The following is a 57,671-nucleotide window of genomic DNA, read 5'->3' as shown; positions in this document are numbered from 1 at the left end:
CAATCCTTATAGGCGATGGACCAGAATACATCGGTGTATCCGAGACCACGACTTACTTCAAGCGTTCGATCACTAAATATTCCTCGAGGTGGCCGGAGATAAGGGTATTCTTTACCTGTCAGCCTCTTGGTCTCTTCCTTGACTTGGTCCAGCTCGATCTTGATTTTTTCATTCGAAGTTATCGTGAGATCGGGATGGCTCCAGGAGTGGTTTCCAACGATGTGTCCTTCTTGACTCATCCGGCGAACTAGGTCCGGCTTGTCCTTCAGATAATGTCCTGTTACAAAAAAAGCAGCAGGCACCTTCTTTTCTTTCAATACATCCAGGATAGCTGGTGTATACCCATTCTCATACCCATTATCGAAGGTCAGATACAATTCCTTCTGCTTCGTATCTCCCATAAAAATAGCACCATGCTTCTCCAGAATATGTTTAAAGCCTTCCTCGTTAATGGAGGCTGATTGTCCGTCCTTGCTTTTCTTAAACCCAAAATGAAATGCGTCCTTCACGGAGGAAGCATGGACCATCTGTGTCCCTGAAATGAGGATTGCGATTATCGTGCCCAGGACGAGCAACTTTTTCATTTGTGATCTGCCCCTTTCTTAATTTGATCTTTGGCCCAATTCCACTTGAACGATGTCTAACGAACACAGCAGGCCTAATACTTTCACTTGCTGTCACTTTACGTAATATAAGCAGATATTTATATTTTTATGTAGTATTTTGCTAATTACTTTCATCCGTTATAATCGAAATGTAGGGGAACCAAATTGTACTAAAAATACATATTTTCTAAGGAGAGAAGGGCCTTGTCTATAAATAAGAATCCGAGAGTCATTTGGCTTACAGGCCTATCTGGATCTGGCAAGACGACACTTGCGTCCCATCTGGAACACGTTTGGAAGAGAGAAGGAATTCCCTGCTACATGCTGGATGGGGATCAAGTGCGCCGCGGTTTAAACCGGGACCTGGGATTCAGCCCAGAGGACCGCAGAGAAAATTTAAGGCGAATTGCAGAGGTATCTAAGCTATTTCTCAACTCAGGCACCAATGTCATCGCAGCGTTTATTTCTCCACATGAGCAAGATCGGGAAATGGTGAAATCCATGTTTGAGCCTGGGGAATTTGTAGAGGTGTATGTGAAATGTTCTGTCGAAGTCTGTGAACAGCGAGATCCGAAGGGATTATACCAAAAAGCAAAACGTGGTGAAATTTCGAATTTCACAGGGATATCAGCTGGATACGACATACCAAACAAGCCCGATATCATCATAGATACCGAGCTTCAAGATATTGAGCTGTCCGTCTCCTTACTCGTCACCGCGTTACAAAGACATGCCCTAGCTTAATGGCTTCTTCTATTGGCACCTTCAGACGGAGAGCATCCTGTGTTATAAAGATGCTCTCGTCTGATAAGACAGCAATTGACCGAAAGCACCATCTGCATCTGTAGACAGCCCTTCATATGCTCCTTGCTGCATTACTTTGCCCCCTCCCTTCAAGCACGATGACTTGATCAGCGCCTTGAATAGTAGACAAGCGGTGTGCAATGACGACGATCGTCATCCGCCCCTGCAACGCCTTAAGTGCTTCTTGTATAGTGAGTTCATTCTCGCCATCCAGTGCGCTGGTTGCTTCATCTAATATGAGAATGGCCGGCTTACGTAATATCGCTCTTGCGAGTACAATCCGCTGTCTCTCCCCTCCAGATAATCGGACTCCCCGATCACCGATGATGGTATCCAGTCCTTGCGGCAAATCAACAACAAAATGGGCGGACGCAAATCGCAGCGCTTCCCACAGCTCCTCCTCGGTAGCATCACGCTTAACCAGAACAAGATTGTCCCGTATCGATGTATGGAACAAGAAAGGCTCTTGCGATACATAACTGATCGACTGACGCCAGGCTTGCAGCCGTGATGCCTCCAAAGGAGCTTTATCCAAGAGAATGGTCCCTTTTGTCGGCTGAATTAACCCCATGAGCAGATCAATAAACGTACTTTTACCTGCACCTGAGCGTCCCACAATTGCCGTCATACCGTTAACGGGAATAAAGGTATTAACGTGCTGCAGCGCATCTTGGGTTTGTCCTGGATATCGATAGGATATATCCTCACAGCGAATCCCTGTCTTCAAAGCAATCGGTTTGATATCCGTACCGCTCATCGGAGTATTTAGGCTGCCGGATTCCAAAGCCTGCTCACATTCTTGTTGCAGCTGTAACAAGCTCCGGAAAGCAGGGATCAGCGAACCGATATACTCCAGACTGGTTTGGATCATGGAGAACCGGGGCCATAATCTCGAGAATATAACAATCATCAACAGCAAATGCTCAGCAGGATAAGAAAACAGGTTAAGAGATGCATACACAAACAAGGCAATAATAACAGCCGCAGCGATTCGATAAATCAGCTGTGTAGTTGAATTAAGACGAATATAAGACACCATGTTGTGCTCCATTCGCTTGCACAAGGCTTTAAAGCCTGTTTCATGCTGCTGCTCCAGATTGTTGCTCTTAATATCCTTCATCCCGTTAAAATGCTCGACGATCTCAGACATATATTGTTGAGACAGATCAGATGTGTGATCCCCCAAAGCCTTGGCTTTGCGTATAAACGGCCGGAGAACCATAAACAGAATGGCACCAAAGCCTAATACCATCAGAGTCAATTCGGCAGACAGCCAAAAGGCAAATCCAATCTGAATGACTGTAAATATGACCGATGCCGTAAGCTGAATTAAGACGTTCGTTCCTTGGCTCACACGCGCCAGCTCTGAGGTGAGGATATGGTTAAAGTCTGATTTTTTCTTCGTTAAAAAAAGCTCCCATTTGGAATAAATTAATAGTCTATACGTTTCATAACGCAAGGTATGTATAAAGTTTTGCTGGATTTGAGAGCTGAGAATGTTCTGATTACGCTGCATTAACGCCTGAAACGTCAAAATAACCACAAAAATGAGAAGTACAAGTAAAAGCTGTGATTGCTGCGGTACAAACCCAAGAAGACCGGTGACCCATTCGAGCGGGACTGAATCATTCACGCCAGAGTCCAACACATTAATTGCAGACAGCATGGGAACCAGTAAGTAGATTCCAAACCCTTCCAATATACTGATGATGACCATAAACAAAATGCTGGCGATCAGCTTGGGACCTGTAATAGAGTACAGCTTCTTTAGATAGGTTCGAAGTTCAATCATATTCATGTCTCCCTTTAAGAACCATGCGCTGCCTGATTCTGCGCCACATCCATAGGAAAGGGCGTAAAGGTATGTATAGAAAATGCAGCTTGCGGGGCAGTGGCAATAATTCAGCATCCATCGGACCTGGATACAGCCTTCCTAGCAGCATGATCATTCGTCGTTTCGGAGATTTGATCTGTTTCAGATAATTTATCCCTGTTTCTTTATCAGGTTCTTCAAGGATCAAATTTAATGCATACTCCGTTAATTTTATTGTATGGGCATGCTCCACTAATTCTTTCATTTTACTTGTAAGCGGGGCTCTCAATAATCTCGAACACAACAGGTAAGCCTGCCCTGCATAGAATTCACTTTCATGCAGTTCCGCATAGTATTCAAAATTATGAATCGTATTGTTCTTACGTAATATGAGATCGATATCCATTAACCAACGAAGTCTAAACCATCCATGTCTTGCTCCATGACTGACGAGATACATGAATAGATCTTCTTTGCCTAGGTAAGACACCTCGTGTTCAACTATAGTTATCGTTTGTCTTCTATTCCACAATTCTTGAAAAGAAATGTCTTTTGCTCCGGATGGATTAAGCTTCCAATGAACCTCAATTTGCGTTTTATGCTCCGGATGAAACAGAGAGATATGATGGTCCTTCCATTTCCAGCCTTCCATAATAAATGGGGTATCATACTTTTTAATATAACCCGCTTTTTCTAGAACATTTAGGGAGGCATCAACATCACTAATGTTGACCAGTAAATCAAGATCCTTGGAAGTTCGATGCGCAAGATCTCCATATAATTCGAAAGCAAGAATCGGCCCTTTTAACATAATAACCTTAATATTTTGTTGTTCCAGGACTGAGGTGACTCGCTCCATTTCAGCCGTCAGTCTCATCATATAGAAAGTGTTATGCGTCACTGCCTTCTGAATTTGATCCATTACATCCAATGGGACTACTTCGTGGAATGATTGTAATCGTGCATAAATAAGCGGGTAAATGCGGTGGTGGTAAATTAATCTATTGAATTCCTTCCAATCTATTGTTTCAACCTCATATTTTTGTCGAATTTCCTGTTCAGTTACACGATCTTCTGCTAGTAAATCACACATGAATTGAAATTCAATGGATTCTCCGACAAATATATTATTATTTTGAATACTCATCATTTTGCTCACCCTCTGACTTCACTCTGGTTCAAGCATTTTTGTTAGAGAACATCCCTACAACGGTATATTTCTCGATTTCGTCTGCTCCAGCTACATACATGGGACCACTACGAAGCCAAGCATGCGCACTCATTCCTCCGCTTTCGTTACGTGCAACACCTAGATAAAGCGTACTTTGAATATTGCGTCTTTTCAGCATCTTCATCCCGGCAATACTAGTGACAAGGCATTCACTCCTCCAAGGAGTATGTTTAGCCGTCATATCAATGGCCTTGGCAACTTTCAGTCTAATGGGATCGAGATCAGAGCTCCGATCATATGATGTTTCTTCATTCTCACAATCTAACATCTGAGCAACTTTTGAGAAAGGGCGCAGGTTAAGTACTCGTGCATAGGCCAAATAAAAGAAAGCCTCTATGATCAGTTTTCTCATGGCAGGCTTTTGTTTGGTGAAAGAGCGAAGTAATAAAGTTTTGCTCCACATCACATTAATCCTCTTTTTGTTTAATTAATCCTTCCTTAAGGAGGGAATTCATAAATAGCTCTACCTGTTGACCACATGTAGATTGATCGATTGAATATTCAGCAGATAAGATATTAACAATTTCTGAAATCGTGTTGCCATCAGCAAGTAGTTCCCAGATTCGCCCACCTGTACGGCCCAAGTTATAATACTTTCCTGACTGAATTGACATCATCACTTTATCACCATTCATGTCACTGACAACATGTCCTTCTTGCTGAATATAGTGGACATCTTGTAATATCGTTTCTAATTTCATTTGGTTACCCTCACTCCTCTTTCAATGGCTTGCAGCACAGTATTCACAAGTTGCTCAATAGTTATAGAATTCTTCGGACGATGCAGTCGACACAGATCTACTTGACTTGCAATCTCTGTCACCTTGTCAAAATGCCACTGCATATTCTGTATTCTTTTGACAAGTGGCAACCGATAAGTATGTGCTTGGAGCAACTGAATACCCTCAAGCGTAGATACTGAATTCAACTGTACTTCTGGCTGATGATCTGAGGCAATAAGCTCAAATACACCTGCTAACGGTATCCTAGCTTGAGCTTGACTAAAATCCTTTTTCCTCGGAACGGCATACTTCCATTCGTCCTTAATTACACTAAGTCCATCAGAACTCATAGTTAGCAGATCAAGACTAAATGCATTTAGTTTTTGCTGGGGATAAGCCGGAGAAACCATAGGTACAGATTGATTCGTGCTGACAGCAATGACATCGTCACTAATAAGTCTGTAGCCTCTATTTACAAAGGCCGCAGATAAAGTTGATTTGCCTGCACCTGATTCCCCAACAAAAGCAAATGCATATCCATTCATAGCTACTGCGCTACCATGTAAAGGTAATATATTTCGCTGCAGCAGCAATACGCCCATACACGTTCCTAGCAAATACAGCCTAACTCTGGATAAATTACAGCCATTATGCGGCATTACCGTCACAGTTCTGCCTTGTACGACATGAAATGTTCCTACTTCAGGTATTTGAAATAAAAATTGATCATCCCTGCTTTGAAAATTCTGCTCAGCCAACCCCCAGTCAAAGCAGACAGAGGACAAATCTCCAAACTGAATGGTTACATCAATATTCGTCTCTTCTGCAACAATTATAGCTGTCAATTCAGGAAGAGGCATTTCACTTTGAATGGTTAATCCAAAAGCTAAATAGGCGGATACAGCTGATTTATCTTGTGACATGTAATCCTCCCAGCTGGTCTATTTAAAAGCTATTTTATATCGGTTTACAGCTATCAGCGAAAGCAGATATAGATCGTTTTCACTGATAGCTGTAAGCTGTCAGTATGCATAAGTAAAAATGACTCCATTACTTCTTATTAGCTAGGATCATACAAATCCGCATCATGCTCGGAGATCCAGTCAATTTGTCTGAATCCAGTTCCTTGCTTAGTCTCACTCATTTCAAGAACTTCAAGGCTAGGTATTTGCCATTCCATTTTGTTGTTTTGCATTCCTCTCACCTCCTTTCAATAATTTCAGATATACAACTCAATTTAGAGGCCGTTAGAATTGCTGCAAAAAACGATAAACGATCAGGCTGTGCATCAGCATCCGAACCTCAGGATCCCATGCAAGTTCTAAACGAGGATTATCCAGCTTAGTAATTCCTTTATGAATCTGGTCTATATTAAGGTAGTCTGAAATTGAAGTATCATTAGTCATTCGTTTTAGCTCGGATACCCAGATGTCCCATTCCGGCTTAATTCTATAAATCCAATCCGCTGGTTGAACGCCTCGTATAGTCTGATTAAGTCTCACGTTATCCGGTAAGTAATTCACTGTGGAGCGACGCAGCAGAGCGCGATCTCGTCCTTTTTGAACATATTGCTCTAGTGGAACAGATAAACAGTATCGAACCACCCTTGGATCATTGGTTGGATCACGTTCAATAAGCCCGTATCGCATAGATAGTTTCGTTGCCATTGCCCCATTCTTGTTAGCCACGGCCAAGTTATTTATATTTTCTTTTCGTGCAGTTAATGCGTTAATATAAACCGTTTGTTTATTTACAACGTATGGCTTCATTTGCCGATGCATTTCCATTCTTCGAGCAAAATCCGGGTGGATAAGTTCAGGCACTTCGACTGTTCCTCCCACAGCCGCACGCTGCCTGCGAAGCATGGGAAAAGCCTTTCTTCCGATAATCGGCAGCAGCTTGCCTCGCGGTACTTCGGCCAGACGGCTGTATTGCTGAACTTCCCTTGCGAGGTGAACCAGCTTGCCTCTTCGCAATAAATGAGCATAGTAGTCTAACGCCGGCCCCCATGAAATTGTGAAGTTTCCCATGGCCCCTGTAAGCATTACCCCTACTCCCTGCTCCTGTGCACGTTCATAAAACCCCCGAATCCAGAATGAGTTTTCAAAAAATTTGTAGGGGGTCTCCATGATGTCCAGCCAGTCATTCACTTCCGTCAGCGGACTCTTGCCAGCAAAATTCATATAGTTCTCTCGAATATTCCCTACAAAATTCACTGTGGATTGAATGTAAGGCGTTTCATCTGCAATTAACCGGCTGGACGTCCAATCCTCGAAGCCTGATACAGGTACGTAGCTGTAGGCATGAAGCTCCTTGCCATTCAATTTCAGCATCGGTGAGGCGAAGCTCGCAACCGTTCCTGAATCAAGTCCACCACTGAGGGCTGTGCCTACTTGCTTATATGTTCTGACTCTTGCCCGAACAGCCTGGTCGAATACATCTCGGAAGGCCTCTTCATATTCTTCATCCGACTTCAGATACAGCGGCTCTATTTCTTCAAAATATCTGTATTGACGTAATTCGACTCCCTGCCTGCCTACCTTAATCCAATGTGCAGCCGGAATCTGTCTGACATTACGATACGCAGTGGCGTGAACGTCATAGGATTCATACATTCCGCGGATCGCCAGAAATTCGGCCAGCCATTGCTCGTTTAACTCTTTGTTAAAATAAGGCATATGGAAGAGCGGATTCATCGAGCTGCAGAACGCAAAATGCACACCATCATCTATATAGTAAAAGGACCTGCGGCCTGACTCATCACGTGCACCAAACAATTGATCCTTCCTTGAATCCCAAATCATAAAGACATAATCACCTAATAAATGCTTAGGAGCATCTTCTCCCCACTTCACATAAGCTTCCAGTATCAATTGGCTGTCGGAAATCGTGATTCGCTCTGTAAGAGGGATCTGCAGCTTGTCAAACAGCTCACTGCGATTATCAATAATCGCATCCGCAGTGATGGTGATATCCCGCCTTTCATCGTAGAGGGGAAGCACTTCATGGACGGACTCCGGGGTCACCCACTGCATATGACAGCTAAAAAAAACATGAGCATCACTCCATGAGTGAATGCGATCCCACTTATATTTCGTCAAGTAAGCTCCTGCGGGGTCCATATCTTCAGGCATAATCGGCTCTCTGCGGGAAAAGCATCCCATGATGGCACTCATGATTTCCCCTCCCTTCCAGACAAGTACCCCTGAGCCCAGGATGACAGCCGGTTCCCAAATGGCAGTATGGATTTAATTCGATTAAGCTTGCTTCTAAGCTGGATCAGCTGCTTCTCCACATGGTTCTTCTCCATATAGCTCTTCGTTAATCGGTTCTCCAGCAGCCTGACTCTCGTTTCAAGCTGAGCAATCTGGATGGAAGCCTGCCTGTGATCCCTGATCTGATTCACTTGCACAGCCTCTAATTCCAGGTCATCTACAGCTCCAGCAAACTGTGTCCCTGTAAGAATACTACTTGTGCTTAATTCATAGTCCGGCTTCCATATATAACCGCTCGATTTCAAAAATTGCTGCTCAATCCGCTCCATCGTCGCTTCGTCTGGCGAGAGCTCATACCTCACGCCCGTTATCCGCTGTGCTTCTTCCAGTTCCTCCGAGTACCCAAGATCATGAAATATTCGTGCTCCCAGCACTCGGCAATAGGCATCCATCTCATCAGGACTAAGCTGATCCTTCCAAGCGTCAATGGACTGCACATGCGCCTGTGTATGATTCAATAAGAAGGGGTCCCCTGCCCCCATACTGTAAAAAAGATCCGCTTTTTCTTCACTTACCGGATTACCGTACTGCTCCATTCCTTCACGGTAAGAAATACCGATAAACTCGCACAGCTTGCGTAATTGTTGTTCAGGCTGCCGCACGAGCTCTTCATATTGAAGCTTGTAGGAGTAGGCCGATTCTCCCTTAAAATACGTAGCGTAGCGGAACAGCCCCGCTGTAAGGTCGACGATCTTCATACCAGGAATAGGCTGCTTGAGATCCTCAATCAGTGAAAATGGTTCTCCGCTATATGCATTGACCTTCTTGTAGGATGCAGCCACAGATAGCGGGTTACGAAATAATCCAATTCTTTGCGATTCGGGAAACACGGCATCCAGAAACTCTAGCAATATATAATATCTTGGCGACTTATCTATGATCTTACGTGCGCCATTCTGATTTAATAATCCCTCATATATCTCCACTCCGAAGCTGCGTGCTGCTCTATGAAACAAATCTTCTGAAATAATTCCATTATAGAATTGACGGATAATCCCCGTGCCTCCATAGGGGCGTACAGGAGCTAGTTGCAAGTCCGCAAGTGAGAGCAAATACCACATCTCCTGTGCGGCGAACACTTCCTCATGGTTCTGCAGCATCACTGTTGTAAGTGAGCTTCCGCTTCTGGGCGTACACAGCAAAAATACGAGTTGATCATCACGGAAATGCTTCAATGCTGCGACTCCTTTCCGACAAATAACTGTACATTATTTGTTAATAGTACTTCTATCCTAGAATTATGATACTTTATGTATTGTAAAACCTACTTTATGATACATTTTGTATCATGTCAATGCTTTATTTTTCATCCTTTTTCACTTTTGTATTTTCATATTTGATTCATAAATAAAAAAGTCTGCTCCAAAGATATTATCTTCGGAAACAGACTTTTATGCCGTTCTTCGTAATTATGCAATTAAATAAGGTTTAAACTGAATTCTGTTTTAGGCGTTGTAAAAAGGGAGAAGCTCTGCCACGACAGCATCAAGCGTTCCATCTACCAGCTTCTTCCGTGTCGGCAGATCCGTTAGTCTTGCAATCTGCTCAGGGAACTTCTGCTCAATCCCGCACAGCTCGATGGCTTCATTAAACTTGGCCGGATGTGCTGTAGCCAGCGACACGACTACTTCCTGTGCTCCCACCTTTTGCTCAGCTGCCTTTACCCCACAGGCCGAGTGAGGATCGAGCAGATAGGTCGTTTGCTCATGATACTTCTTGATTGTGTCCAAACATTCTTCACCAAGCACTCCATAAGCTGCAAACTCTTGTTGTACTTTAGCTAGGATGTCTTCGGGAATTTGAATGTAGCCCTTCTCTTGGAAAGACTTCATATATTCTTCCGTCTGAGCAGCATTCTCTCCCAGTACGTAATACAAATAACGTTCAAAGTTGCTAGCAACCTGAATATCCATTGACGGGCTGTAAGTCGTATGGAATTGGTCTGGCTTATACAGCCCTTTATTTACAAACTGCTCGAGGATGTTGTTCTCATTCGTAGCCAATATGAGCTTGCCAACAGGAAGCCCCATCAGGGATGCAAGATATCCTGCAAAAATATCACCAAAATTACCTGTCGGGACGCTGAAATGAAGCGGTGCAGCCGTTAGTTCCGGACGCTCGTCCGTCACCCGGAAGTATGCATAGAAGTAGTAAACCGTCTGAGCGAGAATCCGCACAATATTGATAGAATTGATCGCACAGAGATGATGCTCATTCTTGAATTCTACATCCGCAAACAGCTGCTTGATCATGCGCTGGCAATCGTCAAAATTACCTTCAACAGAAAGATTCAATACGTTGCTGTCCTGTACTGTCGTCATCTGCAGCTCTTGAACCTTGCTGACCTTGCCATTCGGATGCAAAATGCAAATATTGATGCCTTCTTTTCCTCGAACACCTTCAATTGCAGATGCACCGGTATCCCCTGAGGTTGCTCCGAGAATATTAATCTGTTTATTGTATTTGCGCGCGACATAAGTATATAGATTACCCATCAGCTGTAGTGCGACATCTTTGAACGCAAAGGTAGGTCCATGGAACAGCTCAAGCAAATATATTTGATCCGTCAGCTTGCGCACGGGTGTAACAGCTTCATCACGAAATGTGCTGTAGCTCGCATACACCATTTCTTTTAGCTCGGCTTCCGGAATTTCTTCATTTGTATAATAGGAGAAAATTTCGAGCATGAGATCTTGAAAGGATAGATTCCGCCATGCTTCCAGCTGTTCCGTCGATAATGAAGGTATTGTGCTCGGTACAAGCAGACCTCCATCCGTTGCCAGCCCCATCAGAAATGCATCGATGAAACCAACTCCACTTACATGTCCTCGAGTACTATGATATTGCATCTGTTTCCCTCCTGCATAATGGACCCAATTCTCGTTTCACTGGACCTCTACTTTTTCTTTTTAACCATAATACTACTATCTTGGATAAAAGCGAATCTTTTTCTTACAGGAATCGTCAATACCATGGCATTTTGAAAAAAAAGTTTTGATATATTCTCTATTTATTATATATGTCATCACATAACGTCCCTGCCCGTGAATATACATAATTTACAGCAGGCCAAACTGTGCCGCGTAATCCAAGGGGGGTGCCTAACATGCCAGATTCTCGCCATCCTTACTCGTTTGTCGTTTCCAAAGAAGATTGGTCGCTTCACCGTAAAGGGTACCAAGACCAGCAGCGTCATCAGCAGAAGGTGAAAGATATCATTAAGCAAAACCTGCCCGATCTTATTACGGAAGAAAATATTATCATGTCCGATGGCCAGCAAATCATCAAGGTTCCAATCCGGAGTCTGGATGAATATCGCTTTGTGTACAATTATCAGAAGCAGAAGCATGTCGGCCAGGGTGACGGGGACAGCCAGGTCGGTGATGTCATCGGCCGCGATCCTGCGGGACAAAAACCCGGCAAGGGTGAAAAGGCTGGCGATCAGCCAGGTCACGATATTGTCGAAGCTGAGATCAGCATTGAAGAATTGGAGAACATGCTGTTCTCTGAATTGGAACTGCCGCATTTAAAGCAAAAGGATAAGGAACAAATTGAAACGCACAACATCGTGTTTAACGATATCCGCAAAAAAGGAATGCAATCCAACATTGATAAGAAACGGACCATTCTTGAGAACCTGAGACGGAACGCCACAAGCGGAAACCCGGGCATCCACCACATCAGTCCGGATGATCTGCGTTACAAGACCTGGGACGATACCGTGATTCCGCATTCTAACGCTGTTATTATCGCAATGATGGACACTTCCGGTTCTATGGGGTCCTTTGAAAAATACTGCGCACGCAGCTTTTTCTTCTGGATGACCCGCTTTCTTCGCAAGCAGTATGAAAAGGTAGAAATTGTCTTTGTCGCCCACCATACGGAAGCGAAAGAAGTAACCGAGGAAGAATTTTTCACCCGGGGAGAAAGCGGCGGTACCATCTGCTCCTCAGCATATATGAAGGCTCTTGAAATTATTGATCGGCGCTACCCTCCTTCAAGCTATAACATCTATCCCTTCCACTTCTCGGATGGAGACAATCTCACTTCTGACAACGAACGCTGTGTGAAGCTCATCGGTGAACTGCTGAAACGAAGCAATATGTTTGGCTATGGAGAAGTGAACCAATATAACCGCAGCAGTACACTGATGTCCGCTTATCGCAATATTAAAATGGATCAATTTATGTACTACGTGATCAAGGAGAAAGGCGAAGTCTACAAAGCGCTGCGCACCTTTTTCCACAACAAGGAAGGAGGAAGTGCTTCATGAGCAATGAGATCAATGAACTGGAATATGCAATTGCAGAAATCATGGAGATCGCCGACGGATTTGGGCTTGATTATTATCCGATGCGTTATGAGATCTGCCCTGCTGACATCATATACACTTTCGGTGCCTATGGTATGCCGACTCGATTCAGCCATTGGAGCTTCGGCAAGACGTTCCAGAAGATGAAGATGCAGTATGACTTTGGTCTGAGCAAAATATATGAGCTCGTCATTAACTCCAATCCATGCTACGCCTTCCTGCTCGATGGAAACTCCCTGATTCAGAATAAGCTTATTGTAGCCCATGTGCTTGCACACTGTGATTTTTTCAAGAACAATGCCCGCTTCTCAGCCTCCAACCGCAATATGGTGGAGAGCATGTCAGCGACGGCAGACCGAATCAGCCAGTATGAGCTTGAATATGGTACGGAAGCCGTGGAATCCTTTATTGATGCGGTCCTCGCTATTCAGGAGCATGTAGATCCGCAGCTGATCAAGCCTCAGCATCTCGACAAGCAGCGTTACATGGAATTGAAAATGAAGCAGCAAAAAGAAACCAAAGTCATTCGCCCTCCCGGACGATATGACGATATTTGGGCCATCGGCGAACCTGTAGAATCTGCAGAAGAGCAGCAGCAGCAGAAGGTTCGCCGCTTCCCTCCTGAACCAGAGAAGGACATCATGTGGTTCATACAGGAATTTTCCGAAACACTAACCGATTGGCAGAGAGACATCATGAGCATGCTTCGTGAAGAGATGCTCTATTTTTGGCCCCAAATGGAAACCAAGATTATGAACGAAGGCTGGGCTTCCTACTGGCATCAACGTATTATACGCGAGCTGGACCTGACAAGTGAAGAAACCGTGGAATATGCCATGCTCAATGCCTCTGTTGTACAGCCGTCGAAGCAAAGCCTGAACCCTTATTATCTTGGAGTCAAAATCTTCGAGGATATCGAACGCCGCTGGGATCACCCGACTCTTGAGGAGCAGGAGCGCTTTGGCCGTAAGCCAGGGCAAGGAAGGTCCAAAATGTTCGAGGTTCGCGAATACGATTCAGACACCTCGTTCATCCGCAACTACATGACAAAGGGCCTGGTCGAAGACCTCGACCTGTATGTGTTTGAGAAAAAGGGACCCGAATGGAAAATTACCGACAAGTCCTGGGAAAATATTCGGGATCAGCTGATCTATGCCAGAGTCAATGGCGGCTCACCGTATCTCGTCGTGCATGACGGAGATTATCTTCGTACCGGCGAGCTGATGCTTAAGCATCAGTACGAAGGTATTGAACTTGACTTGAAATATATGGAACGCACGCTTCCTTACGTATATAAATTATGGGGTCGAACGGTACATCTTGAGACCATTATCGAAGATAAACCGGTGCAATTTACATTTGATGGGAAAAAGATCCACCGCAAACTGTTAAATTAACACAATTGCCCTGTATAAGCCTGTTTCCGCTCATTTTTGGGTTGAAACAGGCTTTTTCATGGAGTACATTGAAATATAGGGGGCATTACATCTAAACCCATTAAAATATGATATAATCAACTTTTGTTAGCGCCTTACATTATTGCGCTCATCATTAGAATTTCTTTGATAGAATTAAAGGAGCGAACGAACTTGATCAACTTAGGTAGAAACGAACCGTGCCACTGCGGCAGTGGCAAGAAATATAAAAAATGCTGCCTCGAGAAAGACAGACAGCAGCAGCGCAATGTAAGGGTGGCCACATCAGTCGAAGTCATTACGAATCGGCGCCCTGGATCTGCAGTATCCGCTGTATCTAAGATGCCCCCTGCCCCACAGGTAGCTGATCAGAACTCCCAGATGTCTGCCCTGAACTTTACTGAGATGAGTTGGGAACACGACATGCACCGTGAGCTTGCTGAAACCGCCATTCCTTCAATCGCAGAAGAGTACAAGCTGACCGAAGAAGAGACAAGTGAACTTATCTCTCTGTGGAACAACTATAGCAATAGTGAAGCTCCTCGTTATCGTAAGCCGGGAGGTTTCGCTGGTGCATTAGAATATGTCACTGCAACGAAACAAGGCAGTACCATCAGTCAATCCGAGCTTGCTGCTAAACATGAGGTATCGGCTACAACCCTCTCCAAGAGCATTGGACAGCTGTCTGAATACGCGGAGAAAGCTTCCTTTGCGAGTCAAGGTGTCTAAGTCAGAGCGTCCGAAAGTGCCCTGCTCAGCAGGTCCTTTCGGATTTTTTTATTTAAAATGCGGTGTACAAAATAGATTTCGCCTCAAACTCTTCCACCTTAGAATTATATTCATAGGTAATCACTAGGTCGCCAATATATTGAGAGAAGGATTGTGCAACACCTAGTGTGGCCGTCACGATGCTGTCCTTCACCTCATAATTGACATAATTACCTACAGATACAGGACCAACCTCATCAAATTCTGCGCTCATCTGTATGTATTCTTCTGCAGTCTTCACAGGATCCTTCATCATGATCTCAACCATCTGCATTCCATCAACGATATGGAGCTGTTCCACATAGACCCCTGTTCCATCAGCAGCCGTTAAAAATACAATTGCATCTTCTGTCCCATCCTGCGTAACATCACTTGCCATTAATTGTGCAGCTGCAGTCTCAGAGGCCACACTTCTCCAAGGAAAGTTAAGAAAACGGCCTTCCCATGCCAATGTCATTCCTTCATAGATTCCATCTGTTTCTTGTACCGGATACAATGCATTGTCGGTACCCGATATAACAGCCACTGCATCCATTGCTGGCTCGATTTTTACTTCTTCTGTATTCTCTATATTTGAAAGGGAGCTCCCCTTAATCTCTGCAAAAACAATCGCACTTCCCACAAACATGACACAAGTCAGCAGAATGACTGCTTTAATTAATCTATTCAATTAAAATTTAACTCCTTTATGAATCTATTTCACTTGTCCTTGTCCCATTATATAGCTCATCCTTACATATAAGATAGTCATTCTCGTAATAAATGGGTAAATTTCTTGAAAAGAATGAAAAAACACCTTCTCACTTGATCTGCATGAAAAACCTCATGAGATATGAGTGAGAAGGTGTTTCCTTATTTGAATAAATAGAATGTACAATAACTGCGCTTCAGGCAAGCTTAGCCTTCCCTGTGGTTTGCCTTACAATCAGTTCAGAAGGCTCCATAATGACAGGCGGAGAGTAATCCCGGTTCTCTATGAGCGCAATCAAGCATTCAATCGATTTAATGCCGATGGAATAAATATTTTGATTCACTGTCGTTAGATTTGGCTTGAATACCTGCGCATGATAGGTATTATCGAATCCGACGACAGAGATGTCTTGAGGAACGGACAGCCCGTGCTTCTCTATTTCATGAATGGCACCAAAAGCGGAGAGATCCGAAGCACATACAATGCCTGTCGGCGTGTCTTTGAGTGCAAGCAGTCTGCGCATCGCAGCCGCTCCGCCGTCGAATGTATAATCACATACCTCAAGGTAATTGGTCAGGTATGATAATCCGCAGCTAATCAGGCCTTGTCTGTATCCTTCAAGCCGCATATTTGCAATTGAAGGCCCCAATGTGCCGGATATGTAGGCTATTTTACGATGACCGAGCTCGTAAAGATGCTTGACGCCCTTATGGATTGCATTTTGGTTATCTGTTGTAATATATCCTGCCCGCTTGCCGACAATATCCATATCGACAAACATGGTCGGGATATCCGAATGTATCAATTCGTCAATGCTGCGATTATCGCGCTCCACTCCAAATACGACAACTCCATCCACATTCCGGCTGCGGCAATGCTTAATAAATGAATAATGCGGATCATCAAAGCGAGTGGATAAACGGACCAGATCATATCCGCTGTTCTCAAGCGCTGTCTTAATTCCTTCTAATAGTTCGGCTACATATGGATTGGTGAAGGGGACGGTCAACAACACGCCTACAGTCCATGATCTTCTTTTTACTAACCCCCTTGCAACTACATTCGGTTGATAGTGCAGCTGCTCAATGGCCAGGTTTACTCTTTTACGTGTTTTGTCACTTACATCGGGATAATCATTCAGCACCTTTGAAACGGTAGCAACTGAGACCCCGGCTTCTTTAGCCACATCATGGATCGATGCCATTTGATCACCTCTTACGTTCTCATTATCCAAAACGCATTCGTATGCTTGTTAGCTTGGTTTTGCATGAATGAATTCATTATAGCCTAAAAGGTGTGATCCTCATAGAATTAAATTGTATGCGCTTACTATTTACAATTTATTGGATATTTGGAAGAGACAAAAGACATTGTAATGCCTTTTGCTCTTTAGTACTGCATAGAAGTTAGGAATGAGCAGCTTGCAGCTCTTTGAGATCACCGGATACGGATTCCATGACTTGAACAAATGCCATTAGCTCACTGGAGCTGAATACTTGCTTTCTTGCATTATCCGACGTATTATCAGACTCGGTCTGCACTTGATCCAGCTTCGTTCTAATACTGTTCAGCACGCTCTGGATCTGCTCCATTGCCTTCTTGGAGCCCGTAGCCAGCTTGCGGATCTCGCCTGCAACGATCTCAAAGCCCCTTCCGCTATCTCCCGCGTGAGCAGCCTCAATTGCTGCATTGAGTCCCAGAAGATGACTTTGGTCTGAGATTTCTCGGATGAGACTCCCCATCTTTTGAATTTCTTTTACTTCTTGATTCAGGTCATCGATCAGCTTGTGGGCTGATTCCTGGGAAGCTGCGGTCTGTCTCGCGGTCTCGGATATCAGCTCCGTGTTGTGAAGCAGCTCATCAATCATACCGGTCAGTCTCTGAGACACCTCTGTAATCGCCTGCAGCAGGCGATCCTGCTCATCAGCAATATCCGTGATCTTCTGCTTCTCCTTCCCTTCGTAAGCTTCGAGCACAAGCTGGGAATCGAAATTAAACATCTTGCTCAGTGCATGAATTACTGGATACCATCCATTTGGCATGATTTGCTGTACCATGCTGGTCGCCACATCGAGATACACCATATAACTACCTAAGTAAAAATCGGATTTGAGTCCAATTTTCGAATGAATCAGCCCGATTTGGATTCGCTTCTCAATAAATTCTTCATCTATATGCCCATCCGTCAGGGATATAAAGTACCAACGCTGTGTCTGCTTCAAACGTTCTATTGTCGAGTATTTCGTAATGATGCTCCTTAGTTCTTCCACTTGTCCTATTCTGTCGTATAACCGATCAACAACCTCATCTACTATTTTTTCAAAAATAGGACGATGCTTATGAAGCAATTCAAGCTCCAGATTCGTAATCCCTATGTAGGCCAGCTGTCGTTCTCGTTCTTCGGAAACCTCAATCATCGCGAAAAATCTTCCTCCTTGCAACCATTTTGCCTTATATTAGTATTTTGTTACTTCGAACAATCATTATAGACCTTAAATACCATAATATCATAATCCTAAAGTCCTATTTTGCATTTTTCTTCCTATTCTTATTTCGGGTCGACAAATAAAAACACGCTGTCTGAACTGCAACATTTACAGCAATCAGACAGCGTATTATGAGATGGGGTTAAGATCTTTGCAAGGGGATAGGTGTAAACAATGTAAATCAGCGGTTCAACAAGCTGCCTACATAACGCAACAGCTCATTTGCACAGACAGGGCAATAGCCGTGCTCGTCAATCAGTCTGGAGCTGACCTCATTAATACGTTTCAGCTGATTTGCATCCGGAGTTTTAGTTGAAGTTGTGATCTTCACGATATCCTTCAGATCAGCGAACAGCTTCTTCTCAATCGCTTCACGAAGTCGATCGTGGCTGCTGTATTCGAATTTTTTGCCTTTACGGGAATAGGCTGAAATCCGAATTAGAATTTCCTCACGGAAGGCTTTTTTCGCATTTTCAGAAACTCCGATCTGCTCTTCGATGGAACGCATGAGGCGCTCATCTGGATCCATCTCCTCATCGGTCAGAGGATCACGTATTTTACTCCAATTGCAGAAGGCTTCAATATTGTCCAGATAATTCTCAAACAACGTCTTGGCCGACTCCTCGAAGGAGTAAACGAAAGCCTTCTGTACCTCTTTTTTCGCAAGCTCATCGTATTCTTTGCGTGCTACCGCGATAAAGTTCAAATACCGCTCACGTTCTTCTTTCGTGATGGAGGCATGTTGATCCAATCCGTCTTTGATTGCTCTTAATATATCCAGTGCATTGATGCACTCCAAATCCTGCTTGATCAGTGCACTTGAAATCCGGTTGATGACGTAACGTGGATCAATTCCAGTCATGCCCTCTTCCAGATATTCACTCTGCATTTCTTTGAGGTCAGCTTCTTTGTAGCCCTCAACCTCTTCCCCATCATACATTCCCATTTTTTTAACGAGATCCATGCCTTGTTTTTTGGATTCCTTTAACCGAGTGAGAATGGAGAAGATGGCAGCCGTCTTCAGAGCATGAGGCGCAATATGAACATGCCGCATATCGCTTTGTTCGATCAGCTTTTTATATATTTTCTCTTCTTCTGACACCTTCAAATTGTAAGGAATCGGCATGACGATCATCCGGGACTGTAGTGCCTCATTTTTCTTGTTCGATATAAACGCCTTATACTCCGATTCATTCGTATGGGCAACAATCATCTCATCTGCACTAATAAGAGCGAATCTGCCTGCCTTAAAGTTTCCTTCCTGGGTAAGGGAGAGCAGGTTCCATAGAAATTTCTCATCGCATTTGAGCATCTCCTGGAATTCCATCAAGCCGCGGTTTGCTTTGTTTAACTCCCCGTCAAACCGATAAGCACGCGGATCGGATTCTGAGCCGTACTCCGTAATGGTTGAGAAATCGATACTTCCGGTCAGGTCAGCAATATCCTGAGATTTCGGATCAGAAGGGCTGAAGGTACCGATCCCGATTCGGTTGTCTTCCGATATAAATACCCGCTCTACACGTACCTTTTCGATGTCACCGCCATACTCTGTTTTCAGCCGCATTTGGCAGGAAGGACATAAATTTCCTTCAATCCTTACTCCCAGCTCTTTCTCTACCTCAGGTCGGAGCTCCAGCGGAATTAAATGAAGCGGGTCTTCATGCATTGGGCAGCCTTCAATCGCGTATACTGCCCCTTTCTCTGTGCGGGAGAATTGCTCCAGGCCTCGTTTAAGCAGAGTCACGAGCGTCGATTTCCCCCCACTGACTGGACCCATCAAGAGCAAGATCCGCTTGCGGACATCAAGTCTCCGTGCTGCAGAATGGAAATATTCCTCAACAAGCTTCTCTACGCTTCGGTCTAGTCCAAAAATCTCCTGCTCAAAAAACTTGTAATGCTTGTGTCCACCAATCTCTTCCACGCCATATGATTTGATCATTTCATACACTCTTGCGTGAGCCGTCATTGCAGGTGTTGGGTCCTTTTTTAGAATATCAATATAATCTTTGAATGTACCCGACCAAGATAAACGATCACTCTCAGCCCGAAATTCAGCAACGCGTTCAAAAATGTTCATGCTCCTTCGTACCTCCCATGGCTCCATAATGATTCAGCGTCCACTCCGAATAAGGTCAATTCATAAGCTCCCCTGCTTCAAATCTTCCCACTAGCGTTTAAATATGCAATCATCTCGCCTACCCTCAAGCTTGACGATTTGATCTAAAAAAAGTGTATTACATACCTATGCGTCAATTCGGATAAGTTGCCTGTTTTTTTGTGACAGGTTCTCTTTTCGGGGAATGAACAACATATGGATCTTAAAATGAACCCTTCCAAGTCGTATGCTATACTTGATTAGATAGGAATGTTTATGATAGAGCTTATCTATACGTTTATGTACTTCTCCAGTAAATTAGACATGGATTTGATGTTCGATTCCAGAGGAATAGCTGCACAGCAATAAAGGAGTTTGATCAACAATGGCCGTTCAATATGAAACCGAATTATACGAGCCGATAAAGTCCTATTTTGAGAGGCAAGGATACCATATTAAATCCGAAGTGAAATATTGTGATCTGGTGGGTATACGAGAGGATCTCGCTGACCCGTTAATTGTGGAGATCAAGAAGACCTTTAATTTGTCGCTTCTGCTGCAAGGAATGCAAAGATTAAAAACGAGCAGTAATGTGTATCTTGCTGTTGAACGTAACCGGGTGAAGCGCGGGGCTGCCAATCAGCGGTTTGGAGAGATTACAGATCTGTGCAAAAAGCTGGGTTTGGGTCTCATCACCGTAACACGGTACAAAACGAAACCGGCGCTTGTCGATTGCTTATGCGTACCAGAGGCAGTCATCACTTCTTCAAAAACAATGAAAAGACGCAAAGACCTTCTGCTCAAGGAATTTGATGGACGCAGCGGCGATTACAACCTGGGCGGCAGCCACAAGGCCAAGCTTGTCACTGCCTACAGAGAGCGTGCACTTCGAGTTGCACAGGCGCTGGCTCCCATTCCCTATGCCTCTCCTGCAGAGCTTGCCAGACAGACAGGAATAACGAATACTGCGTCCATTCTGCAAAAAAATTATTATGGCTGGTTTACCAGAATTGAGCGCGGCCGATATACACTAAGTGAGCAGGGAAGAACTGACTTGGACAAGTACTATGCAGTTCTTCAGCAATATCCACTTCCATAAGCAACACAAAAAGACTGGATGCGAATATTATCGCATCCAGTCTTAATATTAGAAGTAGCTATTAGAAACGGGAAGCCGTCTCAGCGACTTTTCTAAGACCTTCTTGTACAATTTCAGCAGAACGGTCAGGGAAGGCATTATGTCCTTCAATTACCAGAACTTCAGGGTTTTGAATGCCCCAGAAGCCAAATGCAGAAGCTACGTATTTCACAGCCATTTCAACAGCTGCCAGAGGACCTTCAGAGTAAACGCCGCCGCGTGCGTTCAGAAGTACCACTTTCTTCTCGCCTGCAAGACCTACTGGACCTTCAGGAGTGTATTTAAATGTAACACCTGCTTGGCTCAAGTAAGAAATGTAGTTAACCAGCGGTGCAGGAACAGTAAAGTTCCAGAGCGGAAATGCTACAACGACTTTATCAGCTTCCAAGAATTGCTTTTGGTAAAAAGCAGCCAGATCAGCAGCTTCTTGTTCTGCTGGAGTCGTCTCGATGCCTTTAGCTACTTTGAACGTTCCTGTTGCGGCATTGTTGCCGTAAGCCGGAAGGTTAGCTGCAAACAGATCCAATTCAATAATGTTGTCTGTCGGATTTGCTTCCTTGTATGCGTTATAGAATGCGTCGTACATTTGTACGCTGATCGCTTGATCCGCTGGACGGTCATTTGCTTTGATAAACAATACGTTTGCCATAATAGTATATTCTCTCCCTAAATAAGTGTATTTATCTCTATATGTCATTTGAAACCAACTAAGAAAGTGATTGCAACTGACTAATAAACATTATATATAAAAATGTTAGTGAGTTCAATATATATATTTTCTTCTTTAGACAAAATTCCACATTCACTACTATTATAAAGTTCATTAAGACGAAAAAAAAGAGAGGAAGCTCCTCTCCTTATGTCAACATTATGTCTCTTTAACTCCGTGCCGTAAATTCGGATATCGCTTCACTGATCAAATTCATCCCGAGTAACAGCTCTTCTCTGCCGGGTCTGCTAAAATTGAGTCTAATAAAATGCTCTGTCTGCTTGCCAGGAGAGCATCTTGCGCCTGGCAAAAATGCTACGCCTTTGTGCAGCACAGCTTTGAGCAGCGTCTCGCTGCCAAGTCCGGGTGGAAGCTCAATCCAGAGGTACATCCCTCCTGCTGGCGGATCGTATTTTACATGCTTGAACCCCGGTCTTTTTAACAGCTCCAGCATCAGCTTAAGCCTCACCTCATACTCTCGGTTGAGCAGCGCCAGATGTTCATTCCAATTGAAGGAGGTTGAGCCCAGCAATTGGTACAATATTTGTTGATTAATCGGACTGGATTGCCAGTCAGCCATCTGCTTCAATGAGGACATACCCTGGATCAGCCTTTTATCACCGGTCGCCCATCCCGTACGAAGGGCAGGAGCGATCGTTTTGCTGAAAGAGCCAATATACAGTACATGATTTCCATCATCCTCTTGATCTATCGCATATAGAGCAGGATAACGCTCAGAGAAGGAATTTGCTGAATCATCTGCCCCAAAATGCAATTCACCGTAGGAATCGTCCTCAATGATTAGGACACTGTATTTTCGACATAGATCCAATACCGCCTTACGTCTGCGAAGAGTCCATAATATTCCGGTTGGATTAGAAAAACTGGGTGCAGCAAAAAGCAGTTTCGGACGATGCTTCTGAAACTGCTCTTCAAGATGTTCTGGGACAATGCCCTCCGTATCGGTGAAAACAGGTAATATGACCGCACCTTGCATCTGCAGCACCTGAAGACATCCGGGCGATGTCGGGTTCTCCACGACAACCGTATCGCCAGAATCGACCAGAAGCCTGGTGACCAGATCAATGGTCTGCTGTGTGCCTGATGTCAGCAGTATTCGTTCCTCTGTGGTACGGATTCCTTTTCGCATCTCCCAATCCTTGCGAATCCAGCTTCTTAGAGGCAGGAAGCCTTCTGGCTCACCATATTGCAGAACGGAAGGATCTGAAGAGAAGACAGCATGTGCCGCTTCGCCCAATCGTTTAATTGGGAAAAATTCCTCCGCAGGAAGCTCTTCAGCCAGTGAGATAAACGAACCTTGTCTTCTGACTCTGTTCGTCCTGCTCGCATGTGAAGACAACAGCCTGGAGGAATGGGAAGCAAAGGAGAACTCCATGTATTTCCCCCCTATCCGGGTAATCGCCCCATCTCTTAATTCCTCTCTCTATCGGGACGTATAAAGACTATTCGCCGTTCACATCTATTATGCCTTGTTACACATACTGCTGTTTCTTATGTAGTTTGGAATACAGAGTAAACTGTTCGATAGCTTGAGCCCGGCTGGACACGCCCAGTTTGGTATATATTTTGCGGAGATAGTTGTCAACCGATCTTCTGCTGACATCGATTTCATTAGCAATTTTATCGTAGGTCACACCTTGAACGATCCGTTCCATAATGAAGATTTCCATATCTGTAAGCTGAAGATGAATGTCTAGTTCCTGGTCCACCGTGTTCGACCACTCGTCATTAGTCAGCCACTGCAAAGGGATCGAGGCCAGCCCCTCTCGGAGACCGGAAATCATATGAATAAGCTTCATGGGCGAAGATTGCTTAGACAGCATTCCACTTGCGCCTAGACTGATATATCGCTTATACAGATTCAAATTATCCTCATCCGTCATCACGACAATATGGGTATTTGGAGAGACCTGCTTCATCTCTACGATGAATTGGTCCGCATTTCCGTCAGGCAATTTGTAATCGATTAGAACGAGGTCTGGCTTCAGGCTGCTCACTTGAGCTAACCCATCCTCCCCCGTGGAAACCATCGCGCGGACTAATAGGTCCTGATGCTCTTCCAATATTAATTTTGTACCTAGCATGCTGGTCGGATGGATATCAATCAAGACCACCTGCCATACCTTTCTCATACAAGCTCCTCCTAGTTCATTAATAGATATAATTTATGAAATTCGATAGAATGTGCGGCAATTGTAGTTTAGAGGAAGCACAGCCCAAAAAGGATAAAAATAAATCACATTTCACCAAAAAAGACATCCCTCTTTAGTCCTTAATTTGGATTATATATGAAATTGTATCCTAGGACTTCCTTCCGATGCAATCTCTTTTTCCTTTTTTCGCTAAAGAAGTTCTTTTTTGCGTATGAGGCGGCCCCATGATAGAATGAGGACTGGAAAATTTATAGAATTTTGTAGGAACAACACGAGGAGTGGTGAAATGAATCCATCAACAGAAGAGAACACAAGCCATCACACCCGGCAAGCTGCAAGAAGAAGCAAACGATCTGTCCGTCTATTTCTAGTATTATGGATTATTATTATTGCCTTAGGAGCTGCGGCAGCCTATTTATACAGCAATCATTTAAGAGAACAAATGGTACTAGAAATTAAGACCTACAACGATCAGCAGTTGACGGCCGTCAAGAAGGAGTATCAGACACAGCTGGATGAAATATCCAGTGAGCTGGTCAGCCTGCAGGAGCAAGTGCAGTCCTTCAATGAGCTGCTGACCTTCACAAAGGACAATGCAGGCAATACAACCGATAACAGTAATCAGCTATATTCAGAGCTTAGAGAAGTGAAGCAGCAGCTGGATACGCTCCAGAAGAAGATGGATCTGTTAAAATGATGACTTCACTCCAAAAACTAAATCGCTTTTTCATGCTGATTACAGCTCCATTTATCGGTCTGCTTATGTACCTGCTCTTATTGCAGCCAACGCTGGATCTAAGTTCGCTAGCGCCAAAGGAAGCTCACATCCCGCAAAACACGATCATCTCCCAAACGGAGGATATCAGCCAAGGTTTGGCGGAAGCGAAAGTGCTGGCCGAGACGACCTCTTCATACATTCAAAAAACAACCGAGTTGTATGAGAGCACGACTAAAACGATGAACAGCATTGCGAACATGACTGCAGCACAAGCCAGGAAACCCGAAGCAATCTATAACAAGCGGATATCTGCCAAGCTCGGCACACCGATTGAACAAGTGAACAGTGACCGGATTCGGATTGAACTATACAAAATGAACCCAGGCCTATATAAAGGCTATGCCATGAAGATCAAGCTCAAGGATCCGAGTGCTATGAAGATGTCCATTGGTGAAGGTGTGGGCAAATCGCAAACGACGATGCAGGCTGTCGCACGCAGTGGTGCGGTTGCCGGCATTAATGCCGGGGGATATGCTGATGCAGGCGGCAGTCGGTATCCTCTAAGCACCACGGTGGCTAACGGCAAATACCTGACTGGCTTTCATCCCAGCACGAAGGATCTTTCCTTTGTCGGCCTTAGCAAGGAAGGAAAGCTGATTGGAGGAAGATTTACGAAGCAATCGGACCTGGACAAGCTGGAGCCTGCATTCGGCGCTACCTTTGTCCCCATGCTCCTCAAGGACGGCAAGAAGCTGATCATTCCATCCAAATGGAAAACAACGCCGAAGCGAGCGCCAAGGACAGTCATTGGCAATTATAAGGATGATCAGCTGCTCATTCTGGTGGTGGATGGATACGATGAAAAAGGCAGCTCGGGAGCGACACTACAAGAGCTTCAGAACAAAATGTACAAGCTTGGGGTACAAAATGGCTATAACCTGGATGGCGGCGGCTCCTCTTCGCTGATTCTGAACGGACGTGTCGTGAATACACCTTCGGACGGTGTCCTGCGTAAGCTGCCCACCCATTTTCTTTTCTTTGAGTAAACATTTACGAATTAGGAAAAAGATTCCTTTTTGAGACAAGTATCAGTATAATAGGATTTACAAGGTAACAGGAGGTGGATGACATGTCATTTTCGTTGACTTTCTGGATCGTCGCCCTGGTGCTTGCATTGTATTTGGGAGGCATATTGACTTCTTCTTACAATGATGACAAGACGAAGGGGCTGTAAGGCTCACCAAAGAAGCTCTCCTCGACTGAGGAGAGCTTCTTTCTGTATAAGCCTACGCTTGCTTGGGCTTGGATTGATCTAAGTTTAGGCGTTCTCTTGAAGACCCGTCATTTCTGTGAGACACACGCCGCAAATATAACGATCTTTGAACTCGCTTACTTCTTCCATTGATCCGCAGAAAATACATTTTGGACGATAACGCTCCAGAATAATATGATCACCTTGCACTAAAATTTCAACGGGATCTCCTTCATTCATCTGATACCTTTTACGCAAAGATTTCGGCAGCACGATTCTTCCGAGCTGATCCACCTTACGTACGACTCCAGCAGGTTTCATTAACGGTACACACTCCTGTTCATTTTTCTTTCTTTGTAGGTACATTTGTACTATGTTTATACATTCGCTGTTTTTTTGTCGAATCCTGCAAGAATTAATAAAAATATTAACTTTATTTTAGGAACCCATTTTTTGAAAGTATGTTACCAAAGGTTGGGATTTAATTCATTCCAGGATAATCCAGCTGCCTTAGTGCTTCATAAACGATAATTGCCGCCGAATTCGACAGATTCAAGGATCGGACTGCATCCGTCATCGGCATTCGCATGCAGGTATCTGGGTTTGCATTAATTAGCTCAGGCGGAAGACCTTTTGTCTCTTTTCCAAATACTAGGAAATCTCCATCCTGAAACTTGAAATCACTGAAACGATTTTTCGCTTTGGTGGTTGCATAGAAAAAACGGTGATCCGCATATTTCTGCCGAACTTCATCAAACGAATCATGATACTCGATATTTACGGAATGCCAGTAGTCCAACCCGGCCCGTTTGAGTGTGCGGTCATCTGTGTTAAATCCGAGCGGATGCACCAGATGCAGATGTGTTCCTGTTGCTGCGCAGGTTCTTGCTATATTTCCTGTGTTTGCTGGAATCTCGGGTTCCACAAGTACGATATGTAATGCCATTGACTCTAATCCCCTCTTATAATGGACTGCAGAATTTCGCCCTATCATTCAGCAAATCCTGACTCACTTCATCCATGAAATTAATTAATCGTATGAATCAGCTTCATAATACCCCTAACTAATGATTTATGAAAATGATTCGGTATAACATAAAATTATAATATAAAAAAGCACCTCCCACAATATTTGCAGGAAGTGCCCTGTATTTCCCTAACATGTATTACAGCTTAGCCATGTGTCTTCTGGAATTGTTTCATAAAATCAGTCAGCGCCTGTACACTCTCCATTGGGACCGCATTGTAAATCGAAGCACGCAAGCCGCCTACGCTGCGATGGCCCTTCAAGCCGATAAACCCTTCTTGCTCAGATTGCTTGATAAACTCCTTCTCCAGTCCCTCATCCGCAAGTCGGAAGGTAACATTCATTCTTGAACGGTCTGCCGTATCAGCACAGCCTTGGAAGAAGCCATTGCTATCATCGATCGTATGATACAGGATGCCTGCCTTCTCTTCATTCTTAGCCTCTACGCCGGCAAGACCTCCTTGCTCTTCAATCCACTTCAGCACTTCATTCACCATATAAATACCGAAGGATGGTGGTGTGTTATAAAGAGAATTGTTGCTTACAAAGGTATCGTAACGGAGCATAGAAGGGAGATGTTTAGGCGATTCGGTAACAAGCTCCTCTTTAGCAATAACGACAGTAACTCCGGATGGTCCAAGATTTTTTTGGGCACCTGCGTAGATCATATCGAATTTCGTCATATCAAGTGCTCTGCTTAGAATATCACTGGACATATCTACAATGAGTGGAGTCGTTCCAGTATCCGGGAAGTCTCTAAACTGTGTGCCCTCTATTGTTTCATTTGAAGTCATATGCAGATAAGCGGCATTGCTGTTCAGATTAAGATCAGAGAGTTCTGGAAGCTTCATGAACTTCGAGGACTCGCCTGATGCAATAATGCTTGTCTCGCCGATCAGTTTTGCCTCAGACAGCGCCTTCTTCGCCCAGCTCCCTGTATGTACATAATGAGCAGTTTGACCGGCAGACAGGAAATTCATCGGGATCATCGCGAATTGTGTGCTTGCCCCGCCTTGCAGGAACAATACTTTGTAGCCTGTCGGGTTACCGAGAAGCGCCAGAAGGCGTTCCTGCGCTTCGTTATGAACAGATTCATAAACGGCCCCGCGATGGGACATCTCCATAATCGACATGCCTGTGTTCTTATAATCGACAAATTCAGCCTGTGCCCGAGTGAGCACCTCTAATGGCAGTGCTGCAGGTCCCGCATTAAAGTTAAATGCTCTCTTATTCAATCTAAAAACCGCCCTTCTCTCCAAGTTGTTCTACTCAAATATAACATCTAATGATACGTATGATTATTGGTATGATAGCAGTAATCGTTCGTGTCTTCAAGTGTTTTTCACACGAATATAAGGCAGTATCGTTACAAATAAGGGAAACCCCCGGGAAACTAGATTTCCCGAGGGCTTATAATTAATGATAATGTAATATGAGTGCTGATTAGCAGTCGAAGTACAGGCTGTATTCGTGTGGATGAACACGGATTGATACAGCTTTAGCTTCAGCACGTTTGAATTCAATGTAGTTATCAATGAATTCTTTAGTGAATACGCCGCCTTCTGTCAAGAACTCAAAGTCAGATGCAAGAGCGTCAAGCGCCTCGTCTAGAGAAGCTGGTACGCTGCGGATGTTCTCTTTGTCTGCATCAGACAATTCATAGATGTTCTTGTCGATTGGACCATATCCAAGCTCAGTTGGGTTGATCTTGCGTTTGATTCCGTCAAGACCTGCCATAAGCATTGCTGCAAATGCAAGATAAGGGTTAGCAGTAGAGTCCGGAGTACGGAACTCGATACGACAACCTTTAGGTGTTACAGCTGCCACTGGAATACGTACCGCTGCAGAACGGTTACCTTTGGAGTATACAAGGTTAACTGGCGCTTCATAACCAGGTACAAGACGTTTAAACGAGTTTGTACTAGGGTTAGTGAGTGCGATCAGTGCTGGAGCATGGTACAGAATACCGCCAATGTAGTGAAGCGCCATTTCACTAAGGTTCGCGTATGCGCCTTTTTCATAGAACAAAGGAGTATCGCCGTCAAAGATAGATTGGTGAACGTGCATTCCGCTGCCGTTATCGCCGAAGAGCGGTTTAGGCATGAAGGTTGCCACTTTACCATATTGACGAGCTGTGTTATGAACGATGTATTTGTAAACGAGCAGGTTATCTGCTGTTTTCTTCAATGTATCAAAACGGAAGTTGATTTCTGCTTGACCCGCAGTTGCAACTTCATGATGGTGACGCTCAACGCGAATCCCTACTTCATCAAGAAGACGGGACATTTCACTGCGGATATCTTGTTGAGTATCCATTGGAGCGACAGGAACATATCCGCCTTTAGTGCGGATCTTGAAACCAAGGTTACCGCCTTCTTCTTTGCGGTTTGTGTTCCAAGCTGCTTCTTCGGAATCAACATAGTAAGAAGAGCTGTTCGTTCCACTTTCATAACGTACGTCGTCAAAGATAAAGAATTCGGATTCCGGAGCAAAGTTTGCACGTGTACCGATACCTGCTTTTTGCAGATATTCTTCCGCTTTAACAGCAATACCGCGCGGGTCACGCTCATAACGCTCTCCGTCTGGAGTGAAAATATCACACATTACGTTTAGTGTAGGATGTGCTGTGAATGGGTCAATGAAAGTGGATTCTGGATCCGGCATCATAACCATATCGGATTCTTCGATACCGCGGAAGCCTGGAATAGAAGATCCATCAAATGCTACCCCGTTAACAAAGGTTTCTGCTTCAACTTCAGAAGCTGGCAGAGAGATATGGTGAGCGCGGCCAGATAGATCTACAAAACGAAAATCTACCCATTCAATGTTGTTTTCCTGAATTGATTTCAATACATTTTCAACAGACATGTGTTCTTCCTCCCAAATTTTCCGAACATTTGACGACCTAAGCCTTGTGAATGTTCATTAAATCGAATTTTCAACTGAGGTAAGTATAAATCCCAAATCTTACATCGTCAATACTTATGTCAGGTATTTTTTATACTAGTGTAAGATATACTCACACTTTAATGAAAAAATACGAATATAGACAAATAGCCTAAATCTCCGGTTTCGTTGCCGGAAAGATAGGCTTATTTATCACATGAGAATGATACATTTAATTTGTCATTTTATCAATATTTTACCTATTATCAATAAAATTCGTCTTTGTCAATATTAACGACTTGCAGTTATTGGTGATTTCTTTGTATTAAATGTCTTACCTACGATTGGAGCGAGCTTCTCTAGATCCTGAAGCAACTGAGCAAACTGATCCGGGAACAACGATTGAACACCGTCGCCCGTCATCGAATTATCAGGGTCTGTATGCATTTCAATAATCAATCCATCCGCTCCAGCTGCCACAGAAGCCTTCGTCATCGGTTCAACAAGCTCTCTGCGTCCCGTTCCATGACTAGGGTCAGAAATGACCGGCAGATGGCTGAGCTGCTGAAGTACAGGAATTGCTGACAAATCCAGTGTATTACGAGTGTAAGTCTCAAATGTACGGATTCCGCGTTCGCAGAGCATCACGTTCGGATTCCCTCCCGCCAGGATGTACTCGGCTGCATTCAAGAATTCATCATAAGTTGCACTGAAGCCGCGTTTAAGAAGCACAGGCTTACCGCAGGTTCCGAGCTTGCGAAGCAAGTCAAAATTTTGCATGTTACGTGTTCCAACTTGAAGGATATCTGCGTACTCGGCACAAATGTCTACATATTCAGGTGTCATGACTTCAGTAATGGTTAGAAGGTCGTGTTTCTTCCCCGCTTCCGCCATCATGATAAGACCCTCCACCCCAACACCTTGGAAGCTGTAAGGGCCGGTCCGTGGTTTAAATGCTCCACCGCGAAGTATCTGACCGCCTGCTGCCTTGACAAGTCCAGCAATCTCATCGATCTGCTCTGCGGATTCAACCGCACAAGGACCGCCCATGACGACCAGCTCACCGCCGCCAATATTGACTCCCTTTATTGAAATGACTGTATCTTCAGGATGAAAGTCTCTGCTTGCTAATTTGTATGATTTCGAAATTTTGACCACGTTCTCTACACCTTTCATTTGTCGTAAATGTTCTGCTAATTTGGGTTCAACGGAGCCAATGAGACCGATGACTGTCCGATCCTTCCCTCTCGAGAGATGAACCTGGAGCCCTTCCTTCTCAATGACGGCAATAATATCCTGAAGCTGTTCCTCTGGCGTAGAGTTTCCTGTTATAACGATCATATATCATCGATACCTGCCTCTCGATAAGAAATTAAAGTCCGTTTATGAATGACCTCATATTTTGTATAAGTTATTTCACACTTAAACGCTTGTTCGCTTTTAAGCTTTTATACGTTAAAGCAACTATACATCATTATTTCTCATTCGTCAATAATAGATTAGCTTATGTACGCCCCCTACCTTTTGACACTGTCCCAAGCATAAATTTCTAAAATCGAGTAGGAGGCTACCCATTAATTGAGTAGCCGACCTCTCACACCACCGTACGTACCGTTCGGTATACGGCGGTTCAACCGCTTAAGTGCAAGTTACGTAAATGCTCGTACTGAGCAGGGAAGTCATAATACCCTGCTTGTGCGAGCCTTTTGTTTGTTATGGAACGAGACAACACCGGGCTTCCGGCGATGCGCCAGTATCCCAGTCGTGAGTTTGCCCATTGGTAGGCCTGCCACTCCGGTATTCCCAGTTTTCGCAGGTTTTGCGCCTTTGTTCTTGGCTTCTTCCATTGTTTCCAGATGTACATACGGAATCGTCTTCTCAACCATTCGTTCCATCTCTGCAGAGTCCGTTTCATGTCCGCTACGTAGAAGTAACCTATCCAGCCGCGAATATAGACCTTCACCTGCTCCATCACTTGACGGACATTCTTGCCCTGGCTGCGTTTCGTGAGTTCCTTCAGTTTCTTCTTTGCTTTCGCAAGAGATTGTCCATGGGCGCGGATGTGTACTCGGTCCCTGCTCTTTCCCAGAGCAAAACCAAGGAATTTAAAATGCTTTCGGGCCACGATGCTTACGACTTTGCTTTTCCGTCGATTTATCTGAAGTTTCATTCGCTTCTCTAGATACTTCTGGCAGGACTCCAACAGCCGCGTTGCTGCACGTTTGCTTTTCGCCAGCACTACAATGTCATCTGCGTAGCGGATCACATTCACTTCTCGGCTTTTCATCTCTTGGTCGAACTCATTCAAATAGATATTCGCCAGCAGCGGCGATAGCGGGCCACCTTGAGGTGATCCTTCTTCCGTTTCGCGCCGCACTCCGTGCTCCATGACCCCGCTTTTGAGATACTTCTTGATCAGATCAGTTACCCGCTTGTCCTGGATTTGTTTGCGCAAAAGATTCATAAGCAGCTCATGGTTCAGCGTGTCAAAATATTTGGATAGATCGATTTCTACTGCGTAGTCGTATCCCTGCTCCGCATACTCTTTTACTTTGCGAATGGCTTGCTGCGCACTCCGCCCAGGGCGGTAGCCATAGCTTCCTTCCGCGAATAACGGTTCGAACAGGGGTTGTAGCTGCTGCGATATCGCTTGCTGAATCACGCGGTCTATTACCGTAGGGATACCGAGCTTCCGCACTCCACTTCCATCTGGTTTCGGGATTTCTTTACGCCGTACCGGGTTTGGTTTGTAGCTTCCGTCCCGGATACTTTCCAAAAGCCCCTCTCTGTGTTCCCGTAACCACGGTAGTGCCTCCTCGACTGTCATTCCATCGATTCCCGGTGCTCCGTGATTACGTTTGACCCGCTTGTAGGCCTTGTTCAGGTTATCCCTGTTTAGTATCCTCTCAAGCATGTCCGTTGCACCGCCTCTTTCTCTACGTTCCCGAGTGCCGGCACTCCGCGCTCCCGCATACTCTTCGCATTCCATGCTATCCCTTTGCAGGCAGCCCTTTCGGTATTCTGCTTTCATCGTGCCGATGCTCCTTCCAGTCTATACTCGAGGCTTACGATTGTTCGGCCCTTCCCGAAAAAAAACTTCTCGGTACTATGGCCTCTGCTGACTTCTCACAGCAAGCTTTACTCCGTCTTTTCGGATTTTTTTTTTTCCTACCGGACGTCTGTGAGACCTCCCCGGGTAAGAGCGATAGCCTTCCCCTCATCCATCTGCCACATTTACATGCCGGGATTCGGGCAGTATTGGACTTCGCTTTGATTAGCAAGCTCGTCCGTCCCGTCATGCCTTGTATGTGATTCCTGTTCGTCAGACCGAGGGTTTGCCTCCGGCTTCCTTCAGATTCCGCCTCGCGGCGGACACCCTTGCCTTTGGCTAACAGTTCCTACTGCCAAGCCTGTAGCGGACTTTCACCGCCGAGCTATCGCCCATGCCGGGCGCACTAAAAGAGGAAGATCAGCAAGTTGCCGACCTTCCTCGTGATAGTATTATGATTTGGTTTTGACCCGTACGGGTGGAAGCAGCTTCTTCATGTTGATGGTCCGCTGGATTTCCCAAGTCTCCGGTTTGTCATGATCATATTGCTCCAGATAGGTAATGACTTCCTTCGTAATTGGAGTAGGCGTGGATGCTCCTGAAGTTACAGCTACTTTATTGACGCCTTGAAGCCACTCCTGTTTAATCTCTGTTACATCAGACACCCGGTAAGCTGTAGTCCCTGCAATCTCTTCTGATACTTGAGCCAAACGATTGGAGTTATTGCTGCGCGGATCACCGACAACGATAACGAGATCGGCTTGACCCGCTTGCTCTGCAACAGCCTCCTGGCGAACCTGAGTCGCCAAACAAATCTCATTATGCACTTCTGCACCCGGATATTTTTCCAGCAGCTTCTTCATAATGTGCTTGATATCCCATTGGCTCATCGTCGTTTGGTTTGTAATGATGATTCTGCCATTTGGAACATTTAGTGCATCAATCTCGTCCTCACGTTCAATTAAGTGAACACAATCCGGTGCAATGCCAATGGCTCCCTCTGGTTCAGGATGCCCCTTCTTACCGATATAAATAATCTGATAGCCTTCTTGCGACTTTTCTTTAATCAGGTCATGAGTCTTAGTTACATCCGGGCATGTTGCATCAACAGTCGTAAGACCTTTGTCTCTTGCCAGCTTGCGCACTTCAGGAGAGACCCCGTGAGCTGTAAAAATAACCGTGCCCTTCTCAACCTGCTTCAAGATCTCCATCCGATTCGGGCCATCAAGCGTAATAATGCCTTCGTCTTCAAAGGAATTCGTCACATGGCTGTTATGAACGATCATACCAAGTATATAAATGGGCCGCGGTAAATCCAAATTGTTCGCCGCCTGTCTTGCGAGCACCATAGCATCTACCACACCATAGCAGTAACCGCGAGGAGAAATTCGTAGTACTTCCATGTTGCCACCTGCTTTCTTTACACATAATGGAGCCTGTAATCTTCGTCTAAGAAAAGAGCTCCGCATTTCGTATTATACCTTATTCCAGAGGGGGAGCCAACTCGAGCGGGAGCCATACAATAAATGTTGTTCCTTCTCCCAGCTTAGTTACAACCTCCACTGATCCGTTATGCTCGTCAATAATCCATTTTGCGATGGATAATCCAAGTCCAGTCCCCTTCGTGATCCCCCTTGACTCATCTGCTCGGTAGAAGCGGTCAAAGATGTAAGGAACCTCATTCTTATCCATTCCTATGCCCGTATCACTAATGCGCAGACCCACTTGTCCGTTATACACCACAGCATCGAGAGTCACTTCACCCTCAGGTGTATATTTAAAGGCATTCTCTATAAAGATAAACAGCATTTGCTGCAAATAATCTTTATTACCTAGAACATAGGCGCCATTGAGCACTTCAAGATCGCTGTATTTCCATTCTGCCGTGCGAGGAAGATGTTGAGCTCTGCGTGCTACATCCTTCACCAATATCGACAGAGGAGTTGGGTTCAAATCTATGGTCTGCCCTGTATCTGCACGAGCCAGGGACAGCATATCATTAACGAGCCTGCTCATTCGTCTGCCCTCATCCGCAATATCCTCAATGGCTTCCAAGGTCATTTGCTCCTTCATTTCCTCTGTCAGCGGCTTGCGGTCTTCCGGATCGGGATCCCACAGCTTTTTCAGGAAATCGGTATTGCCTCTGATCGTCGTCAGCGGAGTTCTTAATTCATGAGAGGCGTCAGAGACGAATCGTCTTTGGGCTGCATAAGCATCCTCCAGCTCTTTGAAGAATCCCTCTGTACGTGCAAGCATGTTATTTACAGTTGTGATCAGTTTGCCAATCTCATCATTAGGTCCGTTATACTCGATTCGTATGCTCAGATCATTTCCAGACTGAATACCATCTGCCGCATCAATAATATGGATCAGCGGACGCATGGACTTGCGGGCGAGAAACAAACCTACACTCATGGCCAGAACGAGCGTAATGATGGACACATAGATCAGAATGAGCAGCAGCCTGTCCATTAAACGATCTTCGGATGCCGTAATTGTGCCTACTTGCAGCATACCAATCACCTGATCTGTCGATTGCAGCACCAATGGAAACTGATACACGAGAAAAGGGGAATTATCGACGGTCATTCTTGCCCAGCCCTCGCTCGTTCCCGCTTTCTCAAAGTCAGGCACGCTAAACCGATAATCACGTAAATTATCAGAAGCCACCGCTCTGTCGCTTGTATAGTTATATAATTGGACATAAATTTGCAAATCTGCAAGCTGATTCGCCTTCTCTGGAAGAATCAAATTCAGCTCCTCGGTAAAATCCGGATTTCGAACGAGCACAGCACTAATACGCTGACTGATACTCTTTGTCTGAGTGAGAATCTCGGATTCTACATCTTCGTATGCGTAATAATGCACAAGGGCGTAAATTACGGAACCAAATAGAAGCAGTACGGCAGCAAGCAAGCCTGAATACCATAAAGTCAGCCGTAACCGGATGGACATACTAGTTGTCTCCTCTCAGAATATAACCAGCACCACGAATGGTCTGAATTATACGTTTACCTCCGTGCTCTTCTGTTTTTTGCCGCAGCATTGCAATATATACCTCAAGTACATTCGACTCTCCACTGTAATCAAAGCCCCAGATCTTATCCATTATTAAATCTCTGGACAGCACACGCTTAGGATTCTGCATGAACAAATACAGCAGTTCAAATTCTTTAGCCGTCAGATCAAGGCGCTGTCCTGCACGATGTACCTCACGTGCATCATAATCCAGGATCACATCTTCAAATGTCAGTCGGTTGCTGCTGCTCTCATTTGTTTCCGTCTTACGTCTCAACAGCGCTCTGACCCTGGCGAGGAGCTCTTCCAGCGCAAATGGCTTAACAAGATAATCATCTGCACCAAGGTCAAGACCCTTGACCCGCTGCTCAATTTCGTCTTTTGCCGTCAGCATCAGGATAGGGACCGTGCTTCCCCCTTCCCTAAGCCGTCTGCATACTTCAAATCCATCCACCTTGGGCATCATCACATCGAGAACCACAACATCAGGATCGACCTCAAGCATTTTTTGTAAACCCTCTGCTCCGTTTGACGCCGTAAGCACGTCATACCCTTCAAAGGCAAGGCCTCTTCTAAGCATGGATATAATTTTATCGTCATCATCAATAATTAAGATCTTCGAACGCACCCCAGCATCTCCTTCTTTATCCCATTCAATGAATGGTTCTCTTTCTCTTTCTTCCTTATATTGTATCAGGCATCGCGTTTGCTTTCTATCTCATACGAAGAAGGCAAAAAAAAGCGAAAGGGCGTCTCCCCCTTCGCTTTCAGCTTATCAGATATTCATTCTGATACGTTACACTTACGGCGCAATGCTTTGTGAATTTTGAGTTTCCGTCGTGTCAAAGTCATTCCGATCGCCGATCTTTACTTTGACATCCATCGTGTTCCCATCTCTGTTTACATTCAATGTAATTTCATCACCGACTTTATGCGTTTGAATCTGTTCAATAAGATCGGTGGTTGTTGCATAGTTCTCGCCGTTAATTCCTGTAATAATATCATACGGACGAAGGTCTGCAGTATAAGCCGGAGATTGATAAACCAGGTTCATGACAACAGAGCCTTCTGTAAGATCAGTTCCCATCTGTTTCGCCACTTCCGGAGTCAAATCCATCAGAGACGCGCCAATGAATGGCTCTGGTTCTTTTGGGATTTCTTCATTATTTTTAAGCTTATCAACTACATTCAGAATAACACTGGAAGGAATCGCGAATCCAATACCCTGTGCATCTGCACTTACAGCCACGTTCATACCGATCACTTCACCCTGCAGATTGAGAAGCGGGCCACCCGAGTTCCCTGGGTTAATCGAAGCATCGGTTTGAAGCAGGTTGTTGTACTCATTCGCTTCACCTGTTGTTTCATCATTAATTGTAATCGTACGATCCTTCGCGGACAGCACTCCTGCTGTTACCGTATGCTCGAATCCGCCTGGGTTACCAATTGCGACGAGCCATTCACCTACCTGTACATCATCGGAGTTGCCCATAGCCGCGACTGGAAAATCATCGCCTTCAATTTTGAGCACGGCCAGATCCAGATCTGGACTGCTTCCGAGCAGCTTCGCTTCGTACGGTTTATTATTGTCCTCCAGTGTGACCTGGATAACATCAGCACCCGAAACCACATGCTCATTAGTCAGAATATAACCGTCTTTCTCAAAGATAAATCCAGATCCTACACCCAGAGGAGTCAGTTGGCTGGAGGATTGTCCGTTGCTTCCATTTCCGTTTCCGTTTCCGTTGTTCGAGCTGCTTCCTCCGCCATTACCGCCGAAGAAGTATTGATATAGTGGATCATTATAATATGGACTTTGTCTTGAATTGCTTGATGCTGAATTTGAGAAGGTCTCAATTTCTACAACCGCGGGACTTACTTTGCTAACGACACCCGATATATCCTGTGAACCCACAGGCAATGAGGTCGTTACACCCGAGCCGCTTGATGTAACTGGCTCGCTGCTGGCTGTCTCGCCTGCTGAAGTTGTATTGTTCGATAATGCGGCTTCCGGGGTAAATAAATTCATACGATCGGATGTAAACATTAGGACCGCAATAACGAGCATACCTGCAATAAAGGAAAACACACCTGTTTTGAAATTCGATCTCGTTTTGGGCTTGCGATTATAATTCCAGTTCCGCTGATCTCCACCGCCTCCGCCGGAACCTTGAGCTTCACTATCGGAACGGTTGTAGGAGCCTCCGGAACGAGTGAAATGGCTTGAGCTTCTCTCAACCATGGTAGGTATAGGTTTAACGGGTTCAGGGGGTGTAACCTCTACATCGTTTGCCTCAGGCGTATGATTCTCCTTATCGGTATTCATGGATTGAAAGGGTCCATAGGAATAATAGTAAGAGCTGCTGTTTTCGGATTTGCGGGATTCATTAAATGATTGTTCACGCTCATCATCTTCACGACCGAATCTGTTATTGTTGTTATTGTCGCTCATGTCGTTTGACCTCCTAATCTCATATTACAGAAGATGTTCTATTAACTGTCTTTATTTTGTACTTTAAACCTTAAGTACACATTAAAAACAATTAAAAAGGAGATAAAACCGCATAATTTTCATGAAAGAACATATCGGATTGATCTGTTACAGGTAGTGAAGCGATTATGTATTTACCCAGCCTTTGCGATGAGCGTAGATGGCCAGTTGTGTCCGGTCCTCCATTTCACATTTCATCAGCAAGTTGCTGACATGCGTCTTTACTGTCTTGATGCTGATATGAAGCTCCTCAGAAATATCCTTATTACTCTTACCTTCGGCAATAAGCAGCAGCACTTCCTTCTCCCGCTCTGTCATTCCCGAATCATCTTCCTTGACGGTTTTTTGCCGCAGTCCTCTTGTCAGCGCTCTCGATATATCATTGGTCATGACAGGCATGCCTCTCTTTGCTCCTTGCAAAGCATAGATCAGCTCTTCTGCGGACACGGTTTTTAATACATAGCTCACCGCCCCGGACTCAATAGCCTCAAGTACAAGATGATCCTCCAGAAAACTGGTCAAAATAATGATTTTTACATTCGGGAATTCAGGCAGAATAGCTCTGGTTGCTTCCGCTCCGTTCAGCCGCGGCATCATCAAATCCATCAGAATCAGTTCTGGTAAGTCGTCTGCAGCACAGTTTCGAAGAAGCTCAAGGGCATGCTGTCCATCCGTTCCCTCGAGAACGACTTCAAACGAAGGATCCAAACTCAGATACGTTTTTAAGCCCATTCTTACCATATCATGATCATCTACGATCATAATCTTTGTCTTCTGCACGCTCATTCATTCCTTCTCCTTTTATAATAGAAGATACTCAGGTCAGGCTTCATCTGGGAATTTGGGTATAAGCACCCTAATTGTTGTCCCCGCACCTGGCAATGTAATGATATCGACATGACCTCCGAGCTTCTCCGCTCTCTCTCTCATGGTCATTAAACCGTATGATCCTTGTCTTCCTGACTCATCTGCCTTAAATCCCTTGCCGTTGTCACTTACACTAAACGCAATTTGTCTGGGCTCCTCTCTAAGTGACAGGCTTACGAAGCTGGCTCCCGAGTGCTTTACAATGTTCGCCATCGCTTCTTGTATAATCAGAAACATTTGATGCTCGATCGCCTCAGAAATATCACCAATAATCTCCAGCTCTTTAACACCTTTCAGCCCATTCTGCCGACAATAATCCGGAAACCAGATTTCAAGCGCCTCAGCAAGACTTCGATTCTCGAGCTCAACCGGCCGCAGCTGGGCAATGAGTGCCCGCATCTGCTTCTGTGCAGTCTGAGACATCGTGATCAGCTGATCCAGCACCATCTTACCTTGCTCTTCATTCCGATTCTGAAGCAAAGTGGGCAAGGCAGAAGCGGACATATGAATGGCAAATAACTGCTGACTGACCGTGTCATGCAGATCTCTGGCCATTCGCCGCCTTTCCTCAAGCACTGCGGTTTCAGCAGCCTTTTCCTTCTCCACTACCTCCTGCTCTCCCCACTTTTGCACCCATTTTACCTTGTGCTCCACGGCATCCATCATCGTATTAAACTGGCGGTACACACTGGAAAAAGAGGAATCCTCCGTTTCACTCATTCGAGTCGAAAGATTCCCTTTAGTCACCTGCAGCATGCTTAAGTCCAGCATATCAATTTTGCGCTGAATGCGCAGCCCTGCAATATATCCGATCACAATGGTTGAGATCACAATCGTAATTACAGAGTAGATCCAGGCTGGAGACTGCGTAAAATCACCAAGCCCCCTCCTGAGTGTCGTATAAATAATTCCGATGGTAATCAGACTGTTTGTGACAAAGAACAACAAGAGCTCCCATTTGGCTGTACGAAATATCATCTTCATCATTTTAACCTACCGAATTTACTTTAACGTCACCGATAAACACACTGACGATAATCCGTACTTTCTTCTCAGCTTCTTTGTAATTCGGTGTCTGGGCGCTGACATTCCCCATAAATCCACTCTTGGTTTCACTCAGTACGGTCATATCACCAATAAACGAATTGGAGTTAACGGTAATGCCAAGATCCATGTCTCTGGGTGTGTATACTTTGATGTCGCCAATAAACGCCGAAATATTAATTCTGGTTTCTCCATAAGGAATTTGGGCTTTGGTCAAATCAATAACGGTGTCTCCGATAAACTGCGATATGTTCGTAGGCTTGAGTTCATAATATTCTTCACCCAGCTTAATTTCACCTATAAATGTAGATTTGTTTATCTTTGAGTCATCATTATACGCGTAGCCCGTGTTCTTCTCGCTGTTGTCCCATTCATAGCTGTGGCTATACTCATGCTTATTCTTATGATGCTTGTTTTTATGGTTGTGATGTTTATGTTTGTGCTTTAGGTTGTCTTCGAAATGGAATTCTTCTTCTATTGAAGACTTCTTACTTTTGCTGCTCTCGTCCTGATCGTAAGTCTTTCCAAACTTCTGCTCGAACTGCTGATCCAGATCACTGTACATTGGAGGCTGAGGCTCAGCTGGAATATGATTCGGAAAAGGGCTCGAATGATGAGACTCCGAATCCTCTGTATGCTTGCGATCTCTTCTACGCGGGCTAAGGAGGACATACAAACCGCCTCCCACAAGGGCAATTGGTATTGCATACCGGAACAAATCACCGAATGAGAGTGACACGAATCCTAGATTTTTGCCCATAAAATAAATACCGAGCGCAAGCAGCACCAGACCGCCCACATTATTTTTTTCCTTTAAATTGATAAAACCGAGATACAGCAAGATAACCGGCCAGAACGTCGAAATGATATATCCCAAACTGATATCACCGGTATACCTGAGCTGAAGAAACACCATAATCCCAACGCCAATAAGAAGGGCTGCACCTACAATTCTGTTAAACATAAGCTCTGATCTCCTCAACTGATTATTGACTTGCTTTAGCGAAAAACTGAATGGTACTGCTTGTATGTATTCATTATATGTCAATAACTTGGAATGAAGGAGCGGCGCTGGAATGAAATTCATCTCAGTCTCTAGACGGAGACACTTCCTTTTTATGTAAAAAAAACAGGCCCCGAAGGGCCTGTCCTCTATACATTACTGTTTTTTGTTCATTTTAGACTGTTGAACTTTTTGTGCAGCAGCGTTTGGCTCTGTGCCAAATTCTGCATCATACTTCTCATCTGGTGTTTGGAAGTTATCTTGCACTTTGTTCGTTTTAGCTTGTTGAACTTTTTGTGCAGCAGAATTTTGTTCTGCTCCAAATTCTGCATCATACTTCTCATTTGGCGTTTGGTAACCTTGAGCGTTTTGAGAATTTGCTTTTTTCACTTGGTTCACCTCCCTTTTCACGCAAGTGAATGATCTGCATGCTGTTGTCTGGGCGGGGTGTCTTTCGATCCCCGAAAAGTATTATGTGACGATCCATGTGTTCTTATTCAGCTCCTTCAAAATTACAAATATATAAAAAGAGCCCAAAGAAATGAACAGAATATGCTGTCAATTCCTTCGGACTCGCCTGATCGTGCAGATATTAAATTTCCTTGTCAAGCAGTGCATCTGGGATAAATTTATTCACCGTTAATGCCTCTCCTAGCTGCTTGATCATTTGCTCTGTACATTTCCCATTCCCTTGCTTCACAACTTGCACCTGCACATCCCGCTTTCCCCATTCACTATATACTGCCTTGGTCGTGGGAAAATAAAGATCGATCTTGGAGCCTTTAATAGCGGAGCCTGTATCAGCTACAATTCCATATCCGTAGCCAGGAATATACAGGACGGTACCAAGCGGAAACACCTTGGGATCAGCAGCAATGGTTGAAACCCCTTCTTTATTGCGGTGTACTTTGACGCCGGAATAGGTTATTCCATACTCAGGATGATTCGGTCGTTTTCCTGTGGATTCATATCCTGCCGTATAACCGGTAGCTGTCACATTTATCGTGTGGAGCACCTGCTCGCTTTTGGGCGCAAGAACAGCCTCTGATTTCTCGGAGTCCCTCGCCACAGCCTGCGGATTACAGCACAGCAAGAAGAAACAGATCAGCAGGAATTGAAGTAACATCATACGTCGCCGAATCATGCGATATTCCATAAGATGAACCTCCCTTTCATATGCAGAGGTTCTCCATATCGAATCCATATTATGCAAAAGGATCAATTTCATCATGTGTAATGAAATTGATCCTTGCTGTTTTTAAACTGTACGTGAATTAATTTCCTCTTTCAGCATCGCCACAACCTCTTGAAGCGGCTTCGCCCCAAGATCCCCCTCACCGCGTTTGCGGACAGACACACTGCCTTCATTCATTTCATTTTCCCCGACAATGAACATATAAGGAGTCTTCTCGAGCTGAGCTTCACGAATCTTGTAGCCCAATTTCTCATTCCGCAGATCGGCATTTACCGAAATACCGGCACGCTTCAGCTGATCTTCGACCTGACGCGCATACTCTTCGAAGTGAATGGATACCGGAATAACTTTGGCCTGAACCGGAGACAGCCAGAGCGGGAAGTTTCCAGCAAAGTTTTCGAGCAAGAACGCAGTGAAACGCTCCATAGTTCCCAAAATGCCGCGATGGATCACGACTGGACGATGCTTCTGACCATCTTCCCCTACATATTCGAGTTCGAAACGCTCAGGCAGCAGGAAGTCCAGCTGTACAGTGGAGAGTGTCTCTTCCTTGCCAAGAGCTGTTTTAACTTGAACATCAAGTTTCGGACCATAGAATGCCGCTTCCCCTTCTGCCTCATAGAACGGCATATCAAGACCTTCTACAACCTCTCTAAGCATACGCTGCGACATTTCCCACATCTCATCGTTTTGGAAATATTTCTCTGTATCCTGAGGATCACGGTAAGACAGTCGGAATCTGTAATCATGAATTCCAAAATCTTTGTATGCAATCATGATCAGTTCAATAACGCGTGCGAATTCTTCCTTGATCTGATCCGGGCGACAGAAAATATGGGAATCGTTCAGTGTCATTGCACGAACACGGTGCAAACCAGTCAGCGCTCCTGACATTTCATAACGATGCTGCATTCCAAGCTCTGCAATACGGACAGGCAGATCCCGATAGCTGTGCATTTCATTTTTATATACCATCATATGGTGCGGACAGTTCATCGGACGAAGTACAAGCGCCTCGTTATCCAGCTCCATAGTAGGGAACATATCCTCCTGATAGTGCTCCCAGTGACCCGAAGTTTTGTATAGCTCGACATTACCCAGTACCGGAGTATATACGTGCTGATAGCCAAGACTTTCTTCCAGATCCACAATGTAACGCTCCAGTGTACGGCGCAGCTTGGCACCATTCGGCAGCCAGATCGGCAGGCCTTGACCTACCAGCTGAGAGAATGTGAACATGCCGAGCTCTTTACCGAGCTTACGATGGTCACGCTTCTTCGCTTCTTCCAAATAATGCAAATGCTCATCTAGCTGAGCTTTCTTGGCAAATGCAGTACCGTATACACGCTGCAGCATTTTGTTCTTGCTGTCACCGCGCCAGTATGCTCCGGCCACGTTCATCAGCTTGAACACCTTGATCTTGCCAGTGGAAGGGACGTGTGGTCCGCGGCACAGATCAAAGAATTCACCTTGCTCGTAAATGGAAATGATGCTGTCCTCCGGAAGATCACGGATCAGCTCCAGCTTGTAAGGATCACCAAGCTCACCAAAGATACGAAGTGCTTCCTCTCTGCTCACTTCCTTGCGGACGATCGGAAGATTCTCATTCACGATTCGCTCCATTTCCTTCTCAATTTTGAGAAGATCTTCGGGGTTAAGCCCATGCTCAAGATCCATGTCATAATAGAAGCCATCTTCAATGACAGGTCCTACACCGAGATGCACCTCTTTGTTCCCGAATAAACGCTTAACCGCTTGGGCCAGCAAATGAGCAGAACTGTGACGAAGCACTTCAAGCCCATCTGATGAATCTCCGGTTACGATCTCAACGACGGCACCTTCCCGAAGTGGAGTGGATAGATCCACCACAATTCCGTCCAGCTTACCCGCTAGTGCATTCTTTTTGAGACCACTGCTAATGGAAGCAGCAACATCTAGAATACTGGCTCCATTGTCGTACTCTCTGACTGATCCATCTGGCAATTTGATACTAACTGACATGTTTACTTCCTCCTCATCGCTTGTATAAGCCGGTGACGAAAGAGTGTATTCTATGCGAACGCAAAAAACACCCGTCCCGGCAAAGGGACGAGTGTGTATACTCGTGGTTCCACCCTAATTCAGCTGCTTCAGTTAAACTACACTGTACAGCCCTCATTTAAGCATGTATGATAACGGACATGATTCCGGCGGTTCTTACTAGCCTCCCCGTGAGGATAAACGTTCTGAACTGCAGCTACAAAGGGGTAAGTCTGTAGCAGGTAACCGGAGGAAATTGCAGCCTGATGTTCCCTCTCTCTGTACTGTCCTTCTCTAAGACCCTTGTCTTTGTCATCGCTTTTAATAAGCAGTATTATAATTCCAAAGTTTCCTCTTCGTCAAGTGACAATGAACCAGCTTCCGTTAAATTCCGGCAATGAACACAGCTCCGGCAGATCTCCACCTTATCTTCAAAGATTTGAGAGATCGTATGGATCAGCGGAAATTCCGGAGTTTTCGTATGCAGCTTCATTTTTTTAGGGGAAATCGAAATTAAGCGGCTAATAATCATATCTTCGACTTCCATCTCAAGCTCCATACCCGGCATTTCCATAATTACACTTTCTTCTTGCGGCATTGGCATCGGCTTATAGGCTTCATCCAGCAAAATAAAATCATGCTTGCCCTTATGAACCACATGAATTAAAGGAACCTTAGGATCCTGAAAATAAACAAAGTATTTCAATAAGCCCATGAATTCTTCATATTGTCGATCCATATAGAACTCGTCTAAAGCATATTCCACAATCTCATGCAGTTCATTCTTGTATTCCTGAAGGCGAAATTGAATGGCTCCCTCTAAGTGAACAACCGGTATGTCCTGAAGCGTATCTAGAATACCTCTTGTAAGCTTGCCATGTCTTAGCTCGCGAGTCCCCTGCTCTGTCTCCATTCTCGATTTCAACAGAGGTGCACATATGCGCTTCACCCGTTCCAGCTCGTCGGGCTCCATGTTGACGCATTCCCTTTCAATCAATCGCCTCAGCTGCTGCTCCTCTTTGCATTCAATGACATAATCCGCAAGACCGGATGCCATAATTTCATACATGCGCGGCAATCCATCTTGGAATCCGGGATGGTTCTCATATCCTTTGCAGATCCAGGCTGCCTTGCCCTCATGCTGACGATAAGAGAATCGGAACCCTTGTTTACTTATATGTAACCCCTTCGTCTTATCTTTGATGAAACGGTAAAAGTGTTCCGCTGTATCTTGGTCCTGGGCTTCCGTCCATACCACGAACAATTCCACAAGGCTCACTCCCTTCTCTTTCTTAGAATTATTATATGGTCAGCAAGAGGGGGATATACGAAGCGGCTTTTTGGAAAGGTTGTCATGTTTTCTCAATATAAAAGAAAATAAATACCTATTTGGAGTCGACACAAATTTGTGTTATTATTTTTATAACAGTATCATGCGAGGAGGGATAAGAGATGAAATACGACAGAACAGTATATAAATTCATATTTGTTGTATTTATTTGTATTATCCCGATCATCTCATTCCAGTATCCGGTGATTGAAGGAGACGTTGACAAGACCCATCTTCTCAAGGTGAAAGGCCATAGCGAGCCGATCTATGAAGAACCGATGGACAATACCATGAGCAATCATCCTAAGTCGATGATCAAGTCACCGGGGTTCCAGCCTAAAGCACTGAATGAGACGAATTTCCTGTTCGTGATGCTGGCGGTATTTATGCTGTTCGAATACCTCATTATTAATCCGCCCTTCAAGGCGTATTACGGCCTTATAAAGCGAAAGCTTTATTTGAAGCCTATAAAATTCACTTCTATGTTTGTTAGTGCTTAACTAGGACGTGTCTAGAGTTTTATGACACGCCCTTGCCTATACTATCTCTATACTATTATAACTAAAACATGATTTATAGGAGGCATTAACACAACCATGGAAATTCGTGAAACTGATCTGCCGGGTATCGGCCGAAAATTTCAGGCTACAACCAGCAGTGGAGATAAAATTGTTGTCGTTATTCATGACGACGGACGTCGTGAATTATATCACTTCGAATATGAAGACCCCGATCAAAGCATCTCCATGATCTCTCTTGAAGATTATGAGGCCCGTCAGCTGGCAGCGATTGTTGGCGGAATGACATACAAGCCTAAGCAGCTCGAGCGTGTCGAGATGACGCTGGACGATTTAATTATAGAATGGTACAAGATTGATGGAAATTACAATTGTGTCGGCAAGACCATTGGAGAGCTGGATATTCGTCAAAATTCCGGTGCGACCATTATTGCCGTTATGGAGAAGAATAACAAAAAGCATATCAGTCCTGGTCCGGATCTGCAGATTGCGGCCGATTCTACATTGATTGCAGTTGGTGAAAGACAGCAACAACAAAAACTAAAACAAATTTTAAAGGATGGAAGATGGTGAGAACGTGGATCATTTGGTACTAGAAGTCGGTCTGGCGATCGCTCTCATCGCGGCTGCCGGACTGATCTCGTCTAAACTCCGGTTCTCCGTTATTCCATTCTACATTTTGATTGGTATGGCGGTAGGACCTCATGCAGCTAAAATATGGCATCTCGACTTTCGTTTTATCGAGAGCGCCGGTCTTATAGATTTCCTTGGCCGTATCGGCGTATTGTTCCTGCTCTTCTATCTGGGACTTGAATTCTCAGTCGGCAGATTGCTGAAGTCAGGCAAGTCCATCGTCGTTGGCGGCAGTATTTATATAGGCATTAACTTTACACTGGGACTCGTTCTCGGCTTTGCCGGCGGCTTCCCGGTTGCAGAAGCACTCATCATTGCAGGTATTACAACCATATCTTCAAGTGCCATCGTAGCCAAAGTGCTTGTCGATCTGAAACGTACAGCCAATCCGGAAACGGAAATGATTCTGGGTATTATCATGTTTGAGGACGTCTTTCTCGCCGTTTATATTTCGATTCTGTCGGGTCTGGTGCTCAGTGACTCGTCATCCATCGGCGGCGTCATTATGTCAGCACTCATTGCACTCGGCTACATGCTGATCGTTATCATCCTGGGACGCAAGCTGGTACCTGTCTTGAATAAACTGCTTAATATCCGAAACAACGAGCTATTCTCACTCGTCATCTTCGGATCCTTATTCCTGGTAGCCGGCTTCTCTGAAACTATTCATGTTGCTGAAGCCATCGGGGCTCTGCTTGTCGGACTTGTTCTAGCAGAAACCACGCATGCGAAGCGGATTGAGCATCTAATTATGCCATTCAAGGATTTCTTCGGTGCGATCTTCTTCTTTAGCTTTGGACTATCTATCGATCCATTGTCTCTTGGAGGAGAAGCCGTATGGCTGGCCATTATTGCCGTAATTATTACCTTAATAGGTAACTTTACAGCGGGTATGCTTGCCGGAAAGAGTGCGGGGTTGTCTCCAAAGGCTTCCTCCAATATTGGTCTAACCATCGTCTCCCGTGGAGAATTCTCTATCCTGCTGGCAAACATGGCCGCAACGGGCGGACTTATGGCGATCATCCAGCCTTTTGCTGCGATCTATGTGCTTATTCTAGCGATACTTGGGCCTCTTCTAACTAAAGAGTCCAAACACATTTACCGTATGCTGGATAAAATCTTCAAGTTCAAGAACACGAAGAAGCAGCAAAAGTCTGAGATGCTGCAAGAAAAGACGATCGACTAATTTGAAAAAGCAAGGATGATGAATAAAGGAGGAATCGGATGAACCAGCCTCCACATTCTCCTCGTCCCATCGATGCGGGATCCAAGGTATCCAGGCAGCCTCATCGTGTCTGGTTGAAGAAGCTGTTGCTCGTAACCTTGGGCGGCATATTGGCTTCGATTGGGCTGGAGCTTTTCCTGCATCCGAATCAGCTCATTGTCGGCGGTGTCACCGGTATATCCGCCATGTTCGCCTATCAAATGGAGATGCGGCTTGGACTATTTTTATTCTTGTTTAACCTGCCATTCATTCTATTCTCTTATGGGAGAGTTCATAAACAATTTGCCATCGTCACTGTACTTGGCTTAACGGTATTCTCTCTAAGTGCATTAATGCTGCATTCTTTGCCTGCAGTCCTGACTCATCCGCTGGCAGCTGCCATATTAGGCGGATTGTTTCTTGGACTTGGCATTGGGCTCGTGCTGAATAATGGGGGAACCCTGGATACACTGGCTGTAAACCATATCAACTCTAACCTTTCTGGAGGAAAGAGATCCAAGAATAAGCTTGAACGTATTATCATGGTCATGAATCTTCTTGTTCTTACCGGAGCAGGCATTAAGTTTGGAGCTCAGCAGGCCATGTACTCGATACTTGCTTACTTGATTGCTGTTGAAGCCGTCCACTTTGCAATGAGGGGCTTCACCTTTAATCGTCAAGTTTGTATTGCCAGTATGCAAACCGATAAGCTGGAGCAGGCAATAAAAGTTAGGATTAACAGAGTACCCAAACCTTCGGCTGCAGCCAATCGAGCGCATGATCCAGACTGGAATCAAATACCGGTTCTCTATTATTCCATACATGTGTTTGAAACGAGACAGTTGAAATCCATCGTTCGTTCTGTTGATCCCCATGCTACTGTAATATTCGATATGGATGAAACAAAATCATAAGAATTAAAATAGCGCAGCAGGTATTGTACCTGCTGCGCTTTCGTTTGATCTAATTCTGCATTACAAAATCATTCTCAATTTTGCTGTTTGGACCGTCGAATACTCTCAGAATCTCGTATTTCGTATTCCGCTGTGCCGGTGTATTCCCTGTCTCACGAATCAGTTCAAGAATGGAATTAATATTCACTTTATGTGTAGCACCTGCGGCAGAAACGACATTCTCTTCAATCATCGTGCTTCCAAAGTCGTTACAGCCGTAACGAAGGGAGAGCTTACCGACCTCCGGTCCCATCGTTACCCAAGAAGACTGAATATTCTTGATGTTATCGAGGAACAAGCGGCTGATCGCTACTGTCTTCAGATACGCTTCCGGAGTTTGGCGCTCTTTTTTCAAGTTGGTGTTATCCGGCTGGAAGGTCCAAGGAATGAACGCCAGGAACCCCTCCGAATCGTATCCATTCTGGATGCATTCGTCCTGGGCGTCACGAACACGCTGCAGATGAAGCGCCCGCTCCTCCATCGTTTCACCAAATCCAATCACCATTGTTGCTGTCGTATTCATGCCGATTCTATGTGCGGTCTGCATGACATCCATCCAGTCACGCCATGAACCCTTAAGCCGGCTGATTTTGCGGCGTGTGCGGTCATCAAGAATTTCAGCGCCTCCGCCTGGGAGGGAATCAAGTCCCGCTTCATGAATCTGCCTAACGACTTCTTCAAGGGTCAAACCATCGGACACTTCTCGCATTTTCATAATTTCAGCTGGAGAGAAAGAGTGCATCGTAATATCTGGGAAACGTTCTTTAATTCCACGCAGCAGATCCGTATAATAGCTGAATGGCAGGTTCGGGTTCGTTCCTCCCTGCATCAGTATTTCTGTTCCGCCCACATCCTGGGTTTCTTTAATTTTTTGGAAAATCACTTCATCCGGCAGTACATAGCCTTCATCTGAACCCGGTCTGCGATAGAACGCACAAAAACGGCAGTACACGTCACATACATTCGTATAGTTGACGTTCCGGCCGATAACAAAGGTTGTGATGGGTTCGGGATGCATTCGCTTCATGATGACATGCGCAGCCTCACCTATTTTTTCGACTTCATCCGATTCAAACAAAAGAGTCGCGTCCTCCACAGTCAGACGCTCACCATTCAAAGCTTTATCTAAGATATGGTTTACTCCGCTCATACGGCAGCCTCCCTTATCGTTAATATGTAACAATAATAGAAATATTGTCTTGTCTATCGTAACATAGGTTAAATGTGAAAAGAAGCACCTATTATAAGCATGCTTCTTTTTCATCTAGATATATAGGTTCAAAATCTTACACAATCGTGTACTTTAATTCTACCGATTAGCTGCTAGTGCCTGATCCAGATCTGCAATCAGATCATCGATATCCTCAAGTCCAACAGAGAATCGCAACAGTCCGTCTGTAATTCCTCTGTCGAGCCGGAAATCCTGAGGCATCGCCGCATGCGACATCATCGCCGGGTAAGAGAGTATACTCTCTACCGCACCAAGACTTACCGCAACGAGCGGAAGCTTAACTGCATTCAGCACCTGCTTGGCACGCTCTCCCGACCCGACGTCAAAGGAGACGACGGCACCATACCCAGTGGATTGACTCTCATGAATCTCTCTTCCAGGATGATTCATAAGACCAGGATAGTAGACAGCATCAATATCTGAGCGATTGGTCAGCCAGGCCGCAAGCTTGGCTGCACTTTGCTCCGAATGCGCCATTCTTGCACCCAGTGTCTTCATCCCGCGCATAAGCAGCCAGGATTCTTGTGCACCAAGAACCGTACCAAGACCATTCTGAAGCTTCTTCAGCTCATTAGCAATGGCTTCTGTCCGGGCAACAGCAAGGCCCGCTAGCACATCGCTGTGTCCTCCGAGGAATTTCGTAGCACTATGCAGTACGATATCGACTCCTTGTTCAATCGGCCGCTGATAATAAGGGGTCATGAACGTATTATCAAGCAGTGTAATAAGTCCTTTCTCCTGAGCCCAAGCTGTCACACCTGCCACATCGGTAATACGAAGGGTTGGGTTCGACGGCGTTTCCATAAATACGGCTTTGGTATTCGAGCGATATGCAGCTTTGACCTTGTCCAGATCCGTCATATCCACAAATGTCGTTTCAATATTCATCCGAGTCAGAATCGTACTGAGCAGACGGTAAGTACCGCCATATACATCTTCCGTAGCGATAATGTGATCTCCCGCAGATAAGATCATTAGCGCACTGGAGATGGCAGCCATTCCGGAGGAGTATGCAAATCCGCGAACGCCTCCTTCCAGTAAGGCAATGTAGTCTTCTAGCGCCTGACGAGTCGGATTCCCTGAACGGCTGTAGTCATGAACCGGCGGAGCGAATATGTCATGATGATGAAAAGTAGATGCCTGGTAGATCGGCACACTGGAAGCCCCCGTGCCTTCATCTATCTCTGCCCCAAAATGCAAGAGCTTCGTATCAAATTTATAGGAGTCGTCACGGTCCTTCTTACTCATGTGCTGCGCCTCCCTCAAGCTCTTGATGAGCCTTATCAAATGCCTGGCTTAAATCAGCAACGATATCATCAATATGTTCTATTCCGACAGAGAAACGAAGCAGGCGCTCATCAACACCAATCGCGTCACGAATTTCTACCGGAATATCCGCATGGGTCTGTACAGCCGGATAGGTCATCAGCGACTCCACTCCACCCAGGCTCTCCGCAAAAGCTACCAGCTTGATGTGTCTCAGGACGGGCTCAACGTATCTTGCATCCTTCACTTTGAAGGACAGAATGCCCGTGTTACCGCTGGATTGTTTATTTTGAATATCATGTCCTGGATGATCTGTAAGTGCAGGATAATAGACATCTGTAATTAAGGAGTGCTCGAGCAGGAATTCGGCCACTTTGGTTGCGTTGTATTCATGGCGCTCCATACGCAGTGCGAGTGTCTTCATACCGCGCATAAGCTGATAGCTGTCGCTTGGAGAGAGTACAGCTCCGATTGAATTATGTAGAAAAGCCATCTCTTCCGACAGCTCTTTTCCCTTGGTTACGATGAGACCACAGAGTACATCATTATGACCGCCCAAATATTTGGTCGCACTATGCACGACAATGTCAGCCCCAAGCTCAATCGGGCGCTGGAAGTAAGGTGTTAGCAATGTATTATCTACAATCGACAATAGACCATGCTTTCTTGCCCAGCCGCACACTTTTTCAATATCCGTAATCATCATAAGAGGGTTCGTCGGTGTCTCAATAAAAATAGCTTTGGTATTTTCATTTCTTACACTTTCGAGTGCATCAATATCATTCGTATCCACATAGCTTGCAGTAATGCCATTCTTGGACAAGATCCGTTCCACCAAACGATACGTACCCCCATAGAGATCAAGCGAAATAATCAGATGATCTCCTTGTCCGAACTTGGCAAAGATCGTCATAATAGCCGCCATACCCGAGCTGCATGCGAATCCTGCATCACCAGATTCCAGCTCAGCTGCTGCTTCTTCAAGAACCTTTCGGGTTGGGTTCGTTGTACGAATGTAATCAAATCCGGTGCTTTGACCAAGCTTCGGATGTCTGAAGGCTGTGGATTGATAGATCGGGAAATTAACTGCCCCCGTTACCGGCTCTTTCACTGATCCAATCTGTGCTAATCGGCTTTCAATGTTTAGTTTGTTGTCTCCCATTCGTAAACATCCTCCTCTAAGTTAGGTAGAATTCACTTAAATCTGTGGTCCAATGTCGTACGGCGTCTCTTGGTACACATAATAGTTGAGCCAGTTAGAGAAGAGTAAATTCGCGTGAGCTCTCCAGGTAGATGGCGGAACCTTACTTGGATCGTTGTTTGGAAAATAGTTATACGGAAGCTTCACATCAAGCCCTTTGTCCTTATCCCGATCATACTCCCATTTCAAAGATAACGGATCGTATTCGGAATGGCCCGTTACAAAAATCTGTTTTCCATCCTCAGTAGCTACAATATAAACCCCAGCTTCTTCTGACTCGGACAGGATCTCAAGACCAGGAACCTGCTCAATATCTTCTCTTGTCACCTCGGTATGGCGAGAATGCGGTGCGAGGAATACTTCATCAAAACCACGAAGCAGCTTGACATGAGATTTGTTGATCGTATGATGGAACACGCCAAAGCATTTCTCAGGAAGCCCTACCTTCGGTACATTAAAGTGATGGTACAGACCTGCTTGAGAGGCCCAACATATATGCATTGTTGAGGTTACATTGGTCTTGGTCCATTCAAAGATCTGCTGGATCTCTTCCCAATACGTCACTTCCTCAAAATCCATCTGTTCAACCGGTGCACCGGTAATGATCATGCCGTCAAAGCGAAGATGCTTAATCTCATCAAATGTTTTGTAGAACATATCCAAATACTCTTGGGACGTGTTCTTGGACACGTGAGACTTGGGATGAATGAGTACAACATCAACTTGAATGGGTGTATTACCAATAAGACGGAGCAGCTGTGTTTCTGTCGTTTCCTTCGTAGGCATCAGGTTGAGTATCCCGATACGAAGCGGCCGGATATCCTGCCTGTACGCATGGCTTTCGTCCATGACAAAGATGTTTTCTCCTGCTAGTACTTCCTTGGCCGGTAGAGCGTCTGGGATTTTAATTGGCATTAATACTCCTCCTTATATGGTGTTTGAAGAGCGAATATCATGAGAGAGCATGGGGGAGCAGAATATTTCGTCCTAACACAAAAAGACCTCACTCAGTAATCGAGAAAGGTCATCTGTTCGTATTCGAAAATGCGCCTCTCTCATCTCTCAATTCGTCTGTACCCTTAATAAATAAGATCAGACGACTGCAAGAATTAGCACCGTGCGTATTCGCCGGTTGCCGGGTATCATCGGGCTAGTCCCTCCACCTACTCTTGATAAGATTTCGCTATATTTTATTGTCATATACCCATTACTATAATGATTAGATCGTTATTCGTCAAGAACTGGACTGTTCAAAATAAGCACCAGAAGACAACTCAAGAAAATAAAGCACCAGATGTGCTTCACATACATAGACTGCCTTTGAATAGTGTAATATTTTCATTCTTGATTGCTTAATTCGAGAGCGTTATACTAGTCAAGTGTTAAATATCTAAAATGATGGGGTGACGTAAAATGGAAGGCGACCCGAGGCCTAGCTGGCAGCCGAATAAATATAACTATATAGGATGTACCATCAGCTTGCCGGTTGGACGGGAGCGCATATTTTACGGGCGAGACCTCTTCTCTATACCTGCTTAAATTGTGTGACCCTTCACTTTACCAGCACTGATGCGTTCACTTTCCTTCGTTATTCAGCTTGTCCCTATAACATTTACGGGAGATTAATAAGGAGTGGATACACATGAAAATAAGACTGGTGAATGAAGGAGTTTTTACTCCGCTTGACAACATTGAAGATACAATTACTCCTCCCGCTGAAGGGTTCTACTGGATTGATGCAGATGTCGACGATCTGGCTGTGCTGCAGCCTCTCTTCTCCATGCATGATCTGGCCGTTGAAGACTGTCTCAGTGAGGAAGAACAGCGTCCAAAGCTCGAAATATATGAAAGCCATTATTTTATCGTTGTAAACAGCATCCGGTTTGATGATGAAGAAATATTTTTACGTGCCGTGAACCTATTTCTGGGTAGACATTATATTATTACGGTTACCAAGCAGAAGATTAACGAGCTTCGCACACTCAAGCCTATTCTCTGGGAGGAAGAAGTCAGCACACCTGACCGTTTCCTCTATTACCTTGTCGATTCGATCGTTGACAATTATTTTACAGTTGGTGACCGGCTTGAGGCACGGATTGATGAGCTGGAGGAAGACATTCTGATGCACACCAAGAAGTCGCATCTGAACGAGATCATTGGTCTGCGAGGTGAGATTCTGTGGTTAAGAAAGGCGCTGTCTCCACAGAAAGAAGTCATCAATACACTTAACAAAAAAGATCTGCGGTTAATTGATGATCAGCTTCAGAAATATTTCAGCGACATTTATGAAAATGCGGTGAAAATATCTGAAACCTTCGATACACTCCGCGATCTGATGGGGAACTTACGTGAGGCTTATCAGTCCAGTATTTCAAACCGTGCCAATGAAATCATGCGTGTGTTCACGGCGATTACTACGGTGTTCATGCCGCTGACTCTGATCACAGGCATCTATGGGATGAACTTCACCAACATGCCTGAACTAGATTATAAATATGCTTATTTTATCGTTATCGGTGTGATCTTCGTGCTCGGTCTATCGATGTATTGGATTTTCCGCAAGAAAGACTGGATATGACCTCATCTTCGATATTGTAAATAAAATGATGTAAGGGTCCAGAGCTGTCTAAGACAGCGTTCGGACCCTTTATATTTTTAATCTAGCCGACTTGTCGATCTGCTTCTGTCTGTCTTCTAAACCGAATACGAACCATGCGCAGACGCTCGTACAGCTGATCCAGCGGCCCTACAGAAGAAGGATCTTCGCCATATACACGCTGCAGTACCGGCTTCAAGAAGCCCGTGCCCAGCTCATCATAAGCATTCCAAATCTGCTCCTGCTCTTCATCGGTCATCCATACCAGCTCCTTGGCAATCAGTGCTTCTGTATCGTACCCTCCTTTCTCCAGCTCCTCGAGAAAATCAACCAATTCTCTCCGTGTTAATCCAGAGCTTGTGCTGATCTCATCCAGAGAAAGATTACTGGCAATACCTGATAATACAGTCTTCTTTAATGTAAAACGCTCCAGCTCCTGCTTATATTTCTGCTCCTTTTGCTTGAATACCCATGATTCATACTCTTCTTCATTCAGGGCTTCATGTACCCAATCAAGCGGAAATGCATGCTCTCTTGCTTCATTTGCCGTAATGGCCAGAATTTCCTCCCCGTACTCTGCCGCCTTATTATCACCGACACCCGGCAGCTCACGCAGCTCCTCAAGGGTATGTGGAACATAGGCACTGATCATTCGAAGCAGCCGATTGCTGGCTATAAAATAAGGGGCTTTCCGCTCTGTTTGAGCCTTCCTTCTCCGCCATACGCACAGCTCCTGATACAATTCCTCACGTCCATAGAGCTCGCTATAGCATTGCAGCTTGGTCGCCCCTTGGCTTCTCGTTCTTGTGTCCCCTGCTTCATGAAACACACCTTCAATCAGCGGTCTATATCCTTCGCTCATCTTGATCGCCAGCTGCAGGCGATAAATATGCATCATTTCATTCCATGACGTACCTTCATACCAAATGTCCGAGACCTCCTCTTCAAGGCTGTTCTTGTTCCAGCCCAGCTTCCACCTTCCTTCTTCCTCTCCAATCCATAACTGTGCATAAGTCACTTCCGCTCCGGGAGCCGTATTTGAAAGCTGGTTCATAAATACAATCTTCATGCTATTCGTCCTCCTCCTTAAGTCAGCCCAGCACGCATAACAAGACAACAAAAAAAGCACCCCTCCCACATTTAAATGCGAGAGAGGTGCTTCCTCATGAAATCCGTACTGTTCTGTTAGTCATCATCATACCATAATTGATAAATATTTCAAGAATGTATATGCCGTGTGTACTCAGAATTTTAATTCGTCTAGTTCAATCCCAGTTCGATTTTGGCTTCTTCTTTGGCCAGCTTGGCCAGTGCAAGCGCACCACAGATCCCGGCATTATCACCCAGTTCAGGATAAACGACATATTCGTCGACTCGCTCCATAATACTTGGATGCTGTACATAACCTCCTAGCAGCTTCTTCAGCTGTGCTCTCACTTGAGGGAAGAGCTGCTCCTGCTTCATAACACCGCCGCCCATAATAATCTTCTGCGGAGAGAGAATAAGCACGTAATTTACCAAAGCCTGAGCCAGATAATAAGCCTCCATCTCCCAAGCCGGATGATCTGCGGGAAGCTCGATGCCTTGTTTGCCCCAACGTTTGGATATCGCAGGACCTGCCGCGATCCCTTCCAGGCAGTCACCATGATATGGGCAAAATCCCTCATAAGTATCCTCCGGATGACGTCTTACACTAATATGCCCCATTTCAGGATGTGACAAGCCGTGAATTAATTGCCCGGATACTACCGCTCCTGCGCCAATACCGGTACCTACCGTAATATAAATGCAGCTATCCAGCCCTTTTGCTGCTCCCCAAGTATATTCTCCCAGCGCGGCTCCATTCACATCGGTATCAAAACTCATCGGAACCTGAAAATGCGATTTCAATTTACCAATGATATTATAACCACCCCAGAAAGGCTTTGGTGT

The 57,671-nt window shown here is 44.9% G+C and carries 51 protein-coding genes, 1 pseudogene and 1 riboswitch (2 of these 53 cut by a window edge); of the genes and pseudogenes, 12 read left to right on the top strand and 40 right to left on the bottom strand.

The features are described 5' to 3' along the window. Positions 1-584: the 5' portion of a delta-lactam-biosynthetic de-N-acetylase gene (gene pdaA, locus PUW25_RS07925; RefSeq protein WP_047909959.1), read on the bottom strand. The gene continues 193 nt to the left of window position 1, outside the view; 584 of the gene's 777 nt are visible here — the first part of the coding sequence; its start codon is at positions 582-584; its stop codon lies off the left edge, out of view. A gap of 201 nt (positions 585-785) precedes the next feature. On the opposite strand from pdaA, the gene cysC reads away from it, so the two are divergent. Continuing rightward, positions 786-1,349, top strand: a complete 564-nt coding sequence (gene cysC, locus PUW25_RS07920; protein WP_047909960.1) for an adenylyl-sulfate kinase — start codon at positions 786-788, stop codon at positions 1,347-1,349. A gap of 42 nt (positions 1,350-1,391) precedes the next feature. Here cysC and PUW25_RS07915 read toward each other — a convergent pair. The 9 genes and pseudogenes from PUW25_RS07915 to thrC form a co-directional block, all read right to left on the bottom strand. Next, positions 1,392-3,201 (bottom strand): annotated as a pseudogene (locus tag PUW25_RS07915) (ABC transporter ATP-binding protein). Further along, positions 3,194-4,372, bottom strand: a complete 1,179-nt coding sequence (locus PUW25_RS07910) for a nucleotidyltransferase domain-containing protein (protein ID WP_052511684.1) — start codon at positions 4,370-4,372, stop codon at positions 3,194-3,196. Before PUW25_RS07910 ends, PUW25_RS07915 begins: the two are co-directional and overlap by 8 nt. A 28-nt stretch (positions 4,373-4,400) precedes the next feature. Further along, positions 4,401-4,856, bottom strand: a complete 456-nt coding sequence (locus PUW25_RS07905) for a lasso peptide biosynthesis B2 protein (protein WP_238546263.1) — start codon at positions 4,854-4,856, stop codon at positions 4,401-4,403. Between the two features lie 4 nt (positions 4,857-4,860). Further along, positions 4,861-5,154 (bottom strand): lasso peptide biosynthesis PqqD family chaperone, encoded by a 294-nt coding sequence (locus tag PUW25_RS07900; RefSeq protein ID WP_047909961.1) that lies wholly within the window; start codon positions 5,152-5,154, stop codon positions 4,861-4,863. Continuing rightward, positions 5,151-6,098 (bottom strand): hypothetical protein, encoded by a 948-nt coding sequence (locus PUW25_RS07895; protein WP_047909962.1) that lies wholly within the window; start codon positions 6,096-6,098, stop codon positions 5,151-5,153. Before PUW25_RS07895 ends, PUW25_RS07900 begins: the two co-directional genes overlap by 4 nt. A gap of 137 nt (positions 6,099-6,235) precedes the next feature. Further along, positions 6,236-6,370 (bottom strand): paeninodin family lasso peptide, encoded by a 135-nt coding sequence (locus PUW25_RS07890; protein WP_152557589.1) that lies wholly within the window; start codon positions 6,368-6,370, stop codon positions 6,236-6,238. A gap of 52 nt (positions 6,371-6,422) precedes the next feature. Beyond that, on the bottom strand, positions 6,423-8,351 hold the full coding sequence (locus PUW25_RS07885) for an asparagine synthase-related protein (protein WP_274336879.1): 1,929 nt from the start codon (positions 8,349-8,351) through the stop codon (positions 6,423-6,425). Next, complete coding sequence (locus tag PUW25_RS07880; protein ID WP_047909964.1) at positions 8,348-9,625, bottom strand: sulfotransferase family protein; 1,278 nt, start codon at positions 9,623-9,625, stop codon at positions 8,348-8,350. The genes PUW25_RS07885 and PUW25_RS07880 overlap by 4 nt, the downstream gene beginning before the upstream one ends. Before the next feature lie 270 nt (positions 9,626-9,895). After that, the gene (thrC, locus tag PUW25_RS07875) at positions 9,896-11,299 is read right to left on the bottom strand and encodes a threonine synthase (protein WP_047909965.1); all 1,404 of its coding nucleotides are present in this window, start codon (positions 11,297-11,299) and stop codon (positions 9,896-9,898) included. Between the two features lie 257 nt (positions 11,300-11,556). Between thrC and yhbH the strand changes: the two genes are divergently transcribed. From yhbH to PUW25_RS07860, 3 genes are all read left to right on the top strand, one after another. Further along, the gene (gene yhbH, locus PUW25_RS07870; protein ID WP_047909966.1) at positions 11,557-12,723 is read left to right on the top strand and encodes a sporulation protein YhbH; all 1,167 of its coding nucleotides are present in this window, start codon (positions 11,557-11,559) and stop codon (positions 12,721-12,723) included. Beyond that, on the top strand, positions 12,720-14,159 hold the full coding sequence (locus tag PUW25_RS07865; RefSeq protein ID WP_047909967.1) for a SpoVR family protein: 1,440 nt from the start codon (positions 12,720-12,722) through the stop codon (positions 14,157-14,159). The genes yhbH and PUW25_RS07865 overlap by 4 nt, the downstream gene beginning before the upstream one ends. Positions 14,160-14,351: 192 nt before the next feature. Next, on the top strand, positions 14,352-14,906 hold the full coding sequence (locus tag PUW25_RS07860; RefSeq protein ID WP_047909968.1) for an SEC-C domain-containing protein: 555 nt from the start codon (positions 14,352-14,354) through the stop codon (positions 14,904-14,906). A gap of 52 nt (positions 14,907-14,958) precedes the next feature. Here PUW25_RS07860 and PUW25_RS07855 read toward each other — a convergent pair whose 3' ends face one another. The 4 genes from PUW25_RS07855 to PUW25_RS07840 all read right to left on the bottom strand — a co-directional run bounded on the left by PUW25_RS07855 (position 14,959) and on the right by PUW25_RS07840 (position 20,199). Continuing rightward, positions 14,959-15,615 carry a hypothetical protein gene (locus tag PUW25_RS07855; RefSeq protein WP_047909969.1) on the bottom strand — a complete coding sequence of 219 codons (657 nt, stop codon included), beginning with the start codon at positions 15,613-15,615 and terminating at the stop codon, positions 14,959-14,961. A 217-nt stretch (positions 15,616-15,832) separates the two neighbouring features. Beyond that, complete coding sequence (locus tag PUW25_RS07850) at positions 15,833-16,840, bottom strand: LacI family DNA-binding transcriptional regulator (protein ID WP_047909970.1); 1,008 nt, start codon at positions 16,838-16,840, stop codon at positions 15,833-15,835. 202 nt (positions 16,841-17,042) lie between these two features. Then, entirely contained in the window at positions 17,043-18,053 is a 1,011-nt protein-coding gene (locus PUW25_RS07845) for a globin-coupled sensor protein (protein ID WP_047909971.1), read from the bottom strand. 250 nt (positions 18,054-18,303) lie between these two features. Next, entirely contained in the window at positions 18,304-20,199 is a 1,896-nt protein-coding gene (locus PUW25_RS07840; protein ID WP_047909972.1) for a PrkA family serine protein kinase, read from the bottom strand. 403 nt (positions 20,200-20,602) lie between these two features. Here PUW25_RS07840 and PUW25_RS07835 point away from each other — a divergent pair, with 403 nt between their 5' ends. Next, positions 20,603-21,316 carry a DUF2161 family putative PD-(D/E)XK-type phosphodiesterase gene (locus PUW25_RS07835; RefSeq protein WP_047909973.1) on the top strand — a complete coding sequence of 238 codons (714 nt, stop codon included), beginning with the start codon at positions 20,603-20,605 and terminating at the stop codon, positions 21,314-21,316. 61 nt (positions 21,317-21,377) lie between these two features. On the opposite strand, the gene PUW25_RS07830 is transcribed toward PUW25_RS07835, so the two are convergent. The 3 genes from PUW25_RS07830 to PUW25_RS07820 form a co-directional block, all read right to left on the bottom strand. Beyond that, positions 21,378-22,004: an FMN-dependent NADH-azoreductase gene (locus PUW25_RS07830; RefSeq protein ID WP_047909974.1), complete on the bottom strand. Its 627-nt coding sequence runs from the start codon at positions 22,002-22,004 to the stop codon at positions 21,378-21,380. A gap of 229 nt (positions 22,005-22,233) precedes the next feature. Further along, positions 22,234-23,460, bottom strand: a complete 1,227-nt coding sequence (locus PUW25_RS07825) for an aminotransferase-like domain-containing protein (RefSeq protein WP_274336878.1) — start codon at positions 23,458-23,460, stop codon at positions 22,234-22,236. Between the two features lie 97 nt (positions 23,461-23,557). Further along, entirely contained in the window at positions 23,558-24,217 is a 660-nt protein-coding gene (locus PUW25_RS07820) for a response regulator transcription factor (protein ID WP_047909976.1), read from the bottom strand. Positions 24,218-24,524: 307 nt separating this feature from the next. On the opposite strand from PUW25_RS07820, the gene PUW25_RS07815 reads away from it, so the two are divergent. Then, on the top strand, positions 24,525-24,935 hold the full coding sequence (locus PUW25_RS07815) for a hypothetical protein (RefSeq protein WP_047909977.1): 411 nt from the start codon (positions 24,525-24,527) through the stop codon (positions 24,933-24,935). Continuing rightward, the gene (locus PUW25_RS07810) at positions 24,932-26,002 is read left to right on the top strand and encodes a phosphodiester glycosidase family protein (RefSeq protein ID WP_152557593.1); all 1,071 of its coding nucleotides are present in this window, start codon (positions 24,932-24,934) and stop codon (positions 26,000-26,002) included. Before PUW25_RS07815 ends, PUW25_RS07810 begins: the two co-directional genes overlap by 4 nt. A 272-nt stretch (positions 26,003-26,274) precedes the next feature. Here the strand turns inward: PUW25_RS07810 and PUW25_RS07805 are convergent, their stop codons facing one another. The 17 genes from PUW25_RS07805 to PUW25_RS07725 all read right to left on the bottom strand — a co-directional run bounded on the left by PUW25_RS07805 (position 26,275) and on the right by PUW25_RS07725 (position 46,077). Next, complete coding sequence (locus PUW25_RS07805; RefSeq protein ID WP_047909978.1) at positions 26,275-26,529, bottom strand: AbrB/MazE/SpoVT family DNA-binding domain-containing protein; 255 nt, start codon at positions 26,527-26,529, stop codon at positions 26,275-26,277. A gap of 160 nt (positions 26,530-26,689) precedes the next feature. Beyond that, positions 26,690-27,154, bottom strand: coding sequence for a tRNA (uridine(34)/cytosine(34)/5-carboxymethylaminomethyluridine(34)-2'-O)-methyltransferase TrmL (trmL, locus tag PUW25_RS07800; RefSeq protein ID WP_047909979.1), 465 nt, complete (start codon positions 27,152-27,154; stop codon positions 26,690-26,692). Positions 27,155-27,381: 227 nt separating this feature from the next. Continuing rightward, positions 27,382-28,470, bottom strand: a complete 1,089-nt coding sequence (serC, locus tag PUW25_RS07795; RefSeq protein WP_047909980.1) for a 3-phosphoserine/phosphohydroxythreonine transaminase — start codon at positions 28,468-28,470, stop codon at positions 27,382-27,384. A 208-nt stretch (positions 28,471-28,678) separates the two neighbouring features. Beyond that, positions 28,679-30,103, bottom strand: coding sequence for a type I glutamate--ammonia ligase (gene glnA / locus PUW25_RS07790; RefSeq protein WP_047909981.1), 1,425 nt, complete (start codon positions 30,101-30,103; stop codon positions 28,679-28,681). 309 nt (positions 30,104-30,412) lie between these two features. Then, positions 30,413-31,462 (bottom strand): 3-deoxy-7-phosphoheptulonate synthase, encoded by a 1,050-nt coding sequence (aroF, locus tag PUW25_RS07785; RefSeq protein ID WP_047909982.1) that lies wholly within the window; start codon positions 31,460-31,462, stop codon positions 30,413-30,415. Positions 31,463-31,751: 289 nt separating this feature from the next. Continuing rightward, positions 31,752-33,152 carry a group II intron reverse transcriptase/maturase gene (gene ltrA, locus PUW25_RS07780; RefSeq protein ID WP_047911907.1) on the bottom strand — a complete coding sequence of 467 codons (1,401 nt, stop codon included), beginning with the start codon at positions 33,150-33,152 and terminating at the stop codon, positions 31,752-31,754. A 470-nt stretch (positions 33,153-33,622) separates the two neighbouring features. Next, entirely contained in the window at positions 33,623-34,573 is a 951-nt protein-coding gene (locus PUW25_RS07775) for a 4-hydroxy-3-methylbut-2-enyl diphosphate reductase (RefSeq protein WP_274336877.1), read from the bottom strand. Between the two features lie 79 nt (positions 34,574-34,652). Then, positions 34,653-36,125 (bottom strand): sensor histidine kinase, encoded by a 1,473-nt coding sequence (locus PUW25_RS07770; RefSeq protein ID WP_047909984.1) that lies wholly within the window; start codon positions 36,123-36,125, stop codon positions 34,653-34,655. 1 nt (position 36,126) lies between these two features. Then, a complete protein-coding gene (locus PUW25_RS07765) occupies positions 36,127-36,816 on the bottom strand; it encodes a response regulator transcription factor (RefSeq protein ID WP_047909985.1) in 690 nt (229 codons plus the stop codon). 174 nt (positions 36,817-36,990) lie between these two features. Then, the gene (locus PUW25_RS07760) at positions 36,991-38,640 is read right to left on the bottom strand and encodes a S1C family serine protease (protein WP_274336876.1); all 1,650 of its coding nucleotides are present in this window, start codon (positions 38,638-38,640) and stop codon (positions 36,991-36,993) included. Between the two features lie 165 nt (positions 38,641-38,805). Next, on the bottom strand, positions 38,806-39,465 hold the full coding sequence (locus PUW25_RS07755; protein ID WP_274336875.1) for a response regulator: 660 nt from the start codon (positions 39,463-39,465) through the stop codon (positions 38,806-38,808). 36 nt (positions 39,466-39,501) lie between these two features. Continuing rightward, positions 39,502-40,530 carry a sensor histidine kinase gene (locus PUW25_RS07750; protein WP_274338280.1) on the bottom strand — a complete coding sequence of 343 codons (1,029 nt, stop codon included), beginning with the start codon at positions 40,528-40,530 and terminating at the stop codon, positions 39,502-39,504. 4 nt (positions 40,531-40,534) lie between these two features. Next, a complete protein-coding gene (liaF, locus tag PUW25_RS07745) occupies positions 40,535-41,554 on the bottom strand; it encodes a cell wall-active antibiotics response protein LiaF (RefSeq protein ID WP_047909988.1) in 1,020 nt (339 codons plus the stop codon). A 195-nt stretch (positions 41,555-41,749) separates the two neighbouring features. Beyond that, the gene (locus PUW25_RS07740) at positions 41,750-41,983 is read right to left on the bottom strand and encodes a hypothetical protein (protein WP_052511688.1); all 234 of its coding nucleotides are present in this window, start codon (positions 41,981-41,983) and stop codon (positions 41,750-41,752) included. A 202-nt stretch (positions 41,984-42,185) separates the two neighbouring features. Further along, positions 42,186-42,749: a 3D domain-containing protein gene (locus tag PUW25_RS07735; protein ID WP_274336874.1), complete on the bottom strand. Its 564-nt coding sequence runs from the start codon at positions 42,747-42,749 to the stop codon at positions 42,186-42,188. Between the two features lie 102 nt (positions 42,750-42,851). Then, positions 42,852-44,789: a threonine--tRNA ligase gene (gene thrS / locus PUW25_RS07730; protein WP_047909990.1), complete on the bottom strand. Its 1,938-nt coding sequence runs from the start codon at positions 44,787-44,789 to the stop codon at positions 42,852-42,854. Positions 44,790-45,141: 352 nt separating this feature from the next. Next, complete coding sequence (locus tag PUW25_RS07725) at positions 45,142-46,077, bottom strand: putative sporulation protein YtxC (protein ID WP_047909991.1); 936 nt, start codon at positions 46,075-46,077, stop codon at positions 45,142-45,144. 182 nt (positions 46,078-46,259) lie between these two features. On the opposite strand from PUW25_RS07725, the gene PUW25_RS07720 reads away from it, so the two are divergent. From PUW25_RS07720 to PUW25_RS07705, 4 genes are all read left to right on the top strand, one after another. Further along, the gene (locus PUW25_RS07720) at positions 46,260-46,637 is read left to right on the top strand and encodes a hypothetical protein (protein ID WP_047909992.1); all 378 of its coding nucleotides are present in this window, start codon (positions 46,260-46,262) and stop codon (positions 46,635-46,637) included. Positions 46,638-46,733: 96 nt separating this feature from the next. After that, positions 46,734-47,228, top strand: coding sequence for a cation:proton antiporter regulatory subunit (locus PUW25_RS07715; protein ID WP_047909993.1), 495 nt, complete (start codon positions 46,734-46,736; stop codon positions 47,226-47,228). Positions 47,229-47,232: 4 nt separating this feature from the next. Next, positions 47,233-48,474 carry a cation:proton antiporter gene (locus PUW25_RS07710; protein WP_047910238.1) on the top strand — a complete coding sequence of 414 codons (1,242 nt, stop codon included), beginning with the start codon at positions 47,233-47,235 and terminating at the stop codon, positions 48,472-48,474. A 38-nt stretch (positions 48,475-48,512) separates the two neighbouring features. Then, positions 48,513-49,406 carry a YitT family protein gene (locus PUW25_RS07705; protein ID WP_052511690.1) on the top strand — a complete coding sequence of 298 codons (894 nt, stop codon included), beginning with the start codon at positions 48,513-48,515 and terminating at the stop codon, positions 49,404-49,406. Between the two features lie 49 nt (positions 49,407-49,455). On the opposite strand, the gene mqnC is transcribed toward PUW25_RS07705, so the two are convergent. The 4 genes from mqnC to metA all read right to left on the bottom strand — a co-directional run bounded on the left by mqnC (position 49,456) and on the right by metA (position 54,058). After that, entirely contained in the window at positions 49,456-50,595 is a 1,140-nt protein-coding gene (gene mqnC, locus PUW25_RS07700; protein ID WP_047909994.1) for a cyclic dehypoxanthinyl futalosine synthase, read from the bottom strand. 159 nt (positions 50,596-50,754) lie between these two features. Beyond that, on the bottom strand, positions 50,755-51,924 hold the full coding sequence (locus tag PUW25_RS07695; protein WP_047909995.1) for an aminotransferase class I/II-fold pyridoxal phosphate-dependent enzyme: 1,170 nt from the start codon (positions 51,922-51,924) through the stop codon (positions 50,755-50,757). After that, positions 51,917-53,104 carry an aminotransferase class I/II-fold pyridoxal phosphate-dependent enzyme gene (locus tag PUW25_RS07690; protein WP_047909996.1) on the bottom strand — a complete coding sequence of 396 codons (1,188 nt, stop codon included), beginning with the start codon at positions 53,102-53,104 and terminating at the stop codon, positions 51,917-51,919. The genes PUW25_RS07695 and PUW25_RS07690 overlap by 8 nt, the downstream gene beginning before the upstream one ends. 36 nt (positions 53,105-53,140) lie before the next feature. After that, positions 53,141-54,058, bottom strand: a complete 918-nt coding sequence (gene metA / locus PUW25_RS07685; RefSeq protein WP_047909997.1) for a homoserine O-acetyltransferase MetA — start codon at positions 54,056-54,058, stop codon at positions 53,141-53,143. A 137-nt stretch (positions 54,059-54,195) separates the two neighbouring features. Then, a riboswitch (SAM riboswitch) is annotated at positions 54,196-54,322 on the bottom strand. A gap of 463 nt (positions 54,323-54,785) precedes the next feature. Here metA and corA point away from each other — a divergent pair. Further along, a complete protein-coding gene (gene corA / locus PUW25_RS07680; RefSeq protein WP_047909998.1) occupies positions 54,786-55,721 on the top strand; it encodes a magnesium/cobalt transporter CorA in 936 nt (311 codons plus the stop codon). Positions 55,722-55,803: 82 nt separating this feature from the next. Here corA and PUW25_RS07675 read toward each other — a convergent pair whose 3' ends face one another. Next, a complete protein-coding gene (locus PUW25_RS07675) occupies positions 55,804-56,808 on the bottom strand; it encodes an HRDC domain-containing protein (RefSeq protein ID WP_047909999.1) in 1,005 nt (334 codons plus the stop codon). A gap of 191 nt (positions 56,809-56,999) precedes the next feature. After that, a protein-coding gene (locus PUW25_RS07670) for an ROK family protein (protein WP_047910000.1) crosses the window boundary here: on the bottom strand, positions 57,000-57,671 show its 3' portion. 231 nt of this gene lie beyond the right edge of the window; 672 of the gene's 903 nt are visible here — the last part of the coding sequence; its start codon lies beyond the right edge, outside the window; the stop codon is at positions 57,000-57,002.

The organism is Paenibacillus urinalis, from assembly GCF_028747985.1.
Taxonomy (GTDB): Bacteria; Bacillota; Bacilli; order Paenibacillales; family Paenibacillaceae; genus Paenibacillus; species Paenibacillus urinalis.
This window is presented reverse-complemented; position numbering and strand designations above follow the sequence as displayed.

What these genes read in the sequence shown, in the direction of transcription:
- PUW25_RS07910 (WP_052511684.1), bottom strand. Translation starts at nt 4,372, where the DNA reads ATGATGAGTATTCAAAATAATAATATATTTGTCGGAGAATCCATTGAA.
- PUW25_RS07905 (WP_238546263.1), bottom strand. Translation starts at nt 4,856, where the DNA reads ATGTGGAGCAAAACTTTATTACTTCGCTCTTTCACCAAACAAAAGCCT.
- PUW25_RS07900 (WP_047909961.1), bottom strand. Translation starts at nt 5,154, where the DNA reads ATGAAATTAGAAACGATATTACAAGATGTCCACTATATTCAGCAAGAA.
- PUW25_RS07895 (WP_047909962.1), bottom strand. Translation starts at nt 6,098, where the DNA reads ATGTCACAAGATAAATCAGCTGTATCCGCCTATTTAGCTTTTGGATTA.
- PUW25_RS07890 (WP_152557589.1), bottom strand. Translation starts at nt 6,370, where the DNA reads ATGCAAAACAACAAAATGGAATGGCAAATACCTAGCCTTGAAGTTCTT.
- PUW25_RS07885 (WP_274336879.1), bottom strand. Translation starts at nt 8,351, where the DNA reads ATGAGTGCCATCATGGGATGCTTTTCCCGCAGAGAGCCGATTATGCCT.
- thrC (WP_047909965.1), bottom strand. Translation starts at nt 11,299, where the DNA reads ATGCAATATCATAGTACTCGAGGACATGTAAGTGGAGTTGGTTTCATC.
- yhbH (WP_047909966.1), top strand. Translation starts at nt 11,557, where the DNA reads ATGCCAGATTCTCGCCATCCTTACTCGTTTGTCGTTTCCAAAGAAGAT.
- PUW25_RS07865 (WP_047909967.1), top strand. Translation starts at nt 12,720, where the DNA reads ATGAGCAATGAGATCAATGAACTGGAATATGCAATTGCAGAAATCATG.
- PUW25_RS07850 (WP_047909970.1), bottom strand. Translation starts at nt 16,840, where the DNA reads ATGGCATCGATCCATGATGTGGCTAAAGAAGCCGGGGTCTCAGTTGCT.
- PUW25_RS07845 (WP_047909971.1), bottom strand. Translation starts at nt 18,053, where the DNA reads ATGATTGAGGTTTCCGAAGAACGAGAACGACAGCTGGCCTACATAGGG.
- PUW25_RS07840 (WP_047909972.1), bottom strand. Translation starts at nt 20,199, where the DNA reads ATGAACATTTTTGAACGCGTTGCTGAATTTCGGGCTGAGAGTGATCGT.
- PUW25_RS07835 (WP_047909973.1), top strand. Translation starts at nt 20,603, where the DNA reads ATGGCCGTTCAATATGAAACCGAATTATACGAGCCGATAAAGTCCTAT.
- PUW25_RS07830 (WP_047909974.1), bottom strand. Translation starts at nt 22,004, where the DNA reads ATGGCAAACGTATTGTTTATCAAAGCAAATGACCGTCCAGCGGATCAA.
- PUW25_RS07825 (WP_274336878.1), bottom strand. Translation starts at nt 23,460, where the DNA reads ATGGAGTTCTCCTTTGCTTCCCATTCCTCCAGGCTGTTGTCTTCACAT.
- PUW25_RS07820 (WP_047909976.1), bottom strand. Translation starts at nt 24,217, where the DNA reads ATGAGAAAGGTATGGCAGGTGGTCTTGATTGATATCCATCCGACCAGC.
- PUW25_RS07815 (WP_047909977.1), top strand. Translation starts at nt 24,525, where the DNA reads ATGAATCCATCAACAGAAGAGAACACAAGCCATCACACCCGGCAAGCT.
- PUW25_RS07810 (WP_152557593.1), top strand. Translation starts at nt 24,932, where the DNA reads ATGATGACTTCACTCCAAAAACTAAATCGCTTTTTCATGCTGATTACA.
- PUW25_RS07805 (WP_047909978.1), bottom strand. Translation starts at nt 26,529, where the DNA reads ATGAAACCTGCTGGAGTCGTACGTAAGGTGGATCAGCTCGGAAGAATC.
- trmL (WP_047909979.1), bottom strand. Translation starts at nt 27,154, where the DNA reads ATGGCATTACATATCGTACTTGTGGAACCCGAGATTCCAGCAAACACA.
- glnA (WP_047909981.1), bottom strand. Translation starts at nt 30,103, where the DNA reads ATGTCTGTTGAAAATGTATTGAAATCAATTCAGGAAAACAACATTGAA.
- aroF (WP_047909982.1), bottom strand. Translation starts at nt 31,462, where the DNA reads ATGATCGTTATAACAGGAAACTCTACGCCAGAGGAACAGCTTCAGGAT.
- ltrA (WP_047911907.1), bottom strand. Translation starts at nt 33,152, where the DNA reads ATGAAAGCAGAATACCGAAAGGGCTGCCTGCAAAGGGATAGCATGGAA.
- PUW25_RS07775 (WP_274336877.1), bottom strand. Translation starts at nt 34,573, where the DNA reads ATGGAAGTACTACGAATTTCTCCTCGCGGTTACTGCTATGGTGTGGTA.
- PUW25_RS07770 (WP_047909984.1), bottom strand. Translation starts at nt 36,125, where the DNA reads ATGTCCATCCGGTTACGGCTGACTTTATGGTATTCAGGCTTGCTTGCT.
- PUW25_RS07760 (WP_274336876.1), bottom strand. Translation starts at nt 38,640, where the DNA reads ATGAGCGACAATAACAACAATAACAGATTCGGTCGTGAAGATGATGAG.
- PUW25_RS07755 (WP_274336875.1), bottom strand. Translation starts at nt 39,465, where the DNA reads ATGAGCGTGCAGAAGACAAAGATTATGATCGTAGATGATCATGATATG.
- PUW25_RS07750 (WP_274338280.1), bottom strand. Translation starts at nt 40,530, where the DNA reads ATGAAGATGATATTTCGTACAGCCAAATGGGAGCTCTTGTTGTTCTTT.
- liaF (WP_047909988.1), bottom strand. Translation starts at nt 41,554, where the DNA reads ATGTTTAACAGAATTGTAGGTGCAGCCCTTCTTATTGGCGTTGGGATT.
- PUW25_RS07735 (WP_274336874.1), bottom strand. Translation starts at nt 42,749, where the DNA reads ATGGAATATCGCATGATTCGGCGACGTATGATGTTACTTCAATTCCTG.
- thrS (WP_047909990.1), bottom strand. Translation starts at nt 44,789, where the DNA reads ATGTCAGTTAGTATCAAATTGCCAGATGGATCAGTCAGAGAGTACGAC.
- PUW25_RS07720 (WP_047909992.1), top strand. Translation starts at nt 46,260, where the DNA reads ATGAAATACGACAGAACAGTATATAAATTCATATTTGTTGTATTTATT.
- PUW25_RS07715 (WP_047909993.1), top strand. Translation starts at nt 46,734, where the DNA reads ATGGAAATTCGTGAAACTGATCTGCCGGGTATCGGCCGAAAATTTCAG.
- PUW25_RS07705 (WP_052511690.1), top strand. Translation starts at nt 48,513, where the DNA reads ATGAACCAGCCTCCACATTCTCCTCGTCCCATCGATGCGGGATCCAAG.
- mqnC (WP_047909994.1), bottom strand. Translation starts at nt 50,595, where the DNA reads ATGAGCGGAGTAAACCATATCTTAGATAAAGCTTTGAATGGTGAGCGT.
- PUW25_RS07695 (WP_047909995.1), bottom strand. Translation starts at nt 51,924, where the DNA reads ATGAGTAAGAAGGACCGTGACGACTCCTATAAATTTGATACGAAGCTC.
- PUW25_RS07690 (WP_047909996.1), bottom strand. Translation starts at nt 53,104, where the DNA reads ATGGGAGACAACAAACTAAACATTGAAAGCCGATTAGCACAGATTGGA.
- metA (WP_047909997.1), bottom strand. Translation starts at nt 54,058, where the DNA reads ATGCCAATTAAAATCCCAGACGCTCTACCGGCCAAGGAAGTACTAGCA.
- corA (WP_047909998.1), top strand. Translation starts at nt 54,786, where the DNA reads ATGAAAATAAGACTGGTGAATGAAGGAGTTTTTACTCCGCTTGACAAC.
- PUW25_RS07675 (WP_047909999.1), bottom strand. Translation starts at nt 56,808, where the DNA reads ATGAAGATTGTATTTATGAACCAGCTTTCAAATACGGCTCCCGGAGCG.